Source organism: Bauldia sp. (genome assembly GCF_020442045.1).
In the GTDB taxonomy this organism is placed as follows: Bacteria; Pseudomonadota; Alphaproteobacteria; order Rhizobiales; family Kaistiaceae; genus Bauldia.
The window spans coordinates 1-46,063 of sequence record NZ_JAGRLA010000091.1; the positions used below are offsets into that span (position 1 = coordinate 1).

Annotated in this window: 45 protein-coding genes; 14 read left to right on the forward strand and 31 right to left on the reverse strand. The window is 67.8% G+C overall.

The genetic code is table 11. The annotated features are described in order from the left end of the window. Positions 1 to 12 precede the first annotated feature (12 nt). From KDJ86_RS10530 to KDJ86_RS10545, 4 genes are all read right to left on the reverse strand, one after another. Entirely contained in the window at positions 13 to 918 is a 906-nt protein-coding gene (locus KDJ86_RS10530) for an ankyrin repeat domain-containing protein (RefSeq protein WP_291745429.1), read from the reverse strand. Between the two features lie 114 nt (positions 919 to 1,032). Beyond that, positions 1,033 to 2,223, reverse strand: a complete 1,191-nt coding sequence (locus KDJ86_RS10535; RefSeq protein WP_291745352.1) for a hypothetical protein — start codon at positions 2,221 to 2,223, stop codon at positions 1,033 to 1,035. A 148-nt stretch (positions 2,224 to 2,371) separates the two neighbouring features. Then, on the reverse strand, positions 2,372 to 3,745 hold the full coding sequence (locus KDJ86_RS10540) for a porin family protein (RefSeq protein WP_291745354.1): 1,374 nt from the start codon (positions 3,743 to 3,745) through the stop codon (positions 2,372 to 2,374). 107 nt (positions 3,746 to 3,852) lie between these two features. After that, entirely contained in the window at positions 3,853 to 4,752 is a 900-nt protein-coding gene (locus KDJ86_RS10545) for an agmatine deiminase family protein (RefSeq protein ID WP_291745356.1), read from the reverse strand. Between the two features lie 247 nt (positions 4,753 to 4,999). Between KDJ86_RS10545 and KDJ86_RS10550 the strand changes: the two genes are divergently transcribed. Next, on the forward strand, positions 5,000 to 5,479 hold the full coding sequence (locus KDJ86_RS10550) for a VOC family protein (protein ID WP_291745358.1): 480 nt from the start codon (positions 5,000 to 5,002) through the stop codon (positions 5,477 to 5,479). Positions 5,480 to 5,664: 185 nt separating this feature from the next. Further along, positions 5,665 to 7,839: a primosomal protein N' gene (locus tag KDJ86_RS10555; protein WP_291745360.1), complete on the forward strand. Its 2,175-nt coding sequence runs from the start codon at positions 5,665 to 5,667 to the stop codon at positions 7,837 to 7,839. A gap of 60 nt (positions 7,840 to 7,899) precedes the next feature. Here KDJ86_RS10555 and KDJ86_RS10560 read toward each other — a convergent pair whose 3' ends face one another. Beyond that, positions 7,900 to 10,044, reverse strand: a complete 2,145-nt coding sequence (locus tag KDJ86_RS10560) for a polyprenyl synthetase family protein (RefSeq protein ID WP_291745362.1) — start codon at positions 10,042 to 10,044, stop codon at positions 7,900 to 7,902. A 146-nt stretch (positions 10,045 to 10,190) separates the two neighbouring features. Further along, the gene (locus KDJ86_RS10565) at positions 10,191 to 11,174 is read right to left on the reverse strand and encodes a DUF817 domain-containing protein (RefSeq protein WP_291745364.1); all 984 of its coding nucleotides are present in this window, start codon (positions 11,172 to 11,174) and stop codon (positions 10,191 to 10,193) included. 409 nt (positions 11,175 to 11,583) lie between these two features. On the opposite strand from KDJ86_RS10565, the gene KDJ86_RS10570 reads away from it, so the two are divergent. The 5 genes from KDJ86_RS10570 (at position 11,584) to KDJ86_RS10590 (ending at position 16,546) form a co-directional block, all read left to right on the forward strand. After that, on the forward strand, positions 11,584 to 12,144 hold the full coding sequence (locus KDJ86_RS10570) for a F0F1 ATP synthase subunit delta (RefSeq protein ID WP_291745366.1): 561 nt from the start codon (positions 11,584 to 11,586) through the stop codon (positions 12,142 to 12,144). Continuing rightward, complete coding sequence (gene atpA, locus KDJ86_RS10575; RefSeq protein WP_291745368.1) at positions 12,144 to 13,673, forward strand: F0F1 ATP synthase subunit alpha; 1,530 nt, start codon at positions 12,144 to 12,146, stop codon at positions 13,671 to 13,673. Before KDJ86_RS10570 ends, atpA begins: the two co-directional genes overlap by 1 nt. Positions 13,674 to 13,708: 35 nt before the next feature. After that, positions 13,709 to 14,593 carry a F0F1 ATP synthase subunit gamma gene (locus KDJ86_RS10580; RefSeq protein ID WP_291745370.1) on the forward strand — a complete coding sequence of 295 codons (885 nt, stop codon included), beginning with the start codon at positions 13,709 to 13,711 and terminating at the stop codon, positions 14,591 to 14,593. Positions 14,594 to 14,616: 23 nt separating this feature from the next. Further along, a complete protein-coding gene (gene atpD / locus KDJ86_RS10585) occupies positions 14,617 to 16,083 on the forward strand; it encodes a F0F1 ATP synthase subunit beta (protein WP_291745372.1) in 1,467 nt (488 codons plus the stop codon). Between the two features lie 61 nt (positions 16,084 to 16,144). Then, positions 16,145 to 16,546, forward strand: a complete 402-nt coding sequence (locus KDJ86_RS10590) for a F0F1 ATP synthase subunit epsilon (RefSeq protein ID WP_291745374.1) — start codon at positions 16,145 to 16,147, stop codon at positions 16,544 to 16,546. A 74-nt stretch (positions 16,547 to 16,620) separates the two neighbouring features. Here the strand turns inward: KDJ86_RS10590 and KDJ86_RS10595 are convergent, their stop codons facing one another. The 8 genes from KDJ86_RS10595 to KDJ86_RS10630 form a co-directional block, all read right to left on the reverse strand. Further along, on the reverse strand, positions 16,621 to 17,118 hold the full coding sequence (locus KDJ86_RS10595) for an RNA pyrophosphohydrolase (RefSeq protein WP_291745376.1): 498 nt from the start codon (positions 17,116 to 17,118) through the stop codon (positions 16,621 to 16,623). A gap of 38 nt (positions 17,119 to 17,156) precedes the next feature. Further along, positions 17,157 to 18,290 carry a divergent polysaccharide deacetylase family protein gene (locus KDJ86_RS10600; protein ID WP_291745377.1) on the reverse strand — a complete coding sequence of 378 codons (1,134 nt, stop codon included), beginning with the start codon at positions 18,288 to 18,290 and terminating at the stop codon, positions 17,157 to 17,159. Positions 18,291 to 18,363: 73 nt separating this feature from the next. Beyond that, complete coding sequence (locus KDJ86_RS10605) at positions 18,364 to 19,710, reverse strand: S41 family peptidase (protein WP_291745378.1); 1,347 nt, start codon at positions 19,708 to 19,710, stop codon at positions 18,364 to 18,366. Continuing rightward, positions 19,707 to 21,005 (reverse strand): murein hydrolase activator EnvC family protein, encoded by a 1,299-nt coding sequence (locus tag KDJ86_RS10610; RefSeq protein ID WP_291745379.1) that lies wholly within the window; start codon positions 21,003 to 21,005, stop codon positions 19,707 to 19,709. The genes KDJ86_RS10605 and KDJ86_RS10610 overlap by 4 nt, the downstream gene beginning before the upstream one ends. A 169-nt stretch (positions 21,006 to 21,174) precedes the next feature. Next, positions 21,175 to 21,654 carry a 23S rRNA (pseudouridine(1915)-N(3))-methyltransferase RlmH gene (gene rlmH / locus KDJ86_RS10615; protein WP_291745380.1) on the reverse strand — a complete coding sequence of 160 codons (480 nt, stop codon included), beginning with the start codon at positions 21,652 to 21,654 and terminating at the stop codon, positions 21,175 to 21,177. Between the two features lie 106 nt (positions 21,655 to 21,760). Next, positions 21,761 to 22,075 carry a ribosome silencing factor gene (gene rsfS / locus KDJ86_RS10620; RefSeq protein WP_521085279.1) on the reverse strand — a complete coding sequence of 105 codons (315 nt, stop codon included), beginning with the start codon at positions 22,073 to 22,075 and terminating at the stop codon, positions 21,761 to 21,763. A gap of 163 nt (positions 22,076 to 22,238) precedes the next feature. Continuing rightward, positions 22,239 to 22,865: a nicotinate-nucleotide adenylyltransferase gene (locus KDJ86_RS10625; RefSeq protein ID WP_291745382.1), complete on the reverse strand. Its 627-nt coding sequence runs from the start codon at positions 22,863 to 22,865 to the stop codon at positions 22,239 to 22,241. An 11-nt stretch (positions 22,866 to 22,876) separates the two neighbouring features. After that, positions 22,877 to 24,175 carry a glutamate-5-semialdehyde dehydrogenase gene (locus tag KDJ86_RS10630; RefSeq protein ID WP_291745383.1) on the reverse strand — a complete coding sequence of 433 codons (1,299 nt, stop codon included), beginning with the start codon at positions 24,173 to 24,175 and terminating at the stop codon, positions 22,877 to 22,879. Between the two features lie 155 nt (positions 24,176 to 24,330). On the opposite strand from KDJ86_RS10630, the gene KDJ86_RS10635 reads away from it, so the two are divergent. After that, positions 24,331 to 25,251, forward strand: coding sequence for a DMT family transporter (locus tag KDJ86_RS10635; RefSeq protein WP_291745385.1), 921 nt, complete (start codon positions 24,331 to 24,333; stop codon positions 25,249 to 25,251). Positions 25,252 to 25,262: 11 nt separating this feature from the next. Here the strand turns inward: KDJ86_RS10635 and proB are convergent, their stop codons facing one another. From proB to KDJ86_RS10675, 8 genes are all read right to left on the reverse strand, one after another. Continuing rightward, positions 25,263 to 26,378 carry a glutamate 5-kinase gene (proB, locus tag KDJ86_RS10640; protein ID WP_291745387.1) on the reverse strand — a complete coding sequence of 372 codons (1,116 nt, stop codon included), beginning with the start codon at positions 26,376 to 26,378 and terminating at the stop codon, positions 25,263 to 25,265. After that, positions 26,375 to 26,767, reverse strand: a complete 393-nt coding sequence (locus KDJ86_RS10645; protein WP_291745390.1) for a type II toxin-antitoxin system VapC family toxin — start codon at positions 26,765 to 26,767, stop codon at positions 26,375 to 26,377. Before KDJ86_RS10645 ends, proB begins: the two co-directional genes overlap by 4 nt. Next, the gene (locus KDJ86_RS10650) at positions 26,764 to 27,033 is read right to left on the reverse strand and encodes a type II toxin-antitoxin system VapB family antitoxin (RefSeq protein ID WP_291745391.1); all 270 of its coding nucleotides are present in this window, start codon (positions 27,031 to 27,033) and stop codon (positions 26,764 to 26,766) included. Before KDJ86_RS10650 ends, KDJ86_RS10645 begins: the two co-directional genes overlap by 4 nt. 59 nt (positions 27,034 to 27,092) lie before the next feature. Next, positions 27,093 to 28,133 carry a GTPase ObgE gene (gene obgE / locus KDJ86_RS10655; protein WP_291745393.1) on the reverse strand — a complete coding sequence of 347 codons (1,041 nt, stop codon included), beginning with the start codon at positions 28,131 to 28,133 and terminating at the stop codon, positions 27,093 to 27,095. Continuing rightward, positions 28,130 to 28,678 carry a GNAT family N-acetyltransferase gene (locus tag KDJ86_RS10660; RefSeq protein ID WP_291745394.1) on the reverse strand — a complete coding sequence of 183 codons (549 nt, stop codon included), beginning with the start codon at positions 28,676 to 28,678 and terminating at the stop codon, positions 28,130 to 28,132. The genes obgE and KDJ86_RS10660 overlap by 4 nt, the downstream gene beginning before the upstream one ends. Then, positions 28,653 to 29,237 carry a GNAT family N-acetyltransferase gene (locus KDJ86_RS10665; protein WP_291745396.1) on the reverse strand — a complete coding sequence of 195 codons (585 nt, stop codon included), beginning with the start codon at positions 29,235 to 29,237 and terminating at the stop codon, positions 28,653 to 28,655. Before KDJ86_RS10665 ends, KDJ86_RS10660 begins: the two co-directional genes overlap by 26 nt. 104 nt (positions 29,238 to 29,341) lie before the next feature. After that, on the reverse strand, positions 29,342 to 29,611 hold the full coding sequence (gene rpmA / locus KDJ86_RS10670) for a 50S ribosomal protein L27 (RefSeq protein ID WP_291745398.1): 270 nt from the start codon (positions 29,609 to 29,611) through the stop codon (positions 29,342 to 29,344). Positions 29,612 to 29,627: 16 nt separating this feature from the next. Then, positions 29,628 to 30,254: a 50S ribosomal protein L21 gene (locus KDJ86_RS10675; RefSeq protein WP_291745399.1), complete on the reverse strand. Its 627-nt coding sequence runs from the start codon at positions 30,252 to 30,254 to the stop codon at positions 29,628 to 29,630. 222 nt (positions 30,255 to 30,476) lie between these two features. Between KDJ86_RS10675 and KDJ86_RS10680 the strand changes: the two genes are divergently transcribed. Continuing rightward, positions 30,477 to 31,586 carry a hypothetical protein gene (locus KDJ86_RS10680; RefSeq protein WP_291745402.1) on the forward strand — a complete coding sequence of 370 codons (1,110 nt, stop codon included), beginning with the start codon at positions 30,477 to 30,479 and terminating at the stop codon, positions 31,584 to 31,586. Here the strand turns inward: KDJ86_RS10680 and KDJ86_RS10685 are convergent. Further along, positions 31,550 to 32,557 (reverse strand): 2-dehydropantoate 2-reductase, encoded by a 1,008-nt coding sequence (locus KDJ86_RS10685; protein ID WP_291745404.1) that lies wholly within the window; start codon positions 32,555 to 32,557, stop codon positions 31,550 to 31,552. The genes KDJ86_RS10680 and KDJ86_RS10685 overlap by 37 nt on opposite strands. Continuing rightward, entirely contained in the window at positions 32,557 to 34,068 is a 1,512-nt protein-coding gene (locus KDJ86_RS10690; RefSeq protein ID WP_291745406.1) for an acyl--CoA ligase, read from the reverse strand. The genes KDJ86_RS10685 and KDJ86_RS10690 overlap by 1 nt, the downstream gene beginning before the upstream one ends. A gap of 75 nt (positions 34,069 to 34,143) precedes the next feature. On the opposite strand from KDJ86_RS10690, the gene KDJ86_RS10695 reads away from it, so the two are divergent. Next, on the forward strand, positions 34,144 to 35,355 hold the full coding sequence (locus KDJ86_RS10695) for a M24 family metallopeptidase (RefSeq protein WP_291745408.1): 1,212 nt from the start codon (positions 34,144 to 34,146) through the stop codon (positions 35,353 to 35,355). A gap of 7 nt (positions 35,356 to 35,362) precedes the next feature. On the opposite strand, the gene KDJ86_RS10700 is transcribed toward KDJ86_RS10695, so the two are convergent. After that, complete coding sequence (locus tag KDJ86_RS10700) at positions 35,363 to 36,064, reverse strand: fumarylacetoacetate hydrolase family protein (RefSeq protein WP_291745410.1); 702 nt, start codon at positions 36,062 to 36,064, stop codon at positions 35,363 to 35,365. 175 nt (positions 36,065 to 36,239) lie between these two features. Between KDJ86_RS10700 and KDJ86_RS10705 the strand changes: the two genes are divergently transcribed. The 4 genes from KDJ86_RS10705 to KDJ86_RS10720 all read left to right on the forward strand — a co-directional run bounded on the left by KDJ86_RS10705 (position 36,240) and on the right by KDJ86_RS10720 (position 40,007). Continuing rightward, positions 36,240 to 36,983, forward strand: coding sequence for a sulfite exporter TauE/SafE family protein (locus KDJ86_RS10705; protein WP_291745412.1), 744 nt, complete (start codon positions 36,240 to 36,242; stop codon positions 36,981 to 36,983). 277 nt (positions 36,984 to 37,260) lie between these two features. Then, entirely contained in the window at positions 37,261 to 38,457 is a 1,197-nt protein-coding gene (locus tag KDJ86_RS10710; protein ID WP_291745413.1) for an SH3 domain-containing protein, read from the forward strand. 88 nt (positions 38,458 to 38,545) lie between these two features. Then, entirely contained in the window at positions 38,546 to 39,109 is a 564-nt protein-coding gene (locus tag KDJ86_RS10715; RefSeq protein ID WP_291745415.1) for an SIS domain-containing protein, read from the forward strand. Positions 39,110 to 39,194: 85 nt separating this feature from the next. Then, entirely contained in the window at positions 39,195 to 40,007 is an 813-nt protein-coding gene (locus tag KDJ86_RS10720; protein ID WP_291745417.1) for a BtpA/SgcQ family protein, read from the forward strand. A gap of 279 nt (positions 40,008 to 40,286) precedes the next feature. Here KDJ86_RS10720 and KDJ86_RS10725 read toward each other — a convergent pair whose 3' ends face one another. The 6 genes from KDJ86_RS10725 to KDJ86_RS10750 form a co-directional block, all read right to left on the reverse strand. Then, on the reverse strand, positions 40,287 to 41,147 hold the full coding sequence (locus tag KDJ86_RS10725) for a carbohydrate ABC transporter permease (protein WP_291745432.1): 861 nt from the start codon (positions 41,145 to 41,147) through the stop codon (positions 40,287 to 40,289). 79 nt (positions 41,148 to 41,226) lie between these two features. Continuing rightward, complete coding sequence (locus tag KDJ86_RS10730; RefSeq protein WP_291745419.1) at positions 41,227 to 42,366, reverse strand: carbohydrate ABC transporter permease; 1,140 nt, start codon at positions 42,364 to 42,366, stop codon at positions 41,227 to 41,229. Positions 42,367 to 42,470: 104 nt separating this feature from the next. Next, entirely contained in the window at positions 42,471 to 44,132 is a 1,662-nt protein-coding gene (locus KDJ86_RS10735; RefSeq protein ID WP_291745421.1) for an extracellular solute-binding protein, read from the reverse strand. A 272-nt stretch (positions 44,133 to 44,404) separates the two neighbouring features. Further along, on the reverse strand, positions 44,405 to 45,337 hold the full coding sequence (gene rbsK, locus KDJ86_RS10740; RefSeq protein ID WP_291745423.1) for a ribokinase: 933 nt from the start codon (positions 45,335 to 45,337) through the stop codon (positions 44,405 to 44,407). Between the two features lie 15 nt (positions 45,338 to 45,352). Next, complete coding sequence (locus KDJ86_RS10745; RefSeq protein WP_291745425.1) at positions 45,353 to 45,808, reverse strand: RbsD/FucU family protein; 456 nt, start codon at positions 45,806 to 45,808, stop codon at positions 45,353 to 45,355. A gap of 32 nt (positions 45,809 to 45,840) precedes the next feature. Continuing rightward, a partial coding sequence (locus KDJ86_RS10750; protein ID WP_291745427.1) for a hypothetical protein occupies positions 45,841 to 46,063 on the reverse strand: 223 nt, incomplete at its 5' end.

A 46,063-nucleotide genomic window follows, 5' to 3' on the forward strand; every position in this document is an offset into this window, starting at 1 on the left:
TCGCCGCGCCGGCTAGGGGCGCTCGGGCAGTGGAGGCGGATCCGCGCTGCGCTGCCTGAGATAGGCAATCAGGTCCGCCCTTTCGGCGGGGTCCTTGATCCCGCCGATGCGCATGCCGCCGCCAGGCACATAATCCATTGGCGCGGCGATGTATGCGTTGATTTCCGCGAGCGTCCAGGTGCCGATCAGCCGCTCGCCGGCGGCCGAGTATCTGAAACCCTCGACGCTCGATTTCTCGCGCCCGAGCATGGCCCACAGATTCGGGCCGATGCGCGTCGGCGCGCCCTCGGCGATCGTGTGGCAGCGGATGCAGGCGGTCTCGAAGATAGCCTTGCCGGCGTCAGGGTCGGCTGACGCCATGAGCCCGGCGACCGGTTCGACGACCGACCGCCTTGCGCCATAGGCCTGTAGAAGGTCAACGATATCGAAGTGGCCGAATTGGCCGGCGGCAATAACCGGCGTGTCGCCCGGCCGATGGTCATCGGGCTCGCTCCGCGCATTCACGTCGGCGCCATTCTCAATCAGCAATGCGACGATGGCGGCGTCGCCACCCTCGGCAGCGGAGTGCAACGCGGTCCGGCCATCGGCGTCGGCGGCCTGCACGTCCGCACCGACGGCGATCAGCGCGGCGACGACGGGCTCGTTACGCTTGTAGGCCGCCGCCTGGAGGGGGGTGCCGAGACGGCCGTTCTCAAGGTTCACGTCGGCGCCGGCGGCGACGAGCAATTCGGCGATCTCACGGGTTCCGCCGACCGCCGCCCGGTGAAGTGGCGTGCCAAGTCGAGGGTCGTTCTCGTTGACGTCCTCGCCCTGCTCGATCAACTGCCGAATCTGCGCCACGTCGCCGGCGTCGACCGCATCGTGAAGCGGGCCGGCTGCCACAGGCGAAACGAGAAACGCCGTCACCGAGGCGAACATTAGCAACCTGGTAATAGGGACCTCCCGACACGGGCTAATGGATGCGGCGAGTGTAGCACGAACTGCGACCGGTTGGCAGCGCCGGCGCGGACGAGGGATCGACCCCGCCTCAGGTCAGTAGAAGCGCTCGAGCTGCCGCCTGGCATGCGCGGAGATGTCGGGATCCGGATCCCGGACGAGGCGCTCGAGAACCGGCCTCATGCCGGCAACCCTGCCGTCGATCTCGGTCGCGCACATCATCGCGATCCAGGCGCGGTCGGCATCGATCAGCCGGGCGACGAATGCCGGTCGCGCGGCATAGTATTCGTGGACGTAGAACCACAGGGCCTGGGCATTGGGGAGATAGGGAGGGCTCTTCTCCGCGGAGAGGCATTCGAGCACCCAGGCATCGAGGTCGAATGCTTCGAGCGTCTCGTCCGATTCGAGGGTGTAAAGGCCTTCAAGCTCCGAATCGAAGCCCTTGATGAAGCCGCCGGCAATCGCAACGCGGTTCCGCGGCCATGCGGCGAGGCGGGTCAGCAGCGACGCGAGGTCCGGCGCTTCGGGATCGGAGAGCAGCCCGTCGCCGCACAGGGCGCCGAGCCAGACCGCCGCGCCGGCAGCGACCATCGGATGCTGGTTCTCCAGCATCGGGAAGACGTCGCGATGGCAGTCCGCCCAGGAGACCGGTTCAGGATCGTCGGCCCGGTCGGCGAGAATACGAGCGGTTGCGACCGCCGCGGCCGTGCCGGAAAAGCCGAGCCCGCGCGCGTCGAGCCCCTTCGACCACCGGGCGATGACATCGCGGAAGACCGGGTAGCCGTCGCGGGCAACGTCCCAGCAAAGCTTGAAATGACAGGCGGGTGCTTCGACCATGTCCTCCTCGTAGCGGCGGAGCAGCGGAGCGATGCGCTCCGTGGCGGCCGGCAGATCGAAGGGAATATCGAGTCGGGGCGGAAGCTGGCTGTCGTCGAGGCCCTCGGGGATTTCCTCGCCGCGTTCGACGAACCGGGCGCGGCTCCTGGCGATCCATCCGCGGGTCGAGGCGTCGCGGTCGTAGAGCGTTCGCCCGACCACGTCGAGGGCGACATGGGACAGGTGACCGGCCTGCCAGTCCTCGAGGTGATGGAGATCGACGACGGGGCCGCCCTCGGCGGTTCCGGAGAGGCGGTAGCAGATCGAATAGAGCCGGGTCAGTTCCTCCGCCGTGACGCCGGAGGGAATGACCAGCTCGCCAAAGGCCCCGACCAGCAGATCGTAGGCGGGACGTGGTTCGGCCAGCACCGCCTCGAAACGGGCCAGTATTTCCGCGATCGGTCGTGACATCACCGCCCTCCGCCGCCGTTCGCCGCCTCCGGCGGCGGTGAAACGCCGGCATCACACTGTGATGCGGCCCTCCGGACAAGAGACGCGGTTCACACCCGGCGGCGCGCGCCAAAGCGATGAGACAGCCAACGACCAGCAACGTCCGGGGTCAGAACTTCACCCGCGCTCCGGCGAAGACGACATTCATGTCGTCGCCCTTCGTTCCGCCGACATCGGCCTGGATCGAGTTGTAGGTGATGTAGAGCGACATCGCGGCGGCATCGATATTCTGGACCAGGCCAAGTCCCCAGTTCTCGGTGCTGCTGTCCTTGAGGAAATAGGCGCCCGCGTTGGCGCCGTTGTCGGTCTCGCCGTATTCGCCGTAAAGCGCCGTCTTGCCGATGCCGAAGACGTTCCGGCTGATGCCGGCCTGAAGGTAGTAGGCGGATGCATTATCGGTCTCGCCAAAGCCCGGCTTGAACTTCGCATCGCGGTTGATGCCGTTGAGGCTCGCCGACGCGAAGAGCCCGGTCGGCACATGCTGGATCGAGCCGCCCCATGTCAGGTTCGACTGGCTGAGGTGGTCGCCCTCGCGGTCATAGTCCTGATACGCGAGGCCGGTCGCGACGCGGATGGAGCCGAACTGCCCGGCGTAGCGCAGGGCTACGTCCCAGTAGTCCTTTGCGTCCGGCGGGGCGCCGACATGGCTTGCCTCGCCCCAGGAACCACTCACCGAGAAGCCGGCGAAGGTCGGCGAGTCATAGCGAATGCGCGTGCCGCGGGTGACGCCGGTGACGTCGGGCGCTACGTCGTTCAGCGTGTAATAGGTGCCGCGAACCTGGTGCCAGCCGCCCTTGAGGGTCGGATCGTTGTTGGTGACCGCACCGGTGCCGCCGAGCGTGATGCTGCCGATATCGGCGGCCGCCGTCTCGCCGAGACCGACCGAGATCTTCCCGAATAACGGCCCGCTGACGTAGAGGCTGGCGGAGTTCCAGCAGAAGGCGTCGTCGGGATGCTTCTCGTCGCAGCCGGCATCCTGGTCCTCGTAGCTGGTCAGGATGTCCGAGCGGTTGAACGCGGCAACGAAGGACAGACGCGCGCCGACCGTGAAGTCGGGCGTGACCTCGTATCTGACCCGCGTCCCGAGCTCGTTGAGCGTGGTGCCGTTGGTCGAGAAATAGGAGTCGGTGTCCTTGTAGCCGCTGTCGACATTGAGCCAGCCGAGATTCATCTGGCCGTAGAAGCTGACCTGCCCCCTGCCGCCGGCGAAGGTCAGCGGCGCGAAGCGGCTGGTGACGAGACCGTTGTAATTGGAGATGCCGGAATAGGGGTCGAGGCCCTTGATCAGCGAGCCCATCTTGTAGCCGCCGCCGAAATCCCGCGGCGTGACCGCCGACGGCTGATTGACCAGCGACTCGCGCGGAAGCGTCTCCGTCCGCCTGCGGACCGACTGCGCCTTCGCGGTTTCCGGAATCAGGCTGGCCGGCACGGAGACAAACGCCGCCGATGCCAATGCCAGCGCGGCTGTTACTCGGTCAACCATTATCGCCCCCCGTCGTCTCGACGACACGTCCGCCGGGCCTGGCTGCCAAGTCGGACATAAACAGGCTAATGCGAGATCCGGACGAGGACAACCGGAGTCGGAAGGTCTTAAACAAAAATCGACGCGGTGAGGCAGTGGAGCGATCCCCCCAGGGCGAGGGTCGGCGAGGGCAGGGGGTGTACCCGGAAGCCTTCCTCGGCAAGCAGGCCGGTTGCCTGGGCAAGCGCGTCGGGCGGGGTCATCCCGTAGACCGGCAGGAGCAGGTTGCGGCCGACCTGTATCCAGTTGACGAGGCTCGCGTAGCGATCACCGTCGCGGGCAAGGGGAATACGGAGGCTGCGGGTCGCGGGCCGCAACGCCTTGACGCGATGCTCGATCTCGCGGGCGACCTGCTGGAGCGCCGGGTCCTCGGGATGCCAGGCCACGGCGACGAGATCGGCACGCAGGAAGCGGACGTGAATGTCGGCGTGGCCGGTCGGCTCCTCCGGGAAGGGCTCGAAGACGATCCAGCGCCGGATGCCGAGGTCCGGCGCAAGCGCGTCGACGGCGCCCGCGCCGAGCCGGTTCTCGCGCAGGACGCGGCTGGTCGACAGGGCGATGCCGGCCGGGCCGGCGACCAGATTGCCCTGGGCGATGGCGAGCGGCGCGTGCCGCAGCTCCCGCGCGCTGATCGTCGCGAAGAGGCTGTCATCGAAAGGCCGGTCGGCCTCGATCATCCGCGGCAGGATCCAGCCGACGCCGCCATCCTCGCGCACCGCGATCGGGGCGCGGTCCCGGATCCATGGCGTGTCGTAGGGGGCGGCGACGATGGTGAACCGCCGGGGCCTTGCCTGGCGGGCGACGAAGGCCTGCGACAGGTCCGGATCGGCGCTGAGCAGGATGACGCCGATCCACTCCGACGCGGCCGTGGCGATCGCCTCGAGCAGGCCCAGGAGGGAGGCGTCGTAATGCGGCACCATCAGCGCGCTCGGCCGGGCATAGTCCGGGATGATCAGCGGGGTGGGCACGACGCGGCTCGATCCTCTCGCGAAACGGGACGGCTCCGGCGCGGCCCGGCTGGCCGGGAGTTCACCGCCGCCGGCGCGGCCCCAGGGCCGATCATAGGCGGACGCAAGGCGGCGGCAATCCTTGCCCTTCCCGGTCGTGGCCGACTGCGATCCCGGCCATCTTCGTCCGCGAGGCGCGTATTTTCGGATTGCTCAGACCGGTGCGTGCTAGCCTGCCGGGGTTTCGGCGATGACCGGGGAGGGAAAGATGAGACAATTCGAGGAAGGCGCCGCCATGCAGGTGGCCTTCGTGGTTCGCGACATCGAGGCGGCGATGAAGCGCCACTGGGAGGTCTTCGGCATCGGTCCGTGGGACATCTGGGATTTCAATTCCGATACGGTGCAGGACTATACCTATCGCGGCAAGCCGGCGACCCATTCATGCATCATCGCCTGCGCGTGGCGCGGCGACACCCAGCTGGAACTGATGCAGCCGACCGGCGGCTATTGCATCTATGACGAGTTTCTCGAGGCGCATGGCGAGGGCCTGCACCACATCAAGATGTATTATGCCGACTGCGAGAAGGCCGTCGCCGACTTCACGGCTCGCGGCTACCCGGTGATGCAGAGCGGGCGCTATGACGACGACGAGCATTACTATCTCGATACGGAGAAGGACTTCGGCTACGTCATCGAGCTTGGCAATGCCGGCAAGATGCGGCCGGGGATTCGCCGCTACCCGGCGTGAGATTCGCGGGCCGCTGCGCCTGATCGCCCGTCTTGCCACGCAATGATATTCCTGCGTCGCAAGACGGGGCGAACCTGTCCGCCTGAACCCATACGTTGACGCCGCGCGGCTTCCCTTTGGCGGCGCGGGCCGTCATCGTCGGCCGGGTAACGCCTTTCTGACGACGGACGATTCGGAAAAGACCCTTGCGCCCCGCCGAGACGGTTTCTGTCCTGCTGCCGGTCGCCGTTGCCGGGACCTACAGCTATGCGGTTCCGGACGGGATGACGGCGGCGCCCGGCGACATCGTCGCCGTGCCGCTCGGCACCCGCGAGGTGATCGGCGTCGTCTGGGACGATCCGCCGGATGGGGAGATCGGCCATAACCGGCTGCGGCCGATCGCCGAGCGGCTCGACGTGCCGCCGTTGCTGAAGGAAATCCGCGCCTTCGTCGACTGGATCGCCGACTATACGCTGACGACGCGCGGCATGGTGCTGAGGATGGTGCTGAGGGCGCGGGGCGCGCTCGAACCCGAGGCGCCGATCATCGGGGTCAGGCGCGCCGGCCCGCCGCCGGAACGGATGACGCCGGCGCGGCAGCGCGTGCTCCAGATGCTCGAGGACGGGGCGGCCTGGTCGAAATCGGGGCTCGCGGCGGCGGCGGCGGTAAGCCCGGGCGTCGTCTCCGGGCTGGTCGATGCCGGGACGCTGGAGCCCGTCGCGATACCGGCCCGGCCGGTCGCCCAGCCGCCCGACACGGGATACGCGGCGCCGGTGCTCAACGACGAGCAGCGGGCCGCGGCCGATACGCTCCGCAAAGCGGTCGCCGATGGCGGCTTCTCGGTGACGCTGCTCGACGGCGTCACCGGCTCGGGCAAGACCGAGGTCTATTTCGAGGCGGTGGCGGCGGCGCTCGACAAGGGCAGGCAGGTGCTGGTGCTGATCCCCGAGATCGCCCTGACCTCGGCCTTTCTCGAACGCTTCGCGGCGCGCTTCGGCGTCGCCCCGGCGGAATGGCATTCGGAGGTCGCGCCGCGGATGCGCGACCGGGTGTGGCGGGGCGTGGCGACCGGGCAGGTGAGGGCGGTGATCGGGGCGCGATCGGCGCTGTTCCTGCCCTTCCGGGAGCTCGGGCTGATCGTCGTCGACGAGGAGCACGACCTCGCCTACAAGCAGGAGGACCGCGTCTTCTATAACGCGCGGGACATGGCGGTGGTGCGCGGCCACCTAGCGGGTTTCCCGCTGGTGCTGTCCTCGGCGACGCCGTCGATCGAGAGCCGGGTCAACGCGGATTCGGGACGCTACCGGCGGATCGTGCTCTCCGACCGTTACGCCGCGGCGACGCTGCCGGAGATCGCGGCGATCGACATGCGGGCGACCCAGCCCGAGCGCGGCCGCTTCATCTCGCCGCCGCTGGTCGAGGCGGTGACCGAGACGCTGGCGGAGGAGCAGCAGGCGCTGCTCTTCCTCAACCGGCGGGGCTACGCGCCGCTGACGCTCTGCCGGACCTGCGGCCACCGCTTCCAGTGCCCCAACTGCTCGACCTGGCTGGTCGAGCATCGCTTCCGTGGCGTGCTGCTCTGCCACCATTGCGGCCACTCCGAGCCGCGGCCGGACCACTGCCCGAACTGCGGCGACACCGAGAGCCTGGTCGCGGTCGGACCGGGGGTGGAGCGGCTGGCGGAGGAGGTGACGGCGCGGTTTCCCGAGGCGCGAACCATCGTCATGTCGAGCGATATCGCCGGCGGGGTGCAGCGGCTCCGCCAGGACCTCAAGGCGATCGCCGACGGGGAGGTCGACATCGTCATCGGCACCCAGCTCGTCGCCAAGGGCCACAATTTCCCGCTGCTGACGCTGGTCGGGGTGGTCGACGGCGACCTCGGCCTCGCCTTCGGCGACATGCGGGCGGCGGAGCGGACCTTCCAGCTCCTTTCCCAGGTGACCGGCCGCGCCGGGCGGGCGGGCGGGGCGAGCCGGGCGCTGGTCCAGACCTATGCGCCGGAGCATCCGGTGATCCGCGCCATCGTCTCCGGCGACCGCGAGGCCTTCTATGCGAGCGAGATCGCGGCGCGGCGCTCGGCCGGGCTGCCGCCCTTCGGGCGGCTGGTGGGCATCGTCATCTCCGGCCTCGACCGGGGGGAAACGCAAGCCTACGCGGCGGCCTTCCGCCGGGCGGAACCGCGGGCCGAGGCGATCCAGGTGCTGGGTCCGGCCGAGGCGCCGCTGGCGGTTGTGCGCGGCCGCCACCGCTTCCGGCTGCTCGTCCAGGCGCCGCGCAACACCGACCTCCAGGCCTATCTCCGCGACTGGCTGGCGGCGGCGCCGAAGCCGCGGGGGAACCTGCGGGTCCAGGTGGACATCGACCCGCAGACCTTCATGTAAGGCCGCTCGCCGCGGAACCGGAAAGCCGAGCCGCGCGCGATCGTCGGGACGCTGTCCGGGTCACATGTCGAAGTTCGAGTCGAGAAGGTGGGTGACGAACACCCGCAACATCACCTTCGCGGTCGTCTGGGGGAGGACCTCGGCGAAGGGAGGCCAGGCTGCCTCGACCAGGGCCGTCGCATCGGCACGGCATTGGTCGAAGGCGCCGGATTGCTCGATCAGCTCGATCCCAACCGCCAGGTCGCCGGCCTGGGACGTAGAGCGGAGGCCATCGAGGATGCGGATCAGCTCGGCCTGTCCCGCGCCCTCGAGCAGGGACACCGCCTTGCGCGTCACGTAGGTGACCTTTCCCGACAGGACGTCCTCGCCCCGGGTCTTGCCCCATTCGGGCCTGGTCGAGAAATTCCTGATGTCGTCGAAGATCTGGAAAGCGATGCCCCAGCTTTCGCCGAAGTCCATCGCCGCCTTGCGAATCCTTTCGTCGGTTCCCGCCACGATGCAGTCGATCTCGGAGATCGTCTTCACGGCGGCAGCGGTCTTGTAGGCATGGGCTTGCAGGATGAGCCCGGCAAGCCGGTCTGACGTCCAGAAGGCGGGGCCGCGGACGGTGGCCGCATCGGACCAGTAAAGGTCCTGCGCCTGTCCCATATGCGCCTGCACGAACATGGTGGTGATCGCCCTGTAGATCGCGTCGCGCTGCTCCGGCACCAGCGCCGGGTGGTCGGAAAGGGTGAGGAGCGGAAGGAAATAGAGCTGGTTGCCGGCATTGATCGCGGTGGGCAGGCCGTAGCGGCGATGGATCGTCGGCGCGCCGCGCCGCGTCGCGGAATTGTCCTCAATGTCGTCGATGATCACCGATCCGTTGTGGATGAATTCGGAGATGACCGAGACCAGGGTCTCGTATGGCGCAAGCTCGACGCCGAGGGCGTCGAGCAGCATGAGCCCGTAGACGGGACGCCAGTGCTTGCCGCCGCGATCGAAGAGGTCCCATGCCGGGGTCGCGAGCATTGCGGTCTGGGCGTGGCTGTCGAAGGCCCAGCGCGGCTCTCCGACAAAGCCGGCAAGCCGGTCATCGTCGAGCTCGCGCGGAAGGAAGCGATGCATCGTCGCGTCGATGCGCTCGATCCACTGACGCTGGTAGGACCCGAAGTCGAGGATCAGGCCATAGCCGTTGAGCTCAAGCCGGGCCCGGCCGGTGGCGGGCCGGTCTCCAAGCACGCCCTCGATGCGGCCGACGCCCTCCCAGATCACGTTGGTGACGCCGAAGACGGGGATCTCCTGGCCGTCGGCCAGCGGTTCGAAGACGAGATCGGCGCCGAGCGAGGGAATGGCGATGCGGCAGGCCACCGGATAGGCGATCATCGAATCGGGGCTGACCCATTGACGGAGCGGGGAGATGTCAGCGTCATGCACAGTCCGAGGCAGTTCGCCGGGAGCGAACAGAACGGCCAGACGGCCGACCGCATCCCGCGAATGCATGTTGCGGCGGACCATGACAATGAGGTCGGTGCCGTCATCGAGGTTGATGCCGAGCCAGTCCCAGCCGAGCAGTTCGGCACTGGCGCCGAGCGTCTTCATCCATCCGTAGTCGCCCCACTGATGGTCCATCCAGGCTTCGCCGCGGATGGCCTCGCCGTCGACCGTGCCGGTCAGGGTCAGGCGCGGGCAGCTCTGGTAGGCCATGGCACCCGCGGGCGGGCAGTCGTCATTCAGCCACGTCGCGACCGGGCTTGCCGACATCGCGCAAACCGCACCGTCGTCGGGCATGGAGAACCGCATCGCGATGCCATCGCCGTCCTCGTCGAGAGCGAAGTCGCCCCAGTCGATCGCCAGGCGATCCTTCGCCATGGAGACCGGCCGCGCCGAAAGCAGGATCGGAGAGGGCACCCCGCCACGCTCGATCTCGGCAGTGAAGGCATCGACAAGGTTGCGGTTGATGCCCGCGCCCCGCAGTTCGTCCGGCGCCGCGCGGAGGAAGTGGTCGACCAGGCCGGGGGAGACTTCGCTGCGGACGGTGTGCTCGCCTTTCGCTTCGTCGAAAGACGACAGCAGGAGCATGTGTCCCTCGCCATTGCCGTCCCGCGATGCCTGGCGAAAGACCGAGGCTATGAAATCGCGCCGGTGACCGTCCGCCATCTCGAACCAGCCATGCACGAACCACCACTCGATCGACGAGCCGCTCCGCGGCGCAAGTTTCGGCGCCATGAACCAACAACCCCCGATTTATCCCCACCGCGACCGTATACGAGTGTTTCGCGGTTAGCGACGGCGGCGAGCATGGCCCGCATTCCGGTCGGGGACGGCTCCAGGAGAGGGACAGCGGGGCGGCAGCGCCAGCGCGACGCCGCGGTTCACGGGGCGCGGCGGTTGTCGCGGGCAGGGCCTTCTTCGCGTGCCTGATAGTCGCGGCGCTTGATCAGCGCCACCAGCGCGAAGCTGATGATGACGAGCAGGAACCACGAGCCGAGCTTCGGCAGCCCGACGATGGTCCATGCCTCCCGCTGGCCGGGATAGAGCCAGGTCCGCGTGTAGGTGCCGATGTTCTCCGCGAACCAGATGAAGGCGGCGATGAGGACGAATCCGAGGAGAAGCGGCATCCAGCGCGCCTTCCGCCAGACGACGAAGTAGACCCTGGTCCGCCAGAGCAGCGCTGCCGCCGCCGCGAACAGCACGAGGCGGAGGTCGACGACATAGTGGTGGGTGAAGAAGTTGGCGTAGCTCGCCGCGCTCACGAGCCCGAGCGCCCAGAGCGGCGGCTGGCCGGTGAAGCGGAGGTGGAAGAGCCGCCAGGCGCGGCAGAGGTAGCTGCCGATGCAGGAATACATGAAGCCGGTGAAGAGCGGTACGCCGCCAATGTGGAAAAAGCTCGGGTCGGGATAGATCCAGGACCCCTGGGCGGTCTTGAAGATCTCCATCACGGTGCCGACGATGTGGTAGGCGAGGATGACCTTCGCTTCCTCGAAGGTCTCGAGCCGGAAGGCGAGCAGACCCGCCTGCACGGTCAGCGCAGCGAGGAAGAGGAAGTCGTAGCGCGCCAGCGCGGCGTCCCGCGGGTACCAATAGTGGGTGGCGATCAGGAGGGCGAGCATGATGCCGCCGAAGAGGCACGCCCAGGCCTGCTTCATGCCGAAACGGAGGAACTCGTAGCCGGCGGCGGCAAAAGGGCCGCGCGCCATCATCCGCCCGGCGAAACGGCGCTCGGCGGCTACGTAGGGGCGCAGGAATCCCCACGCGGCGGCGGCGCTTTCCGGCGAGCCCGCGAAGCGGTCGCCAACCCGGCGGACCGCGCCATGCACCCTGCGCGGGAAATCGCGTATCCCGGTTGTTTCTGACAAGCGCCCCTGCCGGTTACCTTTCCCGCCATGCCGGAGGACGACTGGCCGGCCCCGGTGCGCGATCCGCTACCCAGCTTGTGCCCCTCTTGTCGGGCGATTTCGGGGCAGGAAAGCCGATGGCGGTCATGCGGGCGCAGGTCCGCCCGAATGGCGGGACCGGCGATCCGTCACCAATCGAGGCGCGCCCGTGCGGATCATTTCGCTGCGCCGCGACAGGACAACCGAATTCCGTGCGTTTCGCCATGTTGCCCTGACTACGGGCCTATGCTAATCGAACCGGCGAAATAAGGGGCGGGGCTGGTCAGGCAAACGTCGCGTCAGCCCAAGACTTCAATCCGTTCAAGGCCTTGAACAGAAACAAGCCGGGCTTCGCGATAAGGGGCCTCGCACGTCGGAGAACTGGGGACAGGTGGCGGACAATTCATCTCCCGTTTCGGGGCTGGCAGAGCGCTACGCAACCGCTCTGTTCGAACTGGCCGAGGATGACAAGGCGCTGGCGGCGCTCGAGACGGATGTGGGGCGTTTCGCCACCATGCACGACGAGAGCGACGATCTCCAGAGCTTCATCCGCAGCCCGATCTATTCGGCCGAGGAGCAGCTTCGCGGCATCACCGCGGTGCTCGAGAAGGCGGAAGTCACCGGAACGGTCGGCAATTTCTTCAAGGTGGTGGCCGGCAACAGGCGGCTCTTCGCGGTTCCCGAGATCATCACCGCCTTCCGCCGGCTGATGGCCGAGAAGCGCGGCGAGACGACGGCGCAGGTGACCAGCGCCGAGCCGCTGACCGACGACCAGATCGCGTCGCTCAAGGCCGCCCTGAAAGAATCCCTCGGCAAGGATGTCGCCCTCGACATCCGTGTCGATCCCGCGCTGATCGGCGGGCTGATCGTCAAGGTCGGCAGCCGCATGATCGATTCCTCGCTGAGGACTAAACTCAGTTCACTCAAGCTCGCCATGAAAGAGGTCGGCTGATGGAAATCCGGGCCGCAGAAATCTCCGCGATCCTCAAGGACCAGATCAAGAATTTCGGCAAGGAGGCGGAAGTCTCCGAGGTCGGGCAGGTGCTGTCGGTCGGCGACGGTATCGCGCGCATCTACGGCCTCGACAACGTCCAGGCCGGCGAGATGGTCGAATTCCCCGGCGGCATCCGCGGCATGACGCTGAACCTCGAGACCGACAATGTCGGCGTCGTGATCTTCGGCGACGACCGCGACATCAAGGAAGGCGATACGGTCAAGCGGACCGGCGCGATCGTCGAGGTGCCGGTGGGCAAGGCGCTGCTCGGCCGCGTCGTCGATGGCCTCGGCAATCCGATTGACGGCAAGGGGCCGATCGAGTCCGACGAGCGCAAGCGGGTCGACGTCAAGGCGCCGGGCATCATTCCGCGCCAGTCGGTGCACGAGCCGATGCAGACCGGCCTCAAGGCGATCGACGCTCTCATCCCGATCGGCCGCGGCCAGCGCGAGCTGATCATCGGCGACCGCCAGACCGGCAAGACCGCCATCGCCCTCGACACCATCCTCAACCAGAAATCGGTCAACGCGAGCGACGACGAATCGCGCAAGCTCTATTGCGTCTATGTCGCGGTCGGCCAGAAGCGGTCGAGCGTCGCCCAGCTCGTCAAGGTGCTCGAGGAGAACGGCGCGCTCGAATATTCGATCATCGTCGCCGCGACCGCCTCCGACCCGGCGCCGCTGCAGTATCTCGCGCCGTTCACCGGCTGCACCATGGGCGAATTCTTCCGCGACAACGGGATGCACGCCCTGATCATCTATGACGATCTGTCCAAGCAGGCCGTCTCCTACCGCCAGATGTCGCTGCTGCTTCGCCGCCCGCCGGGACGCGAGGCCTATCCGGGCGACGTCTTCTACCTCCATTCGCGGCTGCTGGAGCGCGCCGCCAAGCTCAACGCCGAGAACGGTTCCGGGTCGCTGACCGCGCTGCCGGTCATCGAGACCCAGGCGAACGACGTGTCGGCCTATATCCCGACCAACGTCATCTCGATCACCGACGGCCAGATCTTCCTCGAAACCGACCTTTTCTACCAGGGCATCCGCCCGGCGGTTAACGTCGGCCTCTCGGTGTCGCGCGTCGGTTCCTCGGCGCAGATCAAGGCGATGAAGCAGGTCGCCGGGCCGATCAAGGGCGAGCTGGCCCAGTATCGCGAGATGGCGGCCTTCGCCCAGTTCGGATCGGATCTCGATGCCGCGACGCAGCGGCTCCTGAACCGCGGCGCGCGCCTTACCGAGCTCCTCAAGCAGCCGCAATTCTCGCCGCTCAAGGTCGAGGAGCAGGTGGCCGTCATCTTCGCCGGCGTGAACGGCTATCTCGATGGCCTGCCGGTCGACAAGGTGGGCGAGTTCGAAAGCGGCTTCCTGGCGCTGATGCGCGCCGACCACAAGGATGTCCTCGACGAGATCCGCGAGAAGCGGGAGCTCAACGACGGCCTCACCGAGAAATTGCGGGCGGCGGCCGACGCCTTCGTCAAGGGCTTCGCGTGAGGCTTACCCGGAACCGGATGACAGGCGTCTAGGCGATGGCGAGCCTCAAGGAACTCCGCAACCGTATCGCTTCGGTCAAAGCGACGCAGAAGATCACGCGGGCCATGCAGATGGTCGCGGCATCCAAGCTGCGCCGCGCCCAGGCCGCCGCCGAGGCGGCGCGTCCCTATTCGGTGCGGATGAACACGGTCCTCGCGAATCTGGCCAAGCCGCTGAGGGGGCGCGACGATGCTCCGCGGCTTCTCGCCGGCACCGGTCGCGACGACGTCCACCTGCTGGTGGTCTGCACGGCGGAGCGCGGGCTCTGCGGCGCGTTCAACTCCTCGATCGCCCGACTGGCGCGCGACCATGCCGTCCGCCTTGCCGGAGAAGGCAAGACGGTCAAGATCCTCTGCGTCGGCAAGAAGGGTCACGACATCCTGAAGCGCCGCTTCAGGTCGGAGATCATCGACCTGGTCGACCTGCGCGGCGTCAAGCAGCTCGCCTTCACCGATGCCGACGGCATCGGCAACAGGGTGCGCGATCTCTTTGCCGAGGGCGGCTTCGACGTCTGCACGCTGTTCTTCGCCGAGTTCAAGTCGGTGATCAACCAGGTGCCGACGGCGCTGCAGCTGGTGCCGGCCCAGATCGACAGCGAAGGCGAGGGCGAAGTCGCCGGCGGCGAGGCGGTCTACGAATACGAGCCGGACGAGGAATCGATCCTCACCGACCTGCTGCCGCGCAACCTGTCGGTCCAGATCTTCCGGGCGCTGCTCGAGAACGCGGCCTCCGAGATGGGGGCGAAGATGTCGGCGATGGATAACGCGACCCGCAACGCCGGCGAGATGATCAATGCGCTGACGCTCACCTATAATCGCAGCCGTCAGGCGCAGATCACCAAGGAACTCATCGAAATCATCTCGGGCGCAGAGGCGCTCTGAACGGAATCCAGCAGAGGTAGGTCATGGCGAAGAAGAGCACGACCAAAGAGAATTTCCCCGGCGTCACCGGGCGCATCACCCAGGTCATGGGCGCCGTCGTCGACGTGCAGTTTCCCGAGAATCTGCCGGCGATCCTGAATGCGCTGGAAACTGACAATAACGGCAACCGGCTGGTCCTCGAGGTCGCCCAGCATCTCGGCGAGAACACCGTCCGCACGATCGCGATGGACGTGACCGAGGGCCTGGTGCGCGACCAGGAAGTGGTCGATACCGGCGAGCCGATCGCGGTGCCGGTCGGCGACGAGACGCTCGGCCGGATCATGAATGTCATCGGCCAGCCGGTCGACGAGGCCGGCGAGGTCAAGACCCAGCAGAAGCGCGCCATCCACCAGCCGGCCCCGTCCTATGTCGACCAGTCGACGGAGGCGCAGATCCTGGTCACCGGCATCAAGGTCGTCGACCTGCTCGCGCCTTACGCCCGAGGCGGCAAGATCGGCCTGTTCGGCGGCGCCGGCGTCGGCAAGACGGTGCTGATCCAGGAGCTGATCAACAACGTCGCCAAGGCGCATGGCGGCTATTCGGTCTTCGCCGGCGTCGGCGAGCGGACCCGCGAGGGCAACGACCTCTATCACGAGATGATCGAGTCCGGCGTGAACGTCGACCCGGCCAAGAATAACGGCTCCACCGAGGGCTCCAAGTGCGCCCTGGTGTTCGGCCAGATGAACGAGCCGCCCGGCGCCCGCGCCCGCGTCGGCCTCACCGGCCTGACGGTCGCCGAGTATTTCCGCGATCAGGGCCAGGACGTGCTGTTCTTCGTCGACAACATCTTCCGCTTCACCCAGGCGGGCTCGGAGGTGTCGGCGCTGCTCGGTCGCATCCCGTCGGCGGTGGGCTACCAGCCGACCCTGGCGACCGACATGGGCGCGCTGCAGGAACGCATCACCACCACGACCAAGGGGTCGATCACCTCGGTGCAGGCGATCTACGTGCCCGCCGACGACCTGACCGATCCGGCGCCGGCGACGTCCTTCGCCCACCTTGACGCGACGACCGTGCTCAACCGCGCGATCTCGGAAAAGGGCATCTACCCGGCGGTCGACCCGCTCGATTCGACCTCGCGCATGCTCGATCCGCGCATCGTCGGCGACGAGCATTACGCGGTCGCCCGCCAGGTCCAGGAGGTGCTGCAGCGCTACAAGCAGCTCCAGGACATCATCGCCATTCTCGGCATGGACGAGCTTTCGGAAGAGGACAAGCTGGTCGTCAGCCGCGCCCGCAAGGTCGAGCGCTTCCTGTCGCAGCCCTTCCACGTTGCCGAGGTCTTCACCGGCTCGCCGGGCGTCTTCGTCGATCTCGCCGACACGATCAACGGCTTCAAGCGGCTGGTCAGCGGCGAATTCGACCACCTGCCCGAGCCGGCCTTCTACATGGTCGGGACCATCGAGTCGGCGGTCGAGAAGGCCAAGAAGCTCGCCGCCGAGGCCGCCTAGGCCGGCCAGAAGCAAGCCGTCGACCGGCGCATGGGCGACGGCGTGAAGTCAGGAAACGAAGATGGCTGATCCGTTTCAGTTCGAACTGGTTGCGCCCGAGAAGCTCCTGATATCGGAGCCGGTCAACGAGGTGGTTATCCCGGGAAGCGAGGGCTATTTCACCGTCCTCAAGGGGCATGCCTCCTACATGTCGACGATGCGGCCCGGCGTCGTCGAGGTCGCCCGCGGCAACGCGAGGGACCGGATCTTCGTTCGCGGCGGCTTTGCCGATGTCAATGTCGAAGGGCTGACGATCCTCGCCGAACAGGCGATCCCGCTCGAGGAACTCGATGCGGCGACGCTGGCCCAGGAAGTCCAGAACGCGCAGGAAGACGTCAACGACGCCAAGGACGCCGAGACCAAGGCGGCCGCCGAACTGCGCCTTCACCAGCTCAAGGAAGTCCAGACCGCCAAGGGCGGCTGATATCCCGGCGGAACCGGGCGGGCCATGGCCGGCCCGGGGCCGGGCGCGGGCCTCGCGTCTCCGCGATACCGAATTCAGCCCGAGCCGATATCGGCGAAAGCTTCCGCCACCTGCTCATAGACGGCCCGCTTGAACGGGACGATGAGCTCGGGCAGGCGGGCGAGCGTCTCCCACCGCCATTCCGAGAATTCCCGGGGATCGCCGTCGCCGGGCTCGAGGACGTCGATCTCGGATTCGTCGCCCTCGAAGCGCAGCGCGAACCACTTCTGCTTCTGGCCGCGATAGCGCCCCTTCCACGAGATGCCGACGAGCGCCGGCGGCAGGTCATAGGTCAGCCAGCCCGGTGCCTCGCGGATCAGGCTGACGCTCCTGATCGAAGTCTCCTCATAGAGCTCGCGGAGGGCGGCCTCATACGGGTCCTCGCCCTTGTCGAGGCCGCCCTGGGGCATCTGCCACCAGTGGCCATCGCCTTCGCCCGCGGCTTCCTCGTCGGAACGGCGACCGACCCAGACCCGGCCGTCGGTATTGAACAGGGCGATACCGACGCACGGGCGGTAGGGAAGGTCTTGCATGGGGCTGGCCTTCGGCTTTCCGGCTTTCTTTTTCCTGCTCATGTTCCGTCGGGGTGGACGATGTCCGAGATCGGGACAAGGGCAATGCCGCGGCTCGCGGCGGCCCTGGCGAAGGCGGCGACGCGATCGACGGTGGAGGGGAACGCGGTCGCCGTGGCGATGGCATAGCCGCGCTGCTCGGCGATCGCGACCAGCTGGTCGAGCCGCGCGTCGATGGCGGCCGGCGTGGTGTCGCCGTCGAGGACGAGGTCGGCCTTGAGCACCGGAGCGCTGCTCGACGCGATGTTCATCACCCGGCTGCGCGCCGAGGAGCCATCGTCGAGAAACAGCAGCCCGCGGCCGGCGATATCGCCGATCACCGGGGCGAGCGCCTGATCGTCGCCGGTGAAGCGGGCGCCCATGTAGTTCATCACGCCGACATAGGTGGTGATCTGGCCGAGCAGCCAGTGCAGCCTGCCGAGATTCTTCGACGAGCCGGCGGCGACGGTGAGTGTGTTCGGTCCCGGATCGATGTCCGGGTAGTTATAGGGCTCCATCGGCAACTGGAGCAGGATCTCGTGACCGCCGGCGCGGGCCTCGGCGACCATTGCCGGCTGGTCGTCGCCATAGGGCGGCAGGGCAAGGGTGACCTCGCCCGGAAGGCCGGCGATGGCCGCCTTGCCGGTTTCGCCTTCGATGCCGATGCCGCCAATGACGATCGCGATCCGCTTCATCCCGTCGACATCGCCGACCGGCCGGGCATAGGCCTCGAGCGGCCGGGTGCCGTCGTCGCCGATGCGTGGCAGGAGGCCGCCATCCTCGCCGGGTTCGATCAGGTCCTCGCGCGGCGCCGCGGCGAGGCGGACCGGGCCCGGCCTGCCGGGATCGGTGATGACCACCTCGCCACCACCGACCTCGCCCAGGGTGCCCGTGGGCGTGACCTCGACCAGCGGCTCGGTCTGCCGGGGATAATCGTCGGCCGGCGGCGGGGCGATGCTCGCGGTGGGGCCCGCGTCGGGGGTGTCGACGGCGGCGACGACATGGGCCGGGTCGTCACCGCCCGCAATCAGGAAGACGAGCAGGCCGACGGCAAGGGCAAGGGGAGGGGCGATCAGCGCCACGATGACCAGCCACCTGCGCGGCTTGCGCTGCCGGGGGAGCCCGAGTGGCCTGGTCAGTTCGTCCGCCGCCATGACCGTCCGCGATGGGTGGAAGGAGAATCCCGGCGGCGGGCGACCGCCGCGCCGCCGGGACCGGTATTTTCGGTCAGTTCGGAATTCCGCGAGCCGGGTCCGGTGGGAATTCGCTGTTGACCTGAAGGCCGTTGAGGAGGTCAAGCGCGTAGTGGAGCTGCTTGTCCTCGTCCGGGTCGGCGGGCACGTAGGCCAGCGAGCCGGATTCTTCCTTCTTGCCGTTGTCGGTGTCCTCGCCGACGAGATGGCCCTTGAGGCTCGCTTCGCCGCGCGGCTCGACATTGGCCGCGTCGGCGAGCTCCGGCGGAAGCTCCTGGACGACCTCGATGTCGGGATCGATGCCCTTGGCCTGGATCGACGTGCCGGACGGCGTGTAGTAGCGCGCGGTGGTCAGCCGCAGCGCGCCATTGGCGCCGAGCGGGATGATGGTCTGCACCGATCCCTTGCCGAAGGAGCGGGTGCCGATGATGGTCGCACGGCGGTGATCCTGGAGCGCGCCGGCAACGATCTCGGAGGCCGAGGCCGAACCGCCATTGACGAGGATGATCACCGGCTTGCCACCGGTGATATCGCCGGAATGGGCGTTGTAGCGCTGGGTCTCCTCGGCGTGGCGGCTGCGGGTCGAGACGATCTCGCCGCGGTCGAGGAAGGCGTCCGACACCGCGATCGCCTGGTCGAGCAGGCCGCCGGGATTGTTGCGCAGGTCGATGATGTAGCCCTTGACCTTTGCCTTGCCGAGGTCGTCGTTGATCTTGTCGATCGCTTCCTTCAGGCCGTCGAAGGTCTGCTCGTTGAAGGAACTGATGCGGACGTAGCCGACATCGCCTTCCTCGCGCGAGCGCACCGACTGAAGGGTGATTTCCTCGCGGACGAGATCGACGTCGAAGGGCTTTTCGACATTCTCGCGCTTGATGGTCAGGGTGATCGGGGTGTCGATCGGCCCGCGCATCTTCTCGACCGCCTCGTTGAGCGACAGGCCCTCGATCTGCTCGCCGTCGAGGGCGATGATCAGGTCATTGGCAAGGATACCGGCGCGCTGGGCGGGCGTATCGTCGATCGGCGATACGACCTTGATGACGCCGTCCTCCATGGTCACCTCGATGCCGAGACCACCGAACTTGCCGCTGGTCTGGACCTGCATGTCCTTGAAGTTCTTGGGGCTGAGATAGCTGGAATGGGGATCGAGCCCGGCCAGCATGCCGTTGATCGCCGATTCGATCAGCGCGTTCTCGTCCGGCGTCTCGACATAGTCGGCGCGAATCCGCTCGAAAACGTCGCCGAAGAGGTTCAGTTCCCGATAGGTGTCAGCCGAGGCCGCATTCGCGGCGCTGCCAGAGAAGAACTGCGTCTGGGTCAGCGACACGGCGACGATCGCACCCAGCGCGGCGCCCGCGAGTAGAAGTGAGGCTTTGCGTATCATCCGCCAACCTTTTCGTCATCTGTTGCGGCCCACCACGGGGCCGGATCAATCGAAGTTCCATCTTTCCGGAACTCGATATAGAGCACGGGCTGGGTCGAAACTATGTCCACGTCGCCGGCACTCGCAAGTTTTGGCGAAGCCATCATCGCCACTGGCTCGCCGGCTAGTACGAATTGGCCGAGCTGGACGTTGATCTGGTCCATGCCCGCCAGGAGCACATGATACCCGTCGCCCGCGTTGATGATCAAGAGTTTGCCATAGCTGCGGAAGGGCCCGGCGTAGACGATCCAGCCGTCCGAAGGGGCGTTGACCTGGGCATTCGGCCGGGTCGCGACGGACATGCCCTCGCTGCGGTTGCCGAGCCCGTCGGCCTCACCATAGGCGCGAATGGTCTTGCCGCTGGCGGGCAGCGGCAGGAGGCCGCGGGCGTCGGCAAAGGCGACCGCCGGGGCGAGCCGGTCCGATTCGCCGAGCGAATCGGGGGGAACCCGGTTTTTGGCGATTTCGGCGGCTTCCCGCCGCTTTGCGGCTGCCGCGTCGGCCTCGGCCTTGGCGCGGGCGGCGGCGGCCACCTCCTTTTCCATCCGGGCGATCAGATCCTTGAGGCTCGTCGCCTGCTCGGCGAGCTGGGTGGCGCGCCGCTCCTGCTCGGCGAGCTGGGCGGCCGAGGCATCGCGCTGCTTCTGGCGCTCGGCGATGAGGAATTCGGTACGGGCGCGATCCTCGGCGAGCGATTCCATGTCGTTCCGCATGCGGTCGCGCTCGCGGGCGAGTTCATTTTTCAGTGATACCAGCTGGCCGAGCTCGGCGGAGAGCTTGTCGGCGGCCTTGCGCAGGTCGGGCACCACGGCACCGAGGAGAATCGCGCTCCTGACCGAGGTGAGTGCGTCTTCCGGCCGCACCAGGATCGCCGGGGGCGGACGCCGGCCAATCCGCTGCAGGGCGGCGAGGACCTCGCCGAGAACGCCGCGCTGCCGGGCCAGCGAGGCCCTGAGGGCATCCTCGTTCTTCACCAGGGCCTTGATTCGCGTCTCGGTCTCGCCGATCCGGCCTTCCATCGACTGGACGCGCTTGCCGGCCTCGATCAAGGCCTGGTTGAGGGTCCCGCGATCCTTGTCGAGCGCCTCGATCTCGGCCCGCAACTCGGCAAGGCGCTCGTCGGTCAGCGCGATGTCGCGGGCAACCTGCTCAAGCTCCGCCTGGCGGGCGGCGCGGGCGGCCTTCGCCATCTCCGCCGGATCCTCGGCGGCGGCCAAGGCCGGCGGCGCGGCGAGCGCCACCGCGGCCAGAACCATGCCGGCGGTCCATCGCGACCTGAAATCAACCACAATCGGCCCCAAATCCATCCTTCCTTCGACAGGGTAGGACCAGCAGGATTAACGATCTGTCAACCAACCCCGGGGACCTGAAGCGTGCCGGGAAATTGCGGCTGAAGCGCGACCCGGCAGGCTCCGCCGGCGGCGCTCAGTCGCGGTGATAGGGGTGGCCGGAGAGGATGGTGACCGTCCGGTAGAGCTGTTCGGCGAGCATGATCCGGACGAGCTGATGCGGCCATGTCACCGCGCCGAAGGCAAGCCGGAGGTCGGCCCGGGCGATCAGGTCCGGCGCCAGGCCGTCCGGCCCGCCAATGGCGAAAACCAGGTCGCGGGCGCCGGAATCCCGCCATTCGGCGATCTTTCCGGCAAACGAGCGACTGTCGAGACTCCTGCCGCCTTCGTCGAGAACGACCAGGAGCGCGCCCGGGGGCAGGAGGGCCGCAAGGCTCTCGCCTTCGGCCTGCTTGCGCTCCGACGCCTGCCGGGCGCTGCTTTCGGGCAATTCGCGGAGGTCGAAGGTCAGGCCGAGTTGCCGGCCGGCGCGGGCGGCGCGGTCGACATAGCGGTCGAGCAGCACGCGTTCCGGCCCCGCCTTGAGCCGGCCGATCGCCGCGACGACGACCTTCATCGAGACAAGATCCCGACCGAGACGGCGGATGGCCCTTCCCGATCGCGTCCCCCCGGCCTCGCATCGGCTAAGGGCAATCCCGCCCTTCCCGGCGATATTCCGGCGGTCAGGCCGCCTCCACGCCCCGCCACATCTTCTCGATGTTGTAGAAGTCCCGGACTTCGGGCCGGAAAACGTGGACGATGACATCGCCGGTGTCGACGAGCACCCAGTCGCAGGATTTCTGTCCCTCGACACGGATGTCGCGAATGCCGGCCGACTTGAGGTCCTGGATCAGTCGGTCCGCCAGTGAACCGACGTGACGATGCGACCGTCCCGACGCGACGACCATATAGTCGCCGATCGTGGTCTTGCCGGTGATGTCGATTGAGGTCACGTCCTCGGCTTTGGAGTCGTCAAGGCTCTTGAGGACTACGTTCAACGCGTCCGCAGCGGTGAGGTCACTGCTCGCAGGCGCAATGGGGGGAGAACGAAGAATCGCGCTCTCGCTCCTGAGTGCCGTGGTCAGTGTCTGGTCCCTTCCCAGGTTGTTGCCGGCTCATACCACCGACTGTCCGGAAGATAAGCCCTTGGCGGTGACGGTTTCAAGACGCCTGACGACGTTGCCTGAGCAGGGTCGAGGACAGCGGAATATGGGGCGTGGGGAGGAAAACCCAGGCCGGCGGCGTCATCAAGGCCAGCCGGGCGGCCTCGCGATCGGGTATCCGGAAGCGGGCCAGGGCCCTGGCGGCGGGCGAGGAAAGCGCCTTGAGGGCAAGGCCCGGCCGGTTGAACACGGCGATCGGCACACTGTCGGCGATGCCCCGCCAGTCCCGCCAGTGGTGGAACGTCGCCAGGTTGTCGGCGCCCATCATCCAGACGGGATGGACGCCGGCAAGGCGGGGGGCGAGCCGGCGCAGCGTCTCGGCGGTGTAGTTGGTCCGAAGCGCCGCCTCGACCCCGGTCACCTTGATTCGCGGATCGTCGGCGAGCCTGCGCGCGGCGGCGATCCGGCGGTCGAGGTCCTCGGACGGGGCGTCGCGTTTCAGCGGGTTCTGCGGCGAGACCAGCCACCAGACCTGGTCGAGGCCGAGGGCGCGAAGCGCCACCAGGCTGACCTCGCGATGACCGGCATGCGGCGGGTCGAAGGACCCGCCGAAGAGGCCGATCCTCATTCCCGGCTGAATATGGGGCAGGCGAACCGAGGTCCTCGAGGCGCTGACGGCGACCATCGGAGGCTGGATCAGGCCCGCACCTGGCCGGAACCGCGTACCCGGTATTTGAAGCTGGTGAGCTGCTCGACACCGACCGGACCGCGGGCGTGCATCTTGCCGGTGGCGATGCCGATCTCGGCGCCCATGCCGAATTCGCCGCCATCGGCGAACTGGGTGGAGGCGTTGTGGAGGACGATGGCGCTGTCGACCCGTGACATGAAACGCTCGGCGGCCGCCTTGTCGTCGGTGATGATCGCGTCGGTGTGATGGGAGCCGTAATGCTCGATGTGGTCGATCGCCGCCCTGATGCCGTCGACGACCTTCACCGAGATGATCGCATCGAGATATTCGGTCGACCAGTCGCTCTCGGCCGCCGGGGTGACGCCCGGCACGACCGCGCGGCTCTGCTCGTCGCCACGGACCATGCAGCCGGCTTCCTTCAGCGCGACGATCAGGGGCTTGAGATGCGTGTCGGCGACCTTGCCGTCGACCAGCAGGGTCTCGACCGCGCCGCAGATTCCGGGCCGGCGCATCTTGGCGTTGACGACGATCTCCCGCGCCATGTCGAGGTCGGCGTCGCGATCGACATAGATGTGGCAGATGCCCTCGAGGTGGGCGAAGACGGGAACCCGCGCCTCGTTCTGGACGCGGGCGACGAGGCTCTTGCCGCCGCGCGGGACGATGACGTCGATCGCGCCGCTGAGGCCGGAGAGCATGTAGCCGACGGCGATGCGCTCGCGGGTCGGGACGATCTGGATCGCCTCCTTCGGCAGGCCGGCCGCCTCAAGGCCCTCGACCAGGCAGGCATGGATGGCGGCGGAGGTGCGGAAGGAATCCGATCCACCGCGCAGGATGGCGGCGTTGCCGGCCTTGACGCAAAGCGCGCCCGCATCGGCGGTGACGTTCGGCCGGCTCTCATAGATGATGCCGATGACGCCGAGCGGCGTCCGGACCCGCTCGATGTGGAGCCCGTTCGGCCGGTCCCACTCGGCCAGCACCGTTCCGATCGGATCGGGCAGGGCGGCGATTTCCTCTATGCCGGTCGCCATCGCCTCGACGCGCCCGGCGTCGAGCGTCAACCGGTCGACGAAGGCATCGGCGGTCTTCGCCTCCCTGGCGTCGGTAACGTCGAGCGCGTTTTCGGCGAGGATCTTCTCCTCGTTGCCGCGGATGGCGGCGGCCATCGCCTTCAGCGCGGCGTTCTTTTCCTTGGTCGTCGCATTGGCAAGCCGTCGGGCGGCTTCCTTCGCCGCCCGGCCGATTGCGGCCATCTCGGCCCCGATATCGGCACCGGCGCTCGCATCGTCGCGTGCTTCGGCAAGGCTCATGACGCGTTCCTTCGCGGGACGGATTTCCGGAAAGCAAGGTGTTTTGCACCAAAAGCGGCGCCGCGCAAGCTATCTGCGGCTGGACTTGGCCGAGTCTTCGCGTCATGAACGGTGCCCCGCCGCCGCTTGCGGCAGGCATCTTCGGCATTCCTCCCATGACCTCGGCATCGACCCGGATCGACCGCACCCACGACGAAAACATCCCGCTCGGCATCGGACTGATGGTGCTCGGGATGTTCATGTTCTCGGTCAACGACGTACTCGGCAAGTGGATGGTCGCGACCTACGCGGTCGCCCAGCTCATGTTGCTGCGGAGCGTCGGCGCGGTGATGGTGATGACGCCGGTGCTCGGCAGGCCGGGCCATGCCGAGATGCTGCGGATGCCGCGGCCGCTGCTCCAGGCGCTGCGGGTCGTGCTGGCGACCGCCGAAAGCCTCTGCTTCTACACCGCGGTGGTGGTGCTGCCGCTGGCGGACGCCTTCACCTATTACCTCGCCGGGCCGATCTACGTGACGGTGCTCGCGGTGATCTTTCTCGGCGAGAAGGTCGGCTGGCGCCGATGGCTGGCGGTGCTGGTCGGCTTCGTCGGGGTGGTCATCGCCCTGCAGCCGGGCGCCGGCGCCTTCGGCTGGCATGCGCTGATCGCCTTCGCCGGGAGCCTCTTCTACGCGGCGCTGATGATCCTGACCCGGGTGCTGCGCGGCACGTCGCCGACGGTGATGGCCGCCTCCCAGGTGTGGGGCGGGGTCCTGTTCGGGGCGCTGGCGGCGCCGGTCGACTGGGTGCCGCTGGCCAGCGTCGGCGACGCGCTGCTGCTGGCGCTGATCGGAGTCATCGCGGTGACAGCGATCGTCATGGTCAACCGCTCGCTGAAGCTCGCGCCGGCCTCGGTCGTCGTGCCGTATCAGTACACGCTGATCCTATGGGCGGTGGTGTTCGGCTATTTCGTCTTCGGCGGCATCCCGACGCTGCCGACGATGATCGGCGCCCTGCTGATCGTCGCCTCCGGCCTCTTCATCTTCTTCCGCGAGAACAAGGTGACGAAGGTCGAGCCCGACGTGGTGACCGGGCCGTAGGGACGGGGGGCCTACTCGCCCCTCAGCGCCATGTCGTCGCGATGGATCATCTCGGCGCGGCCGGCAAAGCCGAGGATCGTCTCGATCTCGCGGCTGTTGCGACCGGCGATGCGTTCGGCATCGCCGGCATCATAGGCGACGAGGCCGCGCCCGACCTCGGCCCCGGCGGGATCGAGGATCGCGACCGCGTCGCCGCGATGGAAGTGGCCGCGGACGGTCCTGACGCCTGCCGGCAGCAGGCTCTTGCCGGCGCGAAGCGCCCTGACCGCACCATCGTCGACAACCAGGGCGCCGTGGGTCTCGACGTGACCCGATATCCATTTCTTGCGGGCCCTGACCGGATTGGTCTGGGCGGTGAACCAGGTGCAGCGCTCGCCTTCGGCGATACGGCGGAGCGGATGCAAGGCGTGGCCGCTGGCGATCAGCATCGCCGTGCCGGCGGCGGTGGCGATCTTGGCGGCTTCGATCTTGGTCAGCATGCCGCCGCGCGACAGCTCGGACCCGGCGCTGCCGGCCATCGCCTCGATCTCGGCAGTCACGCGTGGGACCAGCGGCAGGTGATGGGCATCGGGATCGGACTTCGGCGGCGCCGAGTAGAGGCCGTCGATATCGGACAGCAGGATCAGGAGATCGGCGCTGATCATCGTCGCGACCCGCGCGGCGAGGCGGTCATTGTCGCCGTAGCGGATCTCGGTGGTGGCGACGGTGTCGTTCTCGTTGATCACCGGCACGGCGCCGAGCTTGAGGAGCGTGGTGATCGTCGAGCGCGCGTTGAGATAGCGCCGGCGCTCCTCGGTGTCGTCGAGGGTGAGGAGAACCTGGCCGGCGGTGAAGCCATGGCGGTGGAGGGTCTCGGCCCAGGCGCGGGCGAGGGCGACCTGGCCGACGGCGGCCGCCGCCTGGCTCTCCTCGAGCCTGAGCGTGCCGCGGGGAAGGCCGAGGATCCGGCGGCCAAGGGCGATCGCGCCGGAGGAGACGATCAGCAGCTCCTGGCCGTTGGCGGCGACGGTGGCGAGATCGGCGGCGAGCGCGTCGAGCCACTGATGGCGGATGCCGCTGTCCTCGACCAGCAGCGAGGAGCCGATCTTGACGACGATGCGATGGAAACGGGCGACGGTCGGGGTCACGGGAGAGCCGGGGCTATGTCGGTTTGGGCGAAGTCGTCGCCCTTGAACAGGAGCGGGACGCCGTGCGTGCTGGCCACCGCATAGGCCATGCAGTCGCAGATGTTGAGCTGCGCCGGGTGACCGCGTCCCTTGCCGAAGCGGTCGAAGGCCTGGGTCGCGGCCGCGTACATCTCCAGGGAAAAGGCGACGGAATGAACCTGGGGCGGCAGCAGGAAGCGGGTGACGAACGCGTCCGGATCGTCCACCTTCGACGCCAACACCAACCGGACCTCGAGAAGCGTCGGCGTCCCGACCAGGGCCTCGCGGCGCGCGATTTCCCGGCTATACGCTTCCTCTTCGGGTTCCGCCAATGCGATGGCGACGATCGCCGACGTGTCGAGCGCGATCATATGGGAAGGCCGGACTCATCGTACATGTCGCCATGTTCGGAGGTCGCTCCCGGCTTCTTGTGCCGCGCGGTTTCGCGGGAAAGCTCGCGGAGTGCCTCGTAGGTCGCGCGCTGTTCCGGCGTCAGGTCATCGCGGCAGGGGAGCTTCGCGCCATAGTCGCGCAGTGCCGCCTCGACGACCTCGGTGATCGTGCGGCCGGTCTCCCCGGCGATGACATGAGCGAGCCGGTAGACTTCGTCGTTACGGATGTTGAGCTGCCTGGTCATAGCTAGCTCTCCTTCGAATTGATGCTAGCACATATAATCGTCAGATACTTAACGGACAATCACGGCTGCCAGACTTGCTTCGGTTCGGACGGAATGGCGTTCGGATCGTCGGTCCTGGCGGCCCTGACCTGGCGGGCAAGGAGGCGGAGGAGGTCTTCCACGCCTTCGCCGCTGACCGCCGAGACGAGGCAGGGCTCGCGGCCCGCGGCCGCGGCGAGGGCTTTTGCGGCGATCTCGCGCTCGTCCGGCGACAATGCGTCGACCTTGCTGAGGGCGACGATCTCGGGCTTCCCGGCGAGGCCATGACCGTAGGCCTCGATCTCCTCGCGGACGGTGCGATAGGCGTCGCCGGGGCCTTGCTGGGTGCCGTCGACGAGGTGGAGGAGGACGCGGCAGCGCTCGACATGGCCGAGGAAGCGGTCGCCGATGCCGGCGCCTTCGTGCGCACCTTCGATCAGGCCCGGAATGTCGGCGAGGACGAAGTCGTGGCCGCCGACGACGACGCCGAGATTGGGGTGGAGCGTGGTGAAGGGATAGGCCGCGATCTTCGGCTTCGCCCCGGAGACGGCGGCGAGGAAGGTCGACTTGCCGGCATTGGGCAGGCCGACCAGGCCGGCGTCGGCGATCAGCTTGAGGCGGAGCCACAGCCAGCGCTCCTCGCCGGGCGCTCCGGGATTGGCGCGTCGCGGCGCGCGGTTGGTCGATGTCTTGAAATGGGTGTTGCCGAAGCCGCCATTGCCACCGCGCGCCAGCAATACCCGCTGGCCGACCTCGGTGAGGTCGGCGATCAGGGTCTCGTTGTCCTCGTCGAGGATCTGGGTGCCGACCGGGACCTTGAGGACGGCGTCGGCGCCGCCGGCGCCGGTGCGGTCCTTGCCCATGCCGTGACCGCCCTTGGCGGCCTTGAAATGCTGCTGGTAGCGATAGTCGATCAGGGTGTTGAGGCCATCGACGCATTCGGCCCATACGTCGCCGCCGCGGCCGCCGTCGCCGCCATCCGGGCCGCCGAACTCGATGTATTTCTCGCGACGGAAGGAGACCGCGCCGGCACCGCCGTCGCCGGAGCGGATATAGACCTTGGCCTGATCGAGGAATTTCATGGGTTCAGGCTTTCGAAGCGTTCGCGGGTCAGGATGGTGTCGATATGCTCGACCGGACGGCCGCGCGCAAGGCATTGGCGCATCGAGACGCCGACCTTCTCGAAGCCGAGCTTGGCCTGGACCCGCATCGACGCGGGGTTGTCGACGAAGACGCCGGAATTCACCGGCCCGGCGCCGAAGGTGTTGAAGACATGGGCGAGGAAGGCGCGCCCGGCTTCGGTCGCATAGCCCTTTCCCCAATGGTCGCGACCCAGCCAATAGCCGAATTCGCGCTCCCCGCGGATACCGGAAAGGCCAATGCCGCCGATCAGCCGGCCGTCGAGGACGATGGCCAGCGGCAAATCGCGCCCGGTGGTCGCGGCGACCGAGGCGAGGAACGCCTCGGCATCGCGGCGCCGGTAGGGCCAGGGGACCCGCGCGAGCATCCGCGCCACCGCCGGATCGGAGATCTCCGCGACCATGCGGCCGATATCCGCCGCCGCGGCGGGACGGAGCGTCAGCCGCGGGGTCTCGATCGGCTCAGCAGCGGGAATCGCGCGCGACATCGCTCTCCTCTCCGGTGCCGGATGCCCACGACTTCAGGCTTGCCCAGTTACGCCGCTCGAGCACGTAGCGCTCGACGGGGATGGCGCCGAGCGACACCGGCGAGCGGACCATGCCGGTCTCGCGGAACTGGAAGCCGCATTTCTCGATCACCCGGCGAGCACGGCTGTTGCTGACCCGGTTGGAGCACCAGACGGCGGTGGCGCCGGTGTCGGCGAAGGCGAGATCGACGACCGCCTGGGTCGCCTCGGTGGCATAGCCGCGACCCCAGAAAGCCTCGCCGATCCAGGTCGCGACCTCGATCGCATCCGGGCGGTCGGACATCGGACCGTAGCCGCTGATGCCGATGGTCGAGCGGACGCTGCGGCTGACCACGGCGAGCGTCCTGCCGCCCGAGCGCCAGTAGTCGCCGGGCGCCGCGGCGAGGTTGCGGGCAACCACCGGGTCGGCGGCTAGTCCGATCGCCCGGTCGCGCTCGTCCTCGGTCGGCGTCTTGAGGATCAGGCGCCGGGTGATGATCGGCCGGTGGTCGGGATCGCCGTCATCATGCTGGTCTGACATGGCTCGCTCCGAACGGAAAAAAAAGGGGAGATGGCGCCCATCTCCCCTTTGAAACCGTTCAAATCGCCGGGTCGATGTGACGCCGGCGGGAATCGTCATGCCGGCTATTTGTCAGCGGCAGCGGCCGGGTTGACCGATACATAGGTGCGACCACCCGCTTTGGTGCGGAAGGCAACCGTACCGTCGGTTTTGGCGAAGATCGTGTGATCCTTGCCGAGGCCGACATTGTCGCCGGGATGCCACTTGGTGCCGCGCTGACGCACGATGATGTTGCCGGCAATCACCGACTCGCCACCGAACTTCTTCACGCCGAGACGGCGGCCCGCGGTATCGCGACCGTTGCGCGACGAGCCGCCTGCTTTCTTGTGAGCCATTGCCGGTTCTCCTGTCCTACTTGCCTTCGGCAGCCAGCGTCCTGGCCTGGTCGACCCAGCCCTCGCGCTCGATCCGCCCCTTGAAATTCAGTTCCTCGTCGACGCGGGTGATGTCTTCCTCCGTCCACGCCGCAATCTGCGCGAAGGCGGTGATGCCGAGGGCGTGGAGCTTCTTCTCCAGCACCGGGCCGACGCCGCTGAGGCGCTTCAGATCGTCGGCCGCAGCGGCGGGCGCCGCCTCAGCCCTGGCGGGCGGGGCTTCGACCGCGGGAGCCGGCTCGGCCTTCTTCTCGGCCTTGGCAGGCTTGGCGGCCTTGGCCGGCGCCTTGCCGTCGGTGAGGATCTCGCCGATGCGGACGACGGTCATCATCTGGCGATGGCCGCGGCTGCGCCGGGAATTCTGGCGGCGGCGCTTCTTGAAGACCAGGATCTTGTCGTTCCGGGTCTGGTCGACGATCTCCCCGGTCACCGTGGCGCCGGCGACGAAGGGGCCGCCGAGCGCGGTGTCCGACTCGCCACCAACGACGAGGACCTGCTCGAAAGAGACCTGGTCGCCGGCCTCGCCGTCGAGCCTGTCAACCTTGACCAGGTCGGCCGGCTCGACCCTGTATTGTTTTCCGCCGGTCTTGATCACTGCGAACATGAACACGATCCAAGTCGATTTCCCCGATCGCCGACCGGGGCGGCAAGATTGCCCGAATTTGCAGAAACGAAAGGGCGCGACTTTGCAGCCGCGCCTGTTTCGCGCGCACTATAGGCATGGCGAAACCGCTGTCAAGGAGCGTCGGCAGGGTTCCGGCGACTGGCAGAAGCCGCGTTTTCGGGGCATCCTGCCAGCCTTCACGGGGAGGCAGACAGGATATCCATGTCGGAACGATTCCATACCATCCAAGCCGCCGGCTCGCGACTGAGCCTCGACCTCCTGAACGGCCACATCCGTTCCTTCGACGTGACGCTGGACGGGCGGACCATCGCCCCCTTCCATACGGCGCCCTGGGTCGAAGAGCAGGCGGTGATCGACGATCCCGAGATTCCCCTGAATCTCAAGTATTTATCCTGCGATTTCTTCTGCGCGCCGTTCGCGGCAAGCGATATAGAGGAGGCGCCGGGCCATGGCTGGCCGCCGAATACGGCCTGGACGGTCCTCGGTGACGAGAGCCTCGCCGGGGGCGGGGTGACCGCCCGGTTCGAACTGAGCAGGCCGGTGATGGGCGCCCGGCTCGTCAAGGAGGTCACGCTGCGCGACGGGCATCCCTTCGCCTATCAGCGCCATGTCTTCGAAGGGGGCCATGGCGCGGTGTCGGTGGCAAGCCACGCGATGACGCGCTTCGCGGAGCCGGGCCGGGTGTCGTTCTCGCCCAAGGCCTTCGGCGAATTGCCGTCGATGGTCCAGGAAGGCGATCCGGAACGCGGACGCTCGCTCTTCGCCACCGGCCGGCGTTTCGAGGACCTGACCAGGCTGCCGCTCGCCGACGGCTCACTGGTCGACCTCCACGGCTACCCGGTCGCCCAGGACCACGAGGATTTCGTGATGCTGGTCGAGGCGCCGGATTCGCCGCTCGGCTGGGCAGCGGCGGCGCGCGCCGGCCAGCGCGACATCGCGGTCAGCCTCAAGAACCCGGCCGACTATCCGGTGACCTTCCTGTGGTTCAGCAATGGCGGACGGTATTACGCGCCGTGGAACAACCGCCATCGCGGCGTTCTGGGCATCGAGGAGGGGCGGGCCTATTCGGCCTATGGCCACAAGGCGTCGATCGAGCCGAATCCGCTGTCCGAGGCGGGCATCCCGACGGCGCTGGAGCTGAAGAGCGACGGCACCGCATCGGTCAGCCATGCGATCGGCGGGCTGCCGCTGCCGGAGGGTGCGAGCGAGGTCTTCGCCGTCGACGTCGTCGGCGACGGCTTGCGGGTCACGCTCAACGACGGCCAGTCGCGCGACTACCCGTTCGACGCGGGATTCCTCGGCATCGCGTAGCAGCCGCGCGTCACGGCGCGGTGGCGGACAAGGGCGAGGACGGAATCGATCGCCGGCGTCGGCACCGCGACCAGCCGTCCGAGCTCCTGGACGGCGGTGACCAGGGCGTCGATCTCCATCGGCCGGCCGCGCTCGAGGTCCTGGAGCATCGAGGTCTTGTGGGCGCCGACCGCGCCGGCGCCCTCGATGCGGCGATCGACGTCGATCGGGAAGGCGACGCCGAGCGTCTCGCCGATCGCCTGGGCCTCGGCCATCATCGCCCGGGCGACGGCGCGGGTGCCGTCGTCCGCGACGAGCGCCTCCAGGGTGCCGCCGGTCAGCGCCGAAATCGGGTTGAAGGCGACGTTCCCCCAGAGCTTCACCCAGATATCGCCGCGGATGTCCGAGCGGATCGGGGCCTTGAGGCCTGCCGCGACAAGTATCCTCGCGATCGCGGCAATGCGGCCGGAGGCCTCGCCGGAGGGTTCGCCGAGGGGGAGGCGGATGCCCTCGATGTGGCGGACGAGGCCGGGTTCCTCGACTTCCGCAGCGGGATAGACGACACAACCGATCGCGCGCTCGGGGCCGATGCGGTCCCAGATCAGCCCGCCGGGATCGACCGAGGCGATGCGCGTGCCTTCAAGCGCGCCGCCGGAGCGGTGGAAATACCACCAGGGCACGCCGTTCTGGGCGGTGACAACGGCGGTCTCGGGCCCGATCAGCGGGGTGATGGCGGCGAGGGCCGGCGTGACCGAGTGGGCCTTCAGGCAGAGGATGACGCAGTCCTGGGGGCCGAGCTCGGCGGCATCGTCGGTCGCCCGGACGTGGTGGACCGTCCCGGCGCCGTCCTCGATCAGGCGGAGGCCGTCCGCCCGGATCGCAGCGAGATGGGCGCCGCGCGCGACAAGCGACAGCTCCGGCCCCTCCACGGCCGCGAGCTTCGCGGCGAGATAGCCGCCGATCGCGCCGGCTCCGAAGACACAGATCCGCATCAGCCGAGGCCGAGCTTGGCGGCAAGGCCGATGCGCTGGAGCTTGCCGGTCGCGCCCTTGGGGATTTCCTCGAGGATGACGACCTTGCGCGGGACCTTGAAGTCGGCGAGACGGGCGGCGGCGAAATCCCGGATCTCCTGCTCGGTTGCCCGCGAGCCCTCGCGCAGCACGACGGCGGCCGCCACCTCCTCGCCGAGCCTGTCATGCGGCATGGCGAAGGTGACGACCTGGGCGATGGCGGAATGGTCCATGAGGATATCGTCGACCTCGCGCGGGGAAATCTTCTCGCCGCCCCGGTTGATGATCTCCTTGAGCCGCCCGGTGACCCGGACATAGCCGTCGGCGTCCATGATTCCCTGGTCGCCGGTGTGGAACCAGCCGTGGGCGAAGGCCGCCGCATTGGCGTCCGGGTTGTTCTCGTAGCCGGCGGTGACATTCGGGCCGCGGATGACGATCTCACCCTCGGTGTCCGCCGGCAGGAGGGTTCCGTCGGCTGCCATGATCGCGACCTCGGGGCCGGCCGCCGCGCCGACGCTGCCGGGTTTCCGATCGCCGGGCGGCAGCCGGTTCGACGTCATCTGGTGGGACGCCTCGGTCATCCCGTAGGACTCGATCACCGGACAGCCGAACATGTCCTCGAGCTCGGCCATGACCTGCGCCGGGAGCGACGAAGAGGAGGAGCGGATGTAACGAAGGCGGCTTGCCGCGACCGCCCCGGCGTTGCGGGCGGCACGGGCGAGGATCGCCTGATGCATGGTCGGGACGGCGGTGTACCAGGTGGGCCCGATCTCGCCGAGCCAGCCGAAGAAGCGGAGCGCGTTGAAGCCCGGCGTGCAATGGACGCTGCCGCCGGCCGTCAGCGACGACAGCACCGCGGCGATCAGGCCGTGGATGTGGAAGAGCGGCATGATGTTGAGGCAGCGGTCGCCGGCGTCGAGCGACAGGGTTCGCCCGATATGGGTGGCGGAGGCACCAAGATTGGCGTGGCTCAACGGCACCAGCTTCGGCCGCGAGGTGGTGCCCGAGGTGTGGAGGAGGAGGGCGATGTCCTCGGGCTCCGCCAGTCCCGGGCGCTTCGCGTGGCCTTCCATGCCGCCATTGATGGTGAAGGCGCCGGCCGGATGGGCGAGATCGTGGATCAGCCGCAGGATCGGAATGCCGAGCCTGTCGGCGACGCCGACCACCGGTCCTTCCTCCTCCTCCGCGACCAGCACGGCCTTGGCCCCGATGTCGCCGAGATAGAATTCCAGCTCCTCCGCCCGGTAGGCGGGATTGAGCGGCGCGGTGGTCGCGGCGGCCGCGACCGACAGGAAGGCCGCCGCCATTTCCGGGCCATTGGGCAGGACGATCGCGACCCGGTCGCCGCGGCCGATGCCGAAGGCGTTCAGCCGCTCCACCGTCGCGTGCATAAGGTTCTGCAACCCGTGATGGGTCAGCGGCCTGCGGTCCGGCGCGCCGATGGCGGGGGCGTTTGCCTCCCCTGCCGCAATGCGTTCGATGATGGTGGTCATGGAGGTCCCGTCGCTGGATCGGCCGATAACGCCTATAGTCCTTCGTCGAGGAAGGACTCACAAGGGAGGCATCCAATGGATATCAAAGACGCCGAGCCGGGCGCTACCAATGCGGCGGGCGCGGGGGGGCTGCCTTTCGATGCCGGCCGGCTGGACGAATTGCTCGACGGCGCCGGGATCGACGTCCTCGTCGTCTCGTCGAAGCACAATATCCAGTACCTCCTCGGCGGCTATCGCTTCTTCTTCTTCGATCATTTCGACGCGATCGGCCTCAGCCGCTACCTGCCGCTGCTGGTCTATGTCCGGGGCAAGCCCGCAGACGCCGCCTATTTCGGCAACCCGATGGAAGGCTACGAGGAGGCGCTCGGCAAGTTCTGGACGCCGCGCGTCGAAAAGGGCTGGGGATCGGTGCCGGTGACGGAGCAGGCCGCGGCGTTCGTCGCGAGCCTCGGCAAGCAGCGCGGGCGGATCGGCGTCGAGCGGGCCTTCCTGCCGGCCGACGCCGAGGAAGCGCTGCGCCGCGCGTTGCCGGACGCGGAGATCGTCGAGGCGGTCGTGCCGCTGGAGCGGCTCCGGGCGATCAAGACCCCGCAAGAACTCGATCTCCTCCGCACGGCTTCCGAGCGGGTGGTCGACGCGATGCTGACGGTGATGGCCGGCCACCGGCCGGGTGCGACCAAGCTCGAGCTGACCGAGGCGCTGCGCCGCGAGGAAGTCCAGCGCGGCCTCAACTTCGAATATTGCCTGATCACGGCGGGAACCAGTACCAACCGGGCGCCGTCCGGGCAGGTATGGGGCGAAGGCGACATCCTGTCGCTCGATTCAGGCGGCAACTACAAGGGCTATATCGGCGACCTCTGCCGGATGGCGATCCAGGGCGAGCCGGATTCGGAGCTCGAAGACCTGCTCGGCGAGATCGAGGCGATCCAGCAGGCGGCGCGATCCCCGATCCTGGCCGGGGCACGGGGCGGCGACATCTTCGCCGCGGCCGAGCCGCTCGTGCGGCAATCGAGCCACGGCAACACGCTCGACTTCGTCGCCCATGGCATGGGCCTGATCAGCCACGAGGCGCCGCGGCTCACCTCGAACGGGCCGGTGCCCTATCCGGGCGACGACGCCGACCGCCCGCTCGCCGCCGGCATGGTGCTTTCGATCGAGACGACGCTGGCGCATCCCCGCCGCGGCTTCATCAAGCTGGAGGACACGGTCGCGGTGACCGAGGACGGCTGGGAAGCCTTTGGCGACGGCGGGCGCGGCTGGAACCGGGGCGGCACCGCGGCCGGCTGACGCCATCTCAGACGACGGTCACCGCGAGGTCGCCGACGCCATCGATGTGGCCGTCGAGCCGGTCGCCGCGCGCGACGGGACCGACGCCCGAGGGCGTGCCGGTGAAGATGACGTCGCCGGGCATCAGGGTGAAGAAGCCTGACAGGCAGGCGATCATCTCCGGGATCTTCCAGATCATCTGGTTGATGTCGCCGGTCTGGCGCCTCTCGCCGTTGACGTCGAGCCAGATGGCGCCGGCGTCGAGCATGCCGGACCGGGAGACCGGCACCAGCGGCGAGCAGGGGGCGGAGGCCTCGAAGGCCTTGGCGGTCGCCCAGGGACGGCCGAGCTCCTTCGCCTCGGCCTGGAGGTCGCGGCGGGTCATGTCGAGGCCGACGGCGTAGCCGTGGACGCAGGCCGGCGCATCCGCGACGGCGATGTCCCGGCCGCCAGTGCCCAGGGCGACGACAAGCTCGATCTCGTGATGCACGTCCCGCGACGCGGCCGGATAGGGGAAGGCGCCGGTGAGGTTCAGATTGTCCGGGTTCTTCTGGAAGAAGAAGGGCGGCGAACGCGCCGGGTCATGGCCCATCTCGACGGCATGGGCGGCGTAGTTGCGGCCGACGCAATAGACCCGGTGGACCGGGAAGAGCCTGTCGGTGCCGGTCACCGGCAGAACCGGCCGCGGCGCCGGCTGGATAACGAAACCGGGCTCCGCTTCGCCACTCATCGATCGATCCCCCAGGGAAGGCTTCCTCGTCGCTGCCGTTGCCGGCATGCGCGACCTTATCAGGATCGTTCTGCCGGTGCGACGTGGCGCGCGCGTTGGGCGCGCGGGCGCGGCGCGTCTATAACTGGTGGCGACCGGCGAGCGCCGCCGGCGGAACATCGCGGGCGGCCGTCGCTTGGTTGGGGAATTCATCATCATCTGCGCCGCGCTGGCGCTAGGCGGCTTCGTCAAGGGCGTTGCCGGCGCCGGCATGCCGGTGGTGGCGATCCCCGTCCTTGCCACTTTCCTCGACGTGCCATCGGCCGTGGCGGTGATGGTCTTTCCGGTGATCGTGACGAATATCATGCAAGTCATCCGCTACCGCGGAGAGGCGGTGGCGGTCGCGAAGCTGCGGCCGATGTGGATCATGGCCGGTGTCGGGATCGTGGTCGGCACCTGGCTGCTGACGGCGGCGCCCGAGGCATGGCTGGGCGGCGCGCTCGGCGCGGTGCTCGTCGCCTATGTCATCCTCAGGCTGGGCCGTCCCCACTGGCGGATTCCGGCGCATGCGGTCGGCCGGGTCGCACCCTTTGCCGGCCTGGCTTCGGGGGTGCTGCAGGGTGCGACGGGCATCTCGGCGCCGGTCAGCCTGACCTTCCTCGCCTCGGTCAATCTGACGCGGCCGCAATTCATCCTCGCCGCATCGGTCCTCTTCGTCACATTCGCCCTGATCCAGCTCCCCTCGCTGGCGGTCGCCGGCATCCTGACCTGGGAGCGGGCGCTGTTCAGCCTGCTGGCGCTCGCGCCGGTGCTGGTCGCCATGCCGGCTGGCGCGCGGGTCGCCGGGCACCTCAGCCAGCAGGCCTTCGACCGGGTCATCCTGGTGCTTCTCGTCGCGATGGCGGTGAAACTCTTTGCGGATTCCGGCTTGTTCGGGTAGGCAAAAGGGATCGGTTTCCGATCTGCGAAGGGCAGGATCGTGACGGCTGGATCGAGCCATCCGGACTGCCCGCCACAAATCGGCGGCCGTGCCGCATTCTCGGCCCGTGATCGCCGTATTTCGGGGCAAGGATGCCGTCGAGTGGCCAGGGGGCGGTGGCTAGTGTCGGAGTATGACCGTGGGCCAAGATGGCGGAGCGAAGACTCCCGCCAGCGAGCCTCCCTTGTCCATGGGCGAAGCCGTGTTCCTGCGACTGCAGGCGCGGGAAGGGGGTAAGGTGGCGACCAGGTCGCGGGGAACGGACGGAAAGAGGAGCAAGGCACCGGCGCCGCGCGAGGATGTCGCCGCGCGCCCTGCCGATCCGTCGGATCTCGAGGCTGTTCTCAGAAACCAGCTGGAATCGCTGGCTGCGTCGCTCAACGGCGAGGCGGAGAAGCCGCCGATGCCGGTGGCCGAGGCCCCGCAGGCACCGCCCGGCAGCGACGCGCCACGCGCGGTGCCGGCGCCGGCGATGCGGTCCGAATTCGCACCCGATCCCATCCGGCAACGGACCTATTACGATCTGAAGTCGCCGCCCAAGGCGCGGCCGAGGCGGCCGGCGGCGACGCCGGTTCCCGCCCGGCGGGCGGCGGTGGTGTCCGGCGGATTGAAGAAAGCCGGCCGGCGCTGGCTGCCGGCAAGCAGCGTCTTCTACGACGACGTGCCGAAGCAGCGGGCCGCACCGGCCCGGCCGAAGCCGGCGCATGCGGCACAGGCGGCGGAAGTCGAGGCGCGGCGGGGGCTCGGCCTCGATGCCCGGACGCTGTCGATCGCGGCCATTGTCGGCATCGGCATCGGTTTCGTCGCCCTGACGGCGGCGACGCAGTTCGGGCCCTCCGATTCCCCGGAGGAAATCGCCGCGATGGCGCCGGTAACAATGAGCGCCAAGACGCCGGAACCGGGACCGTCCGGCGAGGGGGTCTTTGCCGAAAACGTCACCACACCGGTGAAGCAGCAGTCCCGCGTCCTGCCCAACCAGCCTATGCTGCGCTACGACCCGGCACCGGAGACCGAGACGATCGCCTCCGACGCGGGCGCCGGGCAGGCCGTGGCCAGCGCACGTCCGGCCGAGGCAAGGACCTCGCAGCCAGCCGCCAGGCGCGTGGAACAGCCGGGATGGGAGGCGGCGTCGCCTTTCTTCGAGGATTCCGAGCCGCCGCAGGTCCTGTCATACGCCCCGGTGGAGCGGGCGGCCCCGGCCCGGCGGGCGCCGGCCGGCAATACCTCGGCGACGGTTCCGGCCGCCAACAAGGGCGCCGGCACGGGCAGGGTGAATACCGCGGTGAACATGCGGTCCGGACCAGACAACAACGCCGCGGTCGTCGCGGTTCTTGCCGCAGGCACGGCGGTCAAGATCGAGAAATGCGATTACTGGTGCACGGTGGTTGCCGACGGCAAGCGCGGTTACGTGTTCCGGAAATTCGTCGGCCGATAGCCGGCCCGGAAGCCGGCCACTTGTCACGGACCGGAGCAAGGCTATAGACCGGTCTCCCCGCAAAGGCGCAGAAGCGAGGAGGCCGTCCTTGGATCAGACCCTTTCCGAACTCGGTCAGGCGGCGGTTGCCGATCTCGGCACCGTGCTTGCCCGCATGCCCGACGACGCCGCCGATCCGCTGATCGAGGCGATCCTCGCGGCGCGCCGTATCGCCATCCATGGTCTCGGCCGCGAGGGGCTGGCGATGAAAGGCTTCGCCATGCGCCTCTTCCATATGGGGCGAGACGTCCATGTGGTCGGCGACATGACCACCCCGCCGCTCGGCCCCGGAGACCTGCTGATCGTCAGCGCCGGCCCGGGCGATTTCCGCAGCATCGACGCCCTGCTCGACATCGCCTCCAATGCCGGCGCAAAGACCGCGGTGGTGACCGCGGAGCCGGAGGGCGCGACATCCCGGAAGGCCGACGTCCAATTGGCGATCCCGGCCCAGACCATGGCCAGCGACCAGGGCGGCGCGGTCTCGGTGCTGCCGATGGGGTCGCTCTTCGAGATCGCCCAGGCGATCGTCTTCGAACTGGTCATCCTGAGGCTGCGCGAACGCACCGGCGAGACCGCCGAGACGATGCGGGCGCGGCACACAAATCTCGAATGAGCGGGCCCGTGGAGCGCGGACATCCGCGCGCCCGGCGCGACAACGGCAATCATCGATCTTCAACCGAGCAGGAGACCAACCAGGCATGACCGGCAATTTCACGAGCGTTTTCGGCAAGACCAAACCGGCCATCGCGATGGTGCATCTCGGCGCGCTGCCGGGATCGCCGCTTCACGACGCATCGGGGGGGCTGGAGGGGTTGGTCGAAGGAGCCGCGAAGGATCTCGCCGCCCTGCAGAAGGCCGGCTTCGACGCGATCATGTTCGGCAACGAAAACGACCGGCCCTACGAATTCAACGTCGACACCGCGTCGACCGCGACGATGGCCTATGTCATCGGTCGCCTGCGCTCCGAGATCACGGTACCCTTCGGGGTCAACGTGCTGTGGGATCCGATGAGCTCGATGGCGCTCGCCGCTGCGACCGGCGCGGCCTTCGTCCGGGAGATCCTGACCGGCACCTATGCCTCCGACATGGGGCCGTGGACGCCGGACGCGGGCAAGGCGATCCGCTACCGCGATCGGCTCGGACGCTCGGACCTCGCCGTGCTCTACAACATCTCGGCGGAATTCGCCTGGTCGCTCGACCAGCGGAGCCTCGCCGACCGCGCCCGCAGCGCGGTCTTCTCCTCGATTCCCGACGCGGTGCTGGTATCCGGGGCGATCACCGGCGAGGCCGCGGCGATGACCGACCTCGAGTCGGTCAAGGCGGTGCTGCCCGACACGCCGGTGCTCGCCAATACCGGGGTCAAGCATGCGACCGTGGCGGAGGTGCTGAGGGTCGCGGACGGCTGCATCGTCGGCTCGTCGCTGAAGGTCGACGGCGACACCTGGAACCCGGTCGACCCGGAGCGCGCGGGCGAGTTCATGCGGATCGTGCGCGAAGCGCGGGGCGGCTGAGGCGCCGGCCCGAAGCGGAGGCGCCTTGCGTCCTTCGAGGCCCGGGCTTCGTCCTCGCGCCTCAGGACGACGAGTCGGGGGATTCACGAACCGGAAGGGGCGGCGTCTGTCCGGAGCCATGTTCCCGTCATTCCGAGGCGCCGGCCGCGGTGCGGCTGGCCTCGAAGAACGCAAATCGGAGGCACCCGGCACCGATCGGACAGCAGGGCAGGCCCCCTTCCGAGGCGAGGACGCCGGCGGCGGTAAAAGGAATCCGCCGCAATTCCAGAAGCCTGGACGCTACTTGACAGCGCCGGTGGACAGACCCTGGACGATGTAGCGTTCGAGCAGGATGCCGACGATGATCAGCGGCAGGATGGCCGCCGCCGAAAGCGCCGCCATCGACCACCAGCTGATTCCTTGCGAGCCGGTCTGACTGGCCACCATGACCGGGAGCGTCTGGACATTGGCGCCGGTGAGCAACGCGGCGAAGAAATACTCGTTCCACGACAGGACGAGCGCGAGGATGAACGCGGCGACCATGCCGGGCAGCGCGATCGGCAGGACGATGCGCAGGAAGGTGCCCCAGATCGACAGGCCATCGACAAAGGCGGCTTCCTCGAGCTCGACCGGGATGGTGTGGAACTGGTCGCGCATGATCCAGATGACGATCGGCAGGACCATCAGGGTGTAGACGAGGATGAGCCCGGGCAGCGAGTCGAGCAGCGCCAGCTCCTTGTAGAGGACGAGGAAGGGCATCGCCAGAACGACCGGCGGCAGGATGAGCTGCGAGATGAAGAAGAAGCCGATGTCGTCATTCTTCATCGGGCCGAAGCGATAGGGGAAGCGCGCGAGGCCATAGCCGGCGAGCGAGCCCAGCGCCAGCGCCAGGAAGGAGCCGCCGAGCGAGGCCCACAGGCTGTTGGTGAAGCGCTTGAGGAACTCTTCCCGGACGGTCGATGTCTCGAAGATCGTGTCGGGCGACAGACCGAGTGACCGCAGGCCCTTCCAGCTCGGCGTGAAGTCGACCAGCGGGACCAGGTGACCCTGCATGACGTCGGGCGCCTCCTTGAGGGCGGTGGTGAAGGTCCAGTAGATTGGAAACAGGCAGATGAAGGCCCAGAAGATCAGCACGCCGTAGATCAGCACCCGGGTGGCCATGAAGGCCGCGCGGCGGGAGCCATGGTGAACGGGGGTGCTGTCGAGCGTCGATGTGTAACTCGTCAAAGCTTCGCCCTCCCTAGCTCTCCGCGACCGCGGGCAAGGCGCCGTATCGCCTCGCCAACCGCCGTCCGGCGATCAGCAGCACGGTGATGAAGATGATGATGGCTATCAGGTAGAACTCGGCGAGCGCCGTCCCGTAGCCGACGTTCGATCTGTCCCGATACTCGCGATAGATGAAGCTCGAAACCGTGTCGGTGGCACCGCCCGGGCCGCCCGCGGTGACGTTGATGACGATGTCGGCGAGCTTCAGCTTGAAGATGATCCGGATAATGATCGTGGTGATCGAGACCGGCAGCATCAGCGGGAAGATAATCCGCCAGAACGCCTGCCACGGGGTGGCGCCATCGACCTTGGAGGCCTCGAGGACCTCCTTCGGCAGGGCCTGCAGCCCGGCGAGCAGAAGAATGATCATCAGCGGGATGAAGACCCAGGCGTCCATGACCTCGATCGACAGGCGGGCGATCCAGGGGTCGCTGAAGAAGGCGGGCCTTTCCCAGCCGAGGAGACGGGCCAGCCGCGCCATCGGGCCGAAGCGGTTCTCCATGATCGACTTGCCGACCATCCAGCTCACCGCGACGGGCGACAGCATGAAGGGCAGGAGGAAGACGATGCGGAAAAAGCGGCGGGCGCGGATCTCGGAATTGAGGATCATGGCGAGGCCGAAGGCGACGGCATATTCCACCAGCACCATCAGCCCGTAATAGAGCATGTTGCCGAGTGCGTTCCAGAAGAAGGGGTCGTTCCACAGGGCGCGGAGATTGTCCCAGCCGTTGAAGACGCGGCCGGCGTCCGAGCTCAGGTTCCAGCTGGTGAAGGCGATATAGAATCCGAAGATCGTCGGGAAGACGACCAGGGCGACCGTGAAGAAGACGGCAGGCAGCACGAAGGTCGCGCGCGAGCCGCGTTCACCGCGCACCAGCACCTGGCCGAAGATGATCGACGCGGCCCACAGGGCGTAGGCGTAGAGCACCGGCAGCCAGGTGTCGAAGCCGGACTCGATGACGCCCGACGCATAGAGGATCTGGAAGGCAAGGGTCGCAACGAAGATGATCGAGCCGGCGGCGATCATCAACTTGCCGGCCATCTTCTGGCTGGTGGCGTTGGCCACGGGCCTGTCGAAAGCGAGGGGGGCATTTGCCGGTGTCGAACTGGTCATGGCACCGCGCTGACGGATCAGCTTTCCTGAGAAAAAACGTGGACTGGCGGCACGGTCCGCGCCACCAGTCCGATTTCCGCGTTCACCGGAGAATCCGGATCCCGCTACATTCCGAGCGAAGCCTTATAGAGCTTGATCTGGTTTTCCCGACCGATCTCGTCGGTGATCTTCTCCCAGGCCGCCGCGATGGCATCCGCAGTCTCCTGCGCCGACTTGTACTGGCCGGCAAAGCCCTTGGCCAGTTCGTCCTCGGCGATGGAGTAGTACTGGAAGATGCCCGGAATACGCGGCTCGATGGCGGCGTTCGGATGGTTGTAGGATTCCGACTCGGAGCCGAGATAGTCGCTGATGAAGTCGGAATCGTACCCGGCCTCGACCCACTCCTCGATGTTGAAGTGGCTGTTCCGGTACGGCTGGAAGCCGGACGGATAGGCCGCGCACCACAGCGACAGGTCCTTGCCGCCGAGATGGGCCGCCGCGCTCCACGCGGCCTTGCGCTTCTTCTCGTCGCCCGAGACCCTGTTGGTGACGTAGATGCCCCAGCCGAGATAGGCCATGTTCGGCGCGAAGTTCGGCGTCGCCGGCGTCTCCCACTCGCTGGTCTTGGCGTTGTAGACCTGCTTGCTGCCGGGGTTGATCGAGAAGCCGACGACGTCGCCGATCACCGAGGAGTCGGACGTGCGGGCGTTGGAGCCGACGTCGCCCCACCAGCAGATCATCGAGCCGGTACCGGCCAGGAACTGCTGGAAGGCCGTGGTGCCGGGGTCCGCGTTGATCTGGTCCGGCGGATAGACGTCGGCGGCGATGAGGTCCATGACGTCCTGGATCGCCCGCACGAAGGCCGGGTTGTTCACCCGCGGCTTCATGGTGTCGGGATCGAACAGCCATGCCGGATCGTCGGGATGCTTGGCATAGGCCGTGGCGCGGTCCTCGAGGAAGTAGAAGCCGAAGCCGCCCCAGCCCTTGAGCGGGTCGAGGAAGCCATAGGCATCGAGGCCGGTGAGCGGGTCCGACTGGCCCTTCACCTTCTTGGTGACCTCGTCGACCTCGTCCCAGGTGGTCGGGGCATCGGTCATGCCGCTGATCGAGCCTTCGCCGAAATAGTCGGTCCGATACGCGAAGGTGTGGCAATCGCCGTCGATGGTGATGCGATAGGTCTTGCCATCCCAGGTGCCGACCGGCGGCTTCAGGTAGTTCACGTAGTCGTCCATGTCGATCAGGGTCTTCACCCAGTCCGGCATCTCGTCGAGCAGGCCCTTGCCGGCCGTGTCACCCTCGAATGGGGCGCCCATCTCGATGATGTCGAAGTCCACCGTGCCGGTGGCGATCGACTGCTGGAGGCGCGGATTGTAATCGGCCTGGGCGAGGTCGATCCAGTTGATCTTGGCGCCGGTATAGGTCTCCCAGGGCTTCAGGAAGCCGCGGAACAGCAGGTTGTGGAGGTTCTGGTTGTTGAGCCCCATGAAGGTCAGCTCGACGCCGGCGAATTCGCCTTCCTTCACCGTCTCCTTGGTGCCGCCGAGGCAGAGCTCACCGACCTTCTGCCAGTCGGCGTCGGTCGGCGATCCCTTGCCGACGCCCGGGATCTTGAGGATCTCGGCGCGCAGGTTGTCCTGGGCAAGGGCTTTCCCGGTCAACGGGCTCAACGGCCCCAGGGCGCCGGCCGAGCCGAAGGCGGCGACGGCGCCCGCGCCGGCGGCACCCTTGAGAAGCGCGCGGCGGCTCGCCTGCATCTGCATCAGGCGATTGTAGAGTTCTAACTTCACGATAAATCCTCCCGCTCTGGAGCGTATGTCCTCCCTGGACTCCTGTCCCCGGACAATGAGCGAACGACTTTCAGCGCTCGCCTCCCGGCCGGCGACGGAAGTGACATTTCAGTATGCAGCAGCCTAGAGGGGTGTCAACAAATCGTCTGCCGCAAGGTGCGAGCCATGACAACCCAAGGGCGCGCTCGCGGTATCGCGGCCGGGTGTCTACGACGCGCTGCCGGGCCGCGGGGAGGTCGACCGCTTTCGCGTCGAACAATAAAGCCGGCCGATCAGCGGCGGGCGAGCAGGGCCTCGACCTCGGCGAGCGTCGGCATCGACGGCGCGGTGCCGTGGCGCGTCACCGACAGGCCGGCCGTCGCGCAGCCGAAGCGGGCGGCCTCGGCCGCCGGCATGCCCATGGCCAGGGCCGCCGCGAAGCCACCGTTGAAGGCGTCACCCGCCCCGGCGGTCTCGACCACCGGGTCGATCTCGAAGGCCGGGACGAGGGTCGATTCGGTCGGCGTGTGGAGGAGGGCGCCCGCCTCGCCAAGGGTTATCAGCGCGGTTCCCGCTCCCTTGTCGAGGAAGACGTCGCCGGCCTTCCGGGCCTCCTCGACGTTGGTCACCGGCAGGTTGGTGAGGAAGGCGGCTTCGCTCTCGTTCGGCGTGACGTAGTCGCAGAGCGCATAGATGGTGTCATCGACGGGGGCGGCCGGCGCCGGGTTGAAGACCGTCGCGACGCCGGCTGCGCGGGCGATCTCGAGGGCGCGATGGGCGGCCTCGGCCGGCTGCTCGAGCTGGGTGACGAAGACGGCGGCGCCGCGGATGGCGTCGGCCGCGGATTCCACGTCCTCCGCACTGATGCTTTCGGCGACACCCGGCGCGACGATGATCGCATTCTCGCCGGTGCGTTCGTTGACATAGATGAAGGCGGCGCCGGTCGGCCCGTCGGGGGACTCGACGATCCGGGCGGTGATGCCCTCGGTCCGCCAGGTCGATTGCGCCACCGCGCCGAAGTCGTCCTGGCCCAGCCGCGAGATGAAGGTGACCCTGGCGCCGAGGCGGGCGGCGGCGACCGACTGGTTCGAGCCCTTGCCGCCGGGGCCCATCTTGAAGCCGGTGCCGAAGATGGTCTCGCCCATGGCCGGCATGCGGTCGGCGCGAAAGGCGAGGTCGGCGACGAAGACGCCGAGGATGGCGATGCCGCTTTTTTCTTCCGTCATGTCAAAGGCTCCGGCTCAGTCGGCGTCCGGCGGGATGACGCCCTTCTTGAAGACGAAACAGCCATAAAAGCGGCGCTCGCCGGTCTGGATCACGCAATAGGCCTTCTTCGCAAGGTCGTAGAAGGCGAAGCGCTCGATCGAGCCCATCGGCCATGACCTGCCCTCGGCCGCGTCGATCTCCTTCTGCACCTCGGCCTGGACCGGCGGTACCTCATCGGGCTTGTCGACGATCTCCATGCGGAGCGCCGGATTCTCGACGAAGGCATCGAGCGGCATGACCGAGAGGATCGCCTTGGCGGCCCGGGCGGCGGTGACATTGTCGATCCGCAGGAGCGAGCCGAGCACGGTCTGGCGGGCGACGGAGTCCGCCGGGAAGTTGGTGTCGCAGATCACGAGGTCGTCGCCGTGGCCCATGGCGCGGAGCGCGCCGAGAACCTCGGCATTGAGGACCGGATCAATGGATTTCAGCATGAATGATATTCCCCCTGTAGTGCGGTTCCGCCCTAGTCGGCGGTGATCCTCATAGCATCGAACGGGCCGGTGGCGCTGTCCTGAAGCGATCCGGTATCCAGCGGGTCGGCATCGAAGGGCGCGAAGGAAAGCGTCGCGGTCCCGGTCATCGCGGCGGCAGAGATGTCGTAGACGCCGTCGATATCGACCCTGCCGATCCGCGGCTCGGGCCAGTGGATCGAGGCGAGCGTGAAGTCGAGGATGACCGCCTTGAAA

Bases quoted from the DNA above. Each gene is read 5' to 3' on its own strand.
- KDJ86_RS10530 (WP_291745429.1), bottom strand. From the start codon at position 918: ATGTTCGCCTCGGTGACGGCGTTTCTCGTTTCGCCTGTGGCAGCCGGC.
- KDJ86_RS10535 (WP_291745352.1), bottom strand. From the start codon at position 2,223: ATGTCACGACCGATCGCGGAAATACTGGCCCGTTTCGAGGCGGTGCTG.
- KDJ86_RS10540 (WP_291745354.1), bottom strand. From the start codon at position 3,745: ATGGTTGACCGAGTAACAGCCGCGCTGGCATTGGCATCGGCGGCGTTT.
- KDJ86_RS10550 (WP_291745358.1), top strand. From the start codon at position 5,000: ATGAGACAATTCGAGGAAGGCGCCGCCATGCAGGTGGCCTTCGTGGTT.
- KDJ86_RS10560 (WP_291745362.1), bottom strand. From the start codon at position 10,044: ATGGCGCCGAAACTTGCGCCGCGGAGCGGCTCGTCGATCGAGTGGTGG.
- atpA (WP_291745368.1), top strand. From the start codon at position 12,144: ATGGAAATCCGGGCCGCAGAAATCTCCGCGATCCTCAAGGACCAGATC.
- KDJ86_RS10580 (WP_291745370.1), top strand. From the start codon at position 13,709: ATGGCGAGCCTCAAGGAACTCCGCAACCGTATCGCTTCGGTCAAAGCG.
- atpD (WP_291745372.1), top strand. From the start codon at position 14,617: ATGGCGAAGAAGAGCACGACCAAAGAGAATTTCCCCGGCGTCACCGGG.
- KDJ86_RS10590 (WP_291745374.1), top strand. From the start codon at position 16,145: ATGGCTGATCCGTTTCAGTTCGAACTGGTTGCGCCCGAGAAGCTCCTG.
- KDJ86_RS10595 (WP_291745376.1), bottom strand. From the start codon at position 17,118: ATGCAAGACCTTCCCTACCGCCCGTGCGTCGGTATCGCCCTGTTCAAT.
- KDJ86_RS10600 (WP_291745377.1), bottom strand. From the start codon at position 18,290: ATGGCGGCGGACGAACTGACCAGGCCACTCGGGCTCCCCCGGCAGCGC.
- KDJ86_RS10605 (WP_291745378.1), bottom strand. From the start codon at position 19,710: ATGATACGCAAAGCCTCACTTCTACTCGCGGGCGCCGCGCTGGGTGCG.
- KDJ86_RS10610 (WP_291745379.1), bottom strand. From the start codon at position 21,005: ATGGTTCTGGCCGCGGTGGCGCTCGCCGCGCCGCCGGCCTTGGCCGCC.
- rlmH (WP_291745380.1), bottom strand. From the start codon at position 21,654: ATGAAGGTCGTCGTCGCGGCGATCGGCCGGCTCAAGGCGGGGCCGGAA.
- KDJ86_RS10625 (WP_291745382.1), bottom strand. From the start codon at position 22,865: ATGGTCGCCGTCAGCGCCTCGAGGACCTCGGTTCGCCTGCCCCATATT.
- KDJ86_RS10630 (WP_291745383.1), bottom strand. From the start codon at position 24,175: ATGAGCCTTGCCGAAGCACGCGACGATGCGAGCGCCGGTGCCGATATC.
- KDJ86_RS10635 (WP_291745385.1), top strand. From the start codon at position 24,331: ATGACCTCGGCATCGACCCGGATCGACCGCACCCACGACGAAAACATC.
- KDJ86_RS10645 (WP_291745390.1), bottom strand. From the start codon at position 26,767: ATGATCGCGCTCGACACGTCGGCGATCGTCGCCATCGCATTGGCGGAA.
- KDJ86_RS10650 (WP_291745391.1), bottom strand. From the start codon at position 27,033: ATGACCAGGCAGCTCAACATCCGTAACGACGAAGTCTACCGGCTCGCT.
- obgE (WP_291745393.1), bottom strand. From the start codon at position 28,133: ATGAAATTCCTCGATCAGGCCAAGGTCTATATCCGCTCCGGCGACGGC.
- KDJ86_RS10660 (WP_291745394.1), bottom strand. From the start codon at position 28,678: ATGTCGCGCGCGATTCCCGCTGCTGAGCCGATCGAGACCCCGCGGCTG.
- KDJ86_RS10665 (WP_291745396.1), bottom strand. From the start codon at position 29,237: ATGTCAGACCAGCATGATGACGGCGATCCCGACCACCGGCCGATCATC.
- rpmA (WP_291745398.1), bottom strand. From the start codon at position 29,611: ATGGCTCACAAGAAAGCAGGCGGCTCGTCGCGCAACGGTCGCGATACC.
- KDJ86_RS10675 (WP_291745399.1), bottom strand. From the start codon at position 30,254: ATGTTCGCAGTGATCAAGACCGGCGGAAAACAATACAGGGTCGAGCCG.
- KDJ86_RS10680 (WP_291745402.1), top strand. From the start codon at position 30,477: ATGTCGGAACGATTCCATACCATCCAAGCCGCCGGCTCGCGACTGAGC.
- KDJ86_RS10685 (WP_291745404.1), bottom strand. From the start codon at position 32,557: ATGCGGATCTGTGTCTTCGGAGCCGGCGCGATCGGCGGCTATCTCGCC.
- KDJ86_RS10690 (WP_291745406.1), bottom strand. From the start codon at position 34,068: ATGACCACCATCATCGAACGCATTGCGGCAGGGGAGGCAAACGCCCCC.
- KDJ86_RS10695 (WP_291745408.1), top strand. From the start codon at position 34,144: ATGGATATCAAAGACGCCGAGCCGGGCGCTACCAATGCGGCGGGCGCG.
- KDJ86_RS10700 (WP_291745410.1), bottom strand. From the start codon at position 36,064: ATGAGTGGCGAAGCGGAGCCCGGTTTCGTTATCCAGCCGGCGCCGCGG.
- KDJ86_RS10720 (WP_291745417.1), top strand. From the start codon at position 39,195: ATGACCGGCAATTTCACGAGCGTTTTCGGCAAGACCAAACCGGCCATC.
- KDJ86_RS10725 (WP_291745432.1), bottom strand. From the start codon at position 41,147: ATGGCCACCCGGGTGCTGATCTACGGCGTGCTGATCTTCTGGGCCTTC.
- KDJ86_RS10730 (WP_291745419.1), bottom strand. From the start codon at position 42,366: ATGACCAGTTCGACACCGGCAAATGCCCCCCTCGCTTTCGACAGGCCC.
- rbsK (WP_291745423.1), bottom strand. From the start codon at position 45,337: ATGACGGAAGAAAAAAGCGGCATCGCCATCCTCGGCGTCTTCGTCGCC.
- KDJ86_RS10745 (WP_291745425.1), bottom strand. From the start codon at position 45,808: ATGCTGAAATCCATTGATCCGGTCCTCAATGCCGAGGTTCTCGGCGCG.